Genomic DNA, 57,108 nt, shown 5'->3' with positions numbered 1-57,108 from the left:
TCAATAGGGGCGCGGGGTCGGCAATGGCACATCGAGACGAATTCCGGTGAGGTCCGGCCGGGCCGCAGCGGCGGTCAGCGTTTCCGGCGCTGCAGGTGTCTGGACGGGCAGGGGCGGCGGCTCCACGATTGCGCCGGTGATCACGGCGTCAGGCACGGCGGCTTGCGGGGCTCCGGCCGGCAGCGGCGTTGCCGCCGTCTCCGTTTGGCCGGGGACAGCCGGAAGGGCTGTCGGAGAGGAGGTCTTGTCGTCGGCCCCATCGTCGGCCTTGTCGAAATGCTGACCGAGATAGCGATAGGCGACATCTGCGCCTTCGCCAGCACGATGGCGGAGAAAATCGATGATCTTGATCCCGTTGACGCAGACCTCGGGTTTTTCGCCGCACAACCCGCTCATATATTCGAGCGTGCCGCGGGCAGCCGTCACCGCACCGCCGACATCGGCAGCACTCTGCGGCTGCGTACCATCCTGGTCCACAGGCTCACCTGTCAGAAAGGTCGAAAAAAACGGCAGAATCAGCAAAAGGCAGAAAAAGAAGAATGCCGTTTTCAGCAGGAACCTTATCATCTCGTCCTTTCCCGGGGCCGGTTTGCCTGTTGTGTCAAAGCGCGCTGATACCGATCAGATGTCGGACCCGGCGCCTGTTGACCCAATCTCTAATACAAGCGGGTAAATGAGCCGGTAACAGGGCATGGCCGCTGACGCCGGTCCCTGTTGACAGGCTTTTTCCCGTTCACCGGAAAAGCCTGAAAAAGTGAAGCAAAATCAATTTTCTAGCGTATGTTTTTGGAAGATTTCGTCGACTGTGCCGGTGTTATGCGTGTTAACCATAGCAAGAAAAATACTGACATGCTGCACCTTCCGCCGCCGTCTGGCGTTATTGTAGACAGCGATGTCCTCTGGGCTTTGCGGGCCGCGACAGACCAGCAGGGCCTTTCAGCATGCGTCGAGGTCGGCGCGGAACGGGATATATGACATGACAGCGCGCCGGCTCGCGGCGGGCGCGGCGAATTTCGGAAGCAGGGCCGATGGGGAAGACGACCAAAAAACGGGGCAAGAGCAAGAAAGGCAGCAAGCCCGGGCTTATCGCGCGGATATTGCTGGCTGGCGGGGCTGCGATCGGCCGTCATCCATCGGTTTTCGGCGGTGTGACGATCTTCGCGGTGGTGTTCAGCTTCGTTTCCGCCAATGCGCTCTGGTATCAGGTCGGTCCGCATCCCGATCCGATGTTCAAAACCCGTGTCGACGGCGAACCCGATGCGATTCCCGGCCGCACTCTGGTGCACGAGGCCGGTCCCTATCACAGCTTCCGGATTGAGCGGGATGGCGACAATACGGTTCAGGCGGCGGCTGAGGAGCGACCTGCCGAACAGAGCGGCGATGCCGAAATTGATGAATTGCTGGCCGTGATGCAGCGTGGCGCACCGGCAGCAGACGCTGAAACGTCAGCGGATACCGTTGCAGATACCGCTGTCGCTATATCCCCCGTTCAGTCAGATCCGGCCGATCTTCTGCGTCAGGTCCAGCAGGAACTTGCTGCGCGCGGATATTACAAGGGCACGGTCGACGGGGTGAGCGGGCCACAGACGGCCGAAGCGGTGGCCGCTTTTCAGAAAGATAATGGCCTGATGGTGACCGGCGCAGCGGATGCCGGGCTGCTGGCGGCCATCACCGCATCGGCGGCGACCCCGCTGCCGAGCCATCGCCCTGAAACGGACAGTCAAAATGTCGCCGCGGTGATCCGCGCCTCCGCCAGCCCCGGGGCTGCTGACGGCGCGGCAACGTTGACACTTGCCACTGTCCCGGTCTCAACGAAGACGGTGACGGAAATCCAGCGTGGGCTGCAAAATATCGCCTATGATGGGATCGTTGTGGATGGCGTTGCCGGACAGAGCACAAAGGCGGCGATCCTGAACTTTCAGAAACACTATCGCCTGCCGGAAACCGGTGAGCCGAGTGAGGCTGTTCTGAAAAAGCTCCAGGAAATCGGCGCGCTTTGATGCCTGATCGATCCGGTCACCGTGAGGGGCGCCTTGAGCAGAGGGAGGTGCAGCATGTCCGCCCGTCTTAGAAGCGATATCTTTGTCTCCGCGCTTTGCCGCCAGGTTTTTGCCAAGGGCGGTTTTGCCGCTGTCGAGCGCAAGGGGGCCGAGGCGGCCGGCGCCATCGCCATCCGACAGACGAAGCGGGACGGCAGGGAGACGCTGTTCATGCCCGCGCCCCAGGTGCTTGCTGACGAGGATGGCGCGCGCGTTTTTGAGATGCGGCTTGAAGATGTCGATGTGCTGACGCTCGCCGACAAGCTGGAGAAGGAGCGCCGTTTCGACAGCGACCTCTGGATCGTCGCGCTCGAGATCGACGACGTCAGCGGGCTTTTTGCCGTCGCGGCGTAATCGGCTTCTCGCTTTGCCGGAAATGCTCCGGGGCGGCTCAGGCGCTTCGGCGCTTGCTGTCACCGGTCTGGGGCTGTTTGGCTGCCGGCCGGGCATTGCGCTCGGCGCTTTCGGCCTGCCAGGTGAGCAGCTGCTCGATCGACCGGGACGGCGAAAGGGTGGCGACCATGGCATCGACATCGTGATCGGTGGCGAGTGCAGGCACGCTGCGCTGCAGGATGAAGCTGACATCATCATTGGCCATGCCAAGTCCGACAAGGGCAATCGCCAGACGTTCGCCGGTCGTATCCGCAAGGATGAGTTTTGCCAGATCCTGATCGCCGCCGAGCGCCCGGCTGAAAGTTTCAGCGAAGAAACCGGCCTCACGGCGGCGGGCAAAACGGACCAAAAGCGACGTCTGGAGGGCGGTCAGGGTCGACAGGCCGAGACGGTCGCTGTCTCCTGACTTTTCGACCATGGCCTTCAGCGTCCGCCGCAGCGCTTCGCTCTTGTCTTCCATGGTCCCGGCATCGGCAGAGCCGCTGCTGTCTTCATCGCGTGTCTCGGCGCTGTCGGCATGGGTGGCGATGAGTGCCGCAATCACTTTTTGCGTAAGATCGGCGCGGTTGATGATGGCGCGCTTGTGGGCCTCACCCGATTGCTCGATGATCTCGATCAGTGTCTCTTCGTCGATCGCCGGTGACAGGGCCAGAAACGGGGCGGCAATGGCAATATCCTGCCGCCCGAGGAAGCGGCAGATGCTGCGTGGCACTGCCGGGCAGGCAGCAAGGGCTGCGACGGCCTGACGGCGGGCCTCCGGGCTCGAAGCCTCGTAGACGGGGGGGAGCAGTTCGGCGAAGCGACGCAGTTCGCCCGTGCCGGGGTTGCGCAGGCTGGCAAAGGAGGAAACGGTCGCCATGAGCACCAGATCCAGATTGCGCGAGCTCTTCAGACCCTCAAGTTCCCGGTAGCGATCAACCACGGACATACTCCTCGACAAAAACTTTGCTTTGTCAGGAGCCTATGCCGAATTCGTTATAAACCCGTTAACCATGCAGCAAGCGCCTGCTTGACAGAAGCACCCATGCCTCCCGGTGGGGAGGCATGGGAAGGCGGGTGATTCTTGGCGGGCCGGATCTTCAGATCGCCAGATATTCGTCGCGCAGCTCCTTGTTGTCGAGCACATCGCGGGCGGTACCGGCGAAGACCACCTGGCCGGTGTCCATGATAACGGCACGGTCGGAGAGCCGCAGAGCCGCGACAGCATTCTGCTCGACGATGATGGTGGTGATGCCGAGGTCGCGGATCTGCGAGACGATTTTTTCGATCTCCTGCACGATGACCGGCGCGAGCCCCTCATAAGGTTCATCGAGAAACAGAACCTTGATGTCGCGGGCGAGCGCGCGGGCAACGGCCAGCATCTGCTGCTCGCCGCCGGACATGGTGACGGCCTCCTGATTTCGGCGTTCGGCAAGGCGAGGGAAGTGGTCGTAGATCTTCTCGATCGACCAGCCTGTCTCACCCGAGACCTGAGCGAGGGTCAGGTTTTCCTCGACCGACAGGCCGCCAATGATGCGGCGGTCCTCCGGCACCAGCTGAAGGCCGGCCTTGGCCGCCTGAAAGGCCTTCATCTGGTGCAGCGGCTTGCCATCCAGCCAGATCTCGCCTTGCCTGAGGCTCGGGCTGTCGAGGCGGGCAAGCGTCCGCAGCGTCGAGGTCTTGCCGGCGCCATTGCGCCCCAGAAGCGAGAGGACCTCGCCCTTGCGGATATCGAAGGACACGCCCTGCACGATATAGCTTTCGCCATACCAGGCATGAATGTCGCGGACGCTGAAGAAGGCTTCGGCTTCGCTCATGGTGTTCGCCTCCTTTTGAAAATGATGGTTATCGACGGGGGCATTCATCAATGCGCCTCCCCGAGATAGGCTTCGCGGACCTTCGGATTGCCCCGGACCTGGTCGGGGGTGCCGTCGGCGATGATCTGGCCCTGGGCTAGGACGGAGATCTTGTCGGCCAGCGAGAAGACGACATGCATGTCATGCTCGATGATCACCTTGGTCATGCCGCGGGCCTTGATGCGCTGCAGAAGCTCGATTGTCATATTGGTGTCGTGGCGCGCCATGCCGGCAGTCGGTTCATCCAGAAGCAGGAGCTTTGGCTTCTGGATCAGGCACATGGCAAGCTCCAGCCGCCGCTTGTCACCGCGCGACAGGGAGCCTGCTTCATGAAAGCGGCGGGCAAAGAGGCCGATATCTTCGAGAATATACTCGGCCTCGTCGCGGATCTCCGCTTCTGATGAGAGCGCCCGGACCGCGTTCAGACGAAAGGCGCCGTCGCGCTTGGCAAAGGCCGGGATCATCACATTTTCCAGCAATGTCAGATCCGGGAAGATTTCCGGTGTCTGAAACACGCGCGAGACGCCGAGCTGGTTGATCTCATGCGGCTGATGATGATCGAGGGTCTGCCCGTCGAATATGACATGGCCATGATCCGGCTTGATCCGGCCGATGCAGACATTGAGCAGGGTCGACTTGCCGGCGCCATTCGGCCCGATAATGGCGTGGACGGTGCCCTTTTCGACTTCGAGTTCGACATCCTTGAGCGCCCGCAATCCGCCGAAGCTCTTGTGAACATCCGAAACGTGAAGGACGGTGTTTGCAGTGGTCATGATCTCACTCCGCCGGTTGCAGTTTTGACTGGCTGACGCGTTTGCCGCCGCCGCCATTGGTGAAGCGCGTGGTCAGCCTTCGGATACCCTCCATGATGCCGCCGGGCAGGAAGATGACGATTGCCATGAAGATCAGGCCGAGCGTCAGGTGCCAGCCATCGCCGACAAACAGCGACAGGAGCTTGACCAGCGGCATCTCGATCGCATCCGGCAGGGCGGAAAAGGCGGAGTGCAGCGCGCCGTCGTTGAAGGAGGAGAAGATGTTTTCGAAATATTTGATCACCACGGCGCCGAGGATCGGGCCGATCAGGGTACCGACGCCGCCGAGAATGGTCATCAGCACGACCTCGCCGGAGGCGGTCCACTGCATGCGCTCGGCGCCCGCCAGCGGATCGGTGACCGCCATCAGCGCCCCGGCGAGACCGGCAAACATCCCGGAAATGATGAAGGCGGAACGCAGATAGGGCCGCGTGTTGAAGCCGGTATAGCGCATGCGGTTCTGGTTGGATTTGATCGCCTTCAGCATCATGCCGAAGGGGGAACGGAACAGCTTCAGCGTCACGAAGAAGCAGATGATGAGGGCGGCGGCGCAGAAATAGAACCCGGCATAACCCTGAAGCGTGATGCCGAACAGATCCGGTGACGGCAGGCCCTGGCTTGAGCTGGCAAAGGCGCGGTCGAGGATGCGCGGGTCATTCTGCGACAGCTGCAGTCCGGTCTCGCCATTGGTGATGGGTGTCAGGACCGAATAGGCGAGATTATAGCTCATCTGGGCGAAAGCCAGCGTCAGGATCGAGAAATAGATGCCCGAGCGCCGCAGGCTGACATAGCCGATCAGCGCGGCAAAGAGGCCGGAGCAGATGACGGCAAAGGCGATCGCCGGAAGGGCGTTCATGCTCAACAGCTTGAATGACCAAACGGCCGCATAGGAGCCGACACCAAGAAAGGCGGCGTGGCCGAAGGACAGATAGCCAGTCAGGCCGAACAGGATGTTGAAGCCGATGGCGAAGATCGCGAAGATCGCGAATTTCTGCAACAGCGCCGGATAGGCGGCGCCAAGCGGCATGAACAGGACTGGCGCCAGAAGCACGACGGCGGCGAATATGATGAACAGCATCCAGTCGTTGCGGGAAAGGTTTCCAAACATGGTTCAGTCCTCCATGACGCCCTTGCGGCCCATCAGTCCGCGCGGCATGGTCAAGAGAATGATGACGGCGACGAGGTAGATGATGACCTGGTCGATGCCCGGAATGATCGACTTGATTTCATTCATCGAGGCGAAGGATTGCAGAATGCCAAGCGCAAAGCCTGCAAGGATGGCGCCGGGCAGTGACCCCATGCCTCCGACGACGACGACGACGAAGCTGAGCACGAGGAAATCCATGCCCATGTGATAGTTGGGCGGCAGGATCGGTGTGTACATGACACCGGCCAGGCCGGCGACGACGGCGGCAATGCCAAAGACGACGGTGAAGCGTTTTTCGATATCGATACCGAGCAGGCCAACCGTTTCGCGATCACGCATTCCAGCGCGCACGACCATTCCGTAGGTGGTGAATTGCAGGAAGGCGAAGACAGCGCCGATGATGACAATCGAAAACAGGAAGTAGATCAGCCGCCACCAGGGATAGACGATGAAAGCATCGGACATGCCGAGCCAGGCGGCGATATCGGCGGTTCCGGCAAACATGCCCGGTGCCGACTGCGGGATGGGGTTGGCGCCATAGATTTCCTTGATGATTTCCTGCAGCACAATCGCCAGGCCGAAGGTCACCAAGATCTGGTCCGAATGCGGGCGCTTGTAGAAAAAGCGGATCAGCCCGCGCTCCATGATGAGGCCGAGGATCAGCATGACCGGTATGGCAAGAATGATCGACAGCGGCACCGACCAGTTGACGATGGCGGTGCCGACATCACCGAAGGCATATTCCATGTAGGGAATCGGTCTTGGTGCAAAGAGCGCGCCGTCCGGTTTGGGCGGCTGGATCGGCCAGGTGAGGAGGGCGTTGAAGGACACGGCGCAGAAGGCGCCGAGCATGAACAGCGCGCCATGGGCGAAATTGACCACGCCCAGCGTGCCGAAAACCAGGGTCAGGCCAAGGGCGATCAGCGAATAGGCTGCCCCCTTGTCGAGACCGTTCAGAATTTGAATGATGATTGCGTCCATGGACCTGCCATCCGCTTCGCCTTGAATAAGAAAGGGCCGGGCGCCGGAATGGCGACCGGCCCGTGCCAGGTATCGCTGTTATCAGCAGGGTTTCGGCGTATCGGGACCGAGCTCGCCGCCGAAGATCGCCGGGTCATATTCGACCTCAGCGCGCGGAACGACCTTGACCACCTTGAGCAGGTCATACTCATTGGCCGGCGCGTCGTTACCTTGAACGACCAGAACATCCTTCATGCACTGATGGTCAGCGGCGCGGTACAGCGTCTTGCCATTGCCCATGCCGTCGAATTCGAAGCCCTCCAGCGCCTTGATGACTGCGGGTGCGTAGAATGTGCCGGCCCGTTCAACGGCGTCAGCATAGAGCAGGGTCTGGACGTAGCAGGTCTGTGCAGCCTGCGATGGCGGGAAACCATATTCGGTGCCAAAGGACTGGACGAAGGCCTTGGAGCCCTCATTATCCAGCGACCAGAGCCAGTTCGCCGAGCCGAGGATGCCGACGGCCGCCTTGCCTGCGCCCTTCGCCATCAGGTCGGAGAACAGCGGCACGACGATCTCGAACTGCTTGCCGTTGACCTGCTTGTCCTTCAGGCCGAACTGCACGGCCTGCGTCAGCGAATTGACCATATCGCCGCCGTAATGGTTCAGGATCAGCACATCGGCCCCGGAATTGAGAACCGGAGCGATATATTGCGAGAAGTCGCCGGCACCAACGGGTGTGCGAACGGTCTCGACGGTTTGCCAGCCAAGCGCCTCGGTCGCGTTCTTGATCGATTCTTCCTGGGTCCAACCCCAGGTGTAATCGGCGGTCAGGTGATAGGCGCGGCGATCCGTGCCATAGGCTTCGGCCAGAACCGGGGCAAGGGCGATGCCCGACTGATAGGCGTTGAAGAAATGGCGGAAGCCATAGCGACGCTTGTCCTTGCCGGTGGTGTCATTGGAATGGGTCAGGCCGGCCATGAAGATGACGCCCATATCCTGGCAGAGGCTCTGCACGGCAACGGCCACACCGGAAGAGGAGCCGCCGGTGATCATCACCGCGCCGTCCTTTTCGATCATGCGCTTGGCGCCATCGCGGGCGGCATCGGATTTGGTCTGGGTGTCACCGGTAACGAAAGCGACTTTCTTGCCGAGAATGCCGTTCCCTTTCAGTACTTTCGACGTGAAGGTGTTGAGCATGCCGCCGTCACCCTCACCATTCAGATGCTTGACGGCGAGCTGAAGCGCCTTCAGTTCATCGAGCCCCTCATCGGCATAGGGGCCGGTCTGCGGCACGTTGAAGCCGAGTGTGACGGTGTCGCCCGTCGGCATGTTGCAGGACATATCGTCGGCATAGGCGCCGCGAATGAAGTGCATGGGTGCCGTCAGGGCAACACCTGCCGCCGCGCCGGCCCTCAGCAGGCCACGCCGATTCATGATCAGTTTTGACATCAGACTCCTCCCAAGTCGTCAAAAGATGCGCCTTCCTCCAAAGGCGCGCGACGCTTCTCCTCAAAAGCGTTGGGCAATGCTAGCAATTGGCCAAAATGTCGCAATTGAGCGATAGTGATAAGACCAAAGTCACAAAAGTTCAGTCGAGGCGCACATTCACGGCATGCGCAAGATCGAAGGTTTGACCGGCATATTCTGCTTCGGACTTGATCGAAGCCGGAACCGGCGCGATAAGGCCGCTCCGGTGATGCGTTCGGGTGAGGATGATGACAAAGACGGATCTGCCATTCTGGCGGCAAAAGCGCCTTGAAGAGATGAGCAACGCCGAGTGGGAATCACTCTGCGATGGCTGTGGGCTGTGCTGTCTCAACAAGCTCGAGGACTGGGATACGGGCGCAGTCGCCTATACTTCGGTGCGCTGCATTCTTCTCGATGGCGAAAGCTGTCGTTGCTCCGACTATGAGAATCGCCAGGCGACGGTGCCGGAATGCATTCAGCTTGATATGGAGGCACTACGGGAAATCAGCTGGTTACCGCCGACCTGTGCTTACCGTCTTGTCGAAGAGGGGCATGACCTCTACTGGTGGCACTATCTTGTTTCCGGTGACCGCGAGACCGTGCATCAGGCCGGCATTTCAGCACGCGGCCGTACCGTGAGCGAGAAGGATGTGCCGGCGGAGGAATTCGAGAACTATGTCGTCGACTGGCCGATGCATGTGGGTGAGACCGATCGCTGATTGACCACAGGATGAAGCACCTGCTTGATTTAGCGCAAGGATCTGCGCTGAGATCGGCATTATGTTAGTATCATCGTAGATATGAATGTTCGAGGTTTACCATGGCAACCGACTATAAGCAGATCGCCGCAGACATCTCAAAGCAGACCGCAGTTCTGAAGAAGGACATCCCCGACACCATGGCCGGCTTTTATGCCATGGCTAAGGGCGCCGACAAGCCCGGTGCACTGGATTCGAAAACCAAGGAATATGTGGCGCTCGGCATTGCCATCGCCATGCGCTGCGATCCCTGCATCGCGTTTCACACCCGCACACTCGTGAAGATGGGCTGCACCAAGGCTGAATTCGAGGAGGTGCTTGGAACGGCTATCTATATGGGCGGTGGCCCGTCGCTGATGTATGCCGCCAAGGCCATGGATGCATTTGACCAGTTTTCGGCCGAATAAGAAAAAAATCCAAAAATAGGAAAATAGTCCTTGACGGCGTAACGGTGCTTTGCTACTGTTTGTCTATGGTCGGAGATTAGCGGCTGAGGCGGACGGCAAAGAGTTTGGCCCTGTCTTGCTTCGCGGCGATGACCGAAGCGGAAATGACCGACATCGTGATGAATTTCGGAAACCGGCCCGACGAGGCCGGTTTTTTGTTGCCGAGATTTCAACGGCGAGCCAATTGCCAATGGAGGTGGAAATGTCCGATGACCCGTCATTCGAGCCGTCGCTTTACGGCTTGTGGCCGCGTGCACCGCGCTATGACGGCGGCAAGACGGTCACCCATGCCGACGCACCCGGGTTTTACATGATTGAACCGAAGGCGCGCCGCCGTGATCCTCAGGAAGAGCTGCGACTGCTGCTCAACGATCTGACGGCGGAGATGCGGGCGCAGTTCGGTTTCTTCCGCTCGCTGCGCCGCGCAGCGCAGAAGGAGACCGGGGCTGGCGGTGAGGCGGTGCGCGAGGCACGCGGCGATGTCAAATCCGCGACCGATGCCATCGCGCTGATCATCCGCACGCTGGAAAAGGCGGACGAAATGCAGCGGCGACTGGCGAGCGAACGCCAGGCAGAGGACGAGCGGATCAACGACAAGCAGGATTACGAACATGCCAAAGCAAAGTTCCTCGAGCTCATTGAACAGCGTGCCGAGGAACTGGCAGGACGTCGCATTGCCGAATGGCAGCGAGAACAGCAGGCCGGCTGATGGTTTTGCCTTCGCAACGGAGCTGTCGCGCGACTGGGCCTTTCTTGGCCGCGCCGAGCAATTGCCGCCATCGGGCGACTGGCGGACATGGCTGCTGATGGGCGGGCGCGGCTCGGGCAAGACCCGTGCCGGGGCCGAATGGATCCATGCAACGGCGCTGGCTGTAGGCCGACGCTCGGATCTCAGGATTGCGCTCATCGCCGAAACCCTGGGTGATGCGCGAGAAGTGATGATTGACGGCGTCTCCGGGATCTGCCGGATTGCAAGACGGATGCGCCCGGAATTTGAAATCAGCCGGCGGCGCCTGGTCTGGCCCAATGGTTCGGTTGCCTATCTGTTTTCATCGGAAGATCCCGAGGCATTGCGCGGGCCGCAGTTTCACTTCGCGTGGTGCGATGAGCTGGCAAAATGGCGCTATGCCCGCGAGTGCTGGGACATGCTGCAATTTGGTCTGAGGCTGGGGGATAATCCGCGCCAGATGGTAACGACGACGCCGCGTGCGGTGCCGCTGGTCAAGCAGCTGATGGCGGATGAAACCACGACATTCACGCGGATCTCGACCCGCGACAACCATGCCAATCTGGCGCCGGGCTTTATCCGTGCACTGTCGGCACGATATGGCGGTACCCGGCTCGGACGCCAGGAACTGGATGGCGAGCTGATCGAGGATCGCGAGGACGGCCTGTGGCGGCGCGCGGATCTGGAAGAGCTTGTTGACCGCGATGCGCGGGCGGAAGGTCGGATCGTCGTGGCGGTCGATCCGCCTTCGGGGTCGGGCAAAAAGTCCGTCTGTGGCATCGTGGTGGCAGGTCTGATGGAAAATGGCGGCGCGCTGGTGCTGGCGGATCGTTCGGTCGAGGGCGGAGCGCCATCCGTCTGGGCCAATATGGTGGTCCGGACGTTCCGGGAATTCGATGCCGACCGGGTGGTCGCGGAAATCAACCAGGGCGGCGACATGGTGACGGCGATGCTGAAGAGCGTTGACGAACGCTTGCCGGTGACGACAGTCCGGGCCATGCGCGGCAAATTCCTGCGCGCCGAACCTGTGGCCGCGCTCTATGAACAGGGGCGGGTGCGCCATGGCGGGCATTTTTCGGCGCTGATCGACCAGATGTGCGATTTCGGGCCGGGTGGTCTTTCCGCCGGACGCTCGCCGGACCGGCTCGACGCGCTGGTCTGGGCGCTGACTGCATTGCTGCTCGAAGGTGACGGGATGCCGCGCATACGGCGGATCTGACGATGTTGTCCCTGTTCGGGCTGATGAGCCAGAACCGCTGAGAAAAAGCGGATAGCGTTCTGATGTCGCCTGATACGCCATATCGCGGCGCTATCGGGCGGAGTGGTTGCGGGGGCTGGTGAGCCGTGATAGCCGAAACGAAAGGCTCCTGTCGCAGCCAAGAGGTCAGGCATGATTCGGCATATCGTATTTTTCTCGGTTCCTGAGGGCGGCGACGCCGACAAGGTTGAGGCTGGGCTTTCCATCCTCACCCAGAACCCGCATGCCCGTCTGGTGGAGATCGGCCGAAACCAGCGCAGTGACCTTTATGGCAATGAGGTGGATTTTGTCGTCTATGCTGAATTTGATGATGAAGCGGCTCTTGATGCCTACCGCGCCCACCCGCTCTATGACAAGTCAACCTCGATCGTGAAGCCGATGCGCGAAATGCGGATCGCCGCTGATTTCAACAGCGAGACAGCCGTCAAATCATCGCTCTACAAGGACTGAAGCGCCGTTTCTCAACAGGTGGAAATGAATGTCGAGCCCCGGTTTCCGGGGCTTTTTTGATTCTCAAAACATAAGACGAGGTGAGGCATGAAAATGTCCTTCCAGCTGCCGTGGCGCCGCCCGGCGGTCGCACTTGGTGCTGCCGAAAAGAAGACGGCAACAGCCTTTTCCGCGCTGACCATTCAGGGAGAAGCGCGCTGGTCCGGCCGCTCATTCGGGGCGCTTTCGCGCGAGGGGTTTATGAAGAACCCGGTTGCCCATCGCGCGATCCGGCTGATCTGCGAGACGGCGGCAAGCGTGCCGCTGCTGCTTTACCAGGGCAAGGATGAACTGAGCGCTCATCCCTTGCTGACACTGCTGCACAAACCCAATGGGCGGGCCAGCGGCATCGATTTCTTCGAGGCACTTTACGGCCATCTGCTGCTGTCCGGCAATGCCTTCATCGAGCCGGTTATCCTGGGTGAGGACGTGCGGGAACTGCATCTTTTGCGGCCCGACAGGATGCGGGTGATCGAGGGCGCTGACGGTTGGCCGGAGGCTTATGAATACCGGGTCGGAGCCCGCATGTCGCGCTATCCTGCGGAGAGCGGGGAGCCGACGCTCCTGCATATGCGGCTGTTTCATCCGCTTGATGATCATCTCGGCTTTTCGCCGCTCGCCGCTGCGCAGATGGCGCTCGACCTGCACAATGCCTCTGCCGTGTGGAACAAGGCGCTGCTTGACAATTCGGCCCGTCCCTCCGGAGCGCTTGTCTACCAGCCGAAGGAGGGCGGCAATCTGACGGAGGAGCAGTATGAGCGGCTGAAGCAGGAGCTGGAGGAAGGCTATTCCGGGCCAGCGCGGGCGGGCCGGCCACTGCTGCTGGAAGGCGGGCTTGACTGGAAGGCGATGGGACTGACCCCGCGCGACATGGATTTCACGGAAGCCAGAAACGGCGCAGCCCGCGATATCGCGCTTGCCGTTGGCGTTCCGCCGATGATGCTCGGTATCCCCGGCGACAACACCTATTCGAATTATCAGGAAGCCAATCGCGCATTTTACCGGCTGACGGTCATTCCGCTGATCGCCAGAACCGTTGCGCATCTGATGTCATGGCTTGGCCCGTTTTATGGGACGGATCTCACACTGGAGGCCGATCTCGATCAGGTCAGCGGCCTCTCCGGCGAGCGCGATGCGCTATGGGCCCGAATCGGCGCTGCTGACTTCCTGAGTGAAGACGAAAAGCGCGCCGCCGTTGGATACTGAACCGGCCTGCATGCGAAGCCGGATCTTTCTGAAGCCCGTTTTCATTGACAGGAGCGATCATGAAAAGTGGTGACGCGGTTCTTTCCGCCGCAACGTTGAAATACGCCGATCTGTCGCTGACCGACCTTGCCGGTGACGGCCGGTTTTCCGGTTATGCCAGCATCTTCGGCGAGGTCGATCTCGGCAAGGACGCCATAGAGCGTGGCGCCTTTCGCCGATCGCTGGAAAAGCGCGGTGCCGAGGGCGTGCGCATGCTGTTTCAGCATGATCCATCAGAGCCGATCGGCACCTGGACGAAACTGCGTGAAGATGGCCGCGGCCTCTATGTCGAGGGACAGCTTTCCGCGGATGTGTCACGCGCCAGGGAAATCCATGCGCTGATGAAATCAGGCGGCCTCGACGGGCTTTCGATCGGGTTTCAGACCGTGAGAGCAAAGACCGACGCCAAATCGGGCGTGCGCCGCATTCTGGAGGCGGATCTCTGGGAAATCTCGATCGTGACGTTTCCCATGCTGCTCTCAGCGCGGGTCGACAGTGTGAAACATGCCGAAGAGGTGTTTCCGACAATCAGGAATTTCGAGCGATGGCTGACGCGGGATGCCGGCCTGAGCCGTAAAGCCGCCCGCCGGTTTCTGGCCGGTGGCTATGACGCGCTGACCGGCAGGCGGGATGCTGCCGACGGTGAAACTGGGGCGCGCGAGCGTGACCTCATCGCGCTTCTCGACGAAGCACGGCAGATGATGCGCCCAAGGCCCTGAAACTCAAACCGATCAAGGATGAATTTCGTGACAAAACATGATCTGACAGCGGCGCCTGAAATCAAGGGCATGCCGGAGACCATCGAACGGGCTTTCGAAGATTTCATGACCAGCTTCGAGGCTTTCCGCGAAACCAACGACCGTCGCCTCCTCGAACTGGAGAGCAAATGTTCCGAAGATGTGATCACCCGCGAAAAGCTGGATCGCATCAACAGCGCCATGGATCGCCAGAGCAAGATGATCGATGAAATGGCGCTGAAGAAGGCGCGCCCGACACTGGGCCGGGCCGGAGCCTTTGCCGGTGAGCACAAGGCGGCCTTTGAGAAATATATCCGCCGTGGCGATGATGCCGGCCTGCGCGGGCTGGAAGCCAAGGCGCTTTCTTCGACCACCGATGGCGATGGCGGCTATCTGGTGCCGGAAGAAACGGACAGTGAGATCGGTCGTCGCCTGACGACCATCTCGCCGATCCGGTCGCTGGCAACGGTACGCCAGGTCTCCGGCGCGGTTCTGAAGCGCCCCTTCGTTGCCAGCGGATTTACGGCCGGCTGGGTTTCCGAAACGGCAGCACGCCCGCAGACCGCAACGCCGGAGATTTCCGAACTCTCGTTCCCGACGATGGAGCTTTACGCCATGCCGGCGGCCAGCGCATCGCTCTTGGACGATGCCGCCTTTGACATCGAAAGCTGGATCGCCGGCGAGGTGGATATGGCCTTTGCCGAGCAGGAAGGCGCGGCCTTTGTTTCCGGCAACGGCACGGACAAGCCGAAAGGCTTTCTGAGTTACACAACCGTCGCCGACAGTGCCTATGACTGGGGCAAGATCGGCTATCACGCAACGGGCGTCGACGGCGACTTTGCCGCCGTGGGAGCCTCTGATGTGCTGATCGAGGCGATCTATTCGCTGAAGGCAGGCCATCGCCAGAATGCGAATTTCGTGATGAACCGCAAGACCCAAGGTGCGGTGCGCAAGCTGAAGGACGCAGATGGCAACTATCTGTGGCAACCGCCAGCCTCGGCAGGCGGTGCTGCCTCGCTGCTCGGTTTTCCGGTGACGGAAGCCGAAGACATGCCCGACATCGCCACCGATGCCTTTTCGATTGCCTTTGGCGACTTTGCCGCTGGCTATCTCGTTGTCGACCGTACCGGCGTGCGGGTTCTGCGCGATCCCTATTCGGCCAAGCCCTATGTGCTGTTCTACACCACCAAGCGTGTCGGCGGCGGGGTGCAGAATTTCGACGCGATCAAGCTGATCAAGTTTGCTGCTGCCTGATTGGCACGGCGCTTCAGTTCATGGCCCCCGGTTTTGCCGGGGGTTTTGTTTTTCAGGGGAAACTTCAATGACCTATGCACTGACGACGCCGCCTGCTAGCGAGCCGGTAAGCCTGGATGAAGCCAAGAATTATCTGCGCATCGATCATGATGATGACGATGAGCTGATCACCGGGCTGATCGTGACGGCGCGCAAGCATCTGGAGGCGCTGACGGGGCTATCGCTGATGACGCAGAGCTGGCGGCTCTATCGCGACAGCTGGCCCAAAAGCGGCATGATCTCGCTTGCGCATGGGCCGGTGGCGAGCGTGTCATCCGTGACGGTTTACGATGCTGAAGGCAATGCGAATGCGGTTGCGCTTGACCGGGCGCGGCTGGATGGCACAGCCCGTCCGGTGCGGTTCTACCTGCCTGAGATTGCCGCGGCCCGCGCTTCCATGAATGGAATCGAGGTTGATTTTATCGCGGGCTACGGCGCCGCTGCTGATGTGCCGGAACCAGCCAAAGCTGCGATTACCCGCCACGTGGCTCACATGTACGCGTTGCGTGGTGTTGTTGCACTCACGGACCAGCCGGCTGCCGAGCCGCAGGGCTATCAGGCGCTTATCGCGCCACTTAAAAGCTGGAGGCTCTGATGATTGCGCCCATGGATTCCGGAGCCTTTTCAGAGCGCCTCAACCTGCTTCGTCCGGTGGATACGGCTGACGGGCAGGGCGGGGTGACCCGGGGATTTGAGAGTTTTGGCAAGGCCTGGGCGCGCGTCGAACCGCAATCGGTTGCCTTCGATGAGGAAGCCAATGCCGGCGTGGGACGGATCACCCACAGGATCTGGCTACGGCATCGCGACGATCTGGCGGCAGAGATGCGGTTTGCCAAGGGCGGGCGGCAATTCCGCCTGGTGACTTTCCACGATCCCGACGAGACAGGGCGCTACCTCGTCTGCCGTTGTGAGGAGATCAGCTCATGAGCGCGCGCAATGCTCTGCAAAAAGCCATTCATGCCGTTCTGAGCACGGATCCGGTCCTGGCGGGGCTTGTGGCCGAAGACGGGATCGTTGACCGCAGACTGTCGACGCAGCGTTTGCCAGTCATTGTCTATGGTGCCACAGACGTGCGTGACCTGAGCGCAGATATCGAGCGCACCGAGGAGCACAAGCTGACCTTTGAAGTCTGGTCGGATGCGCCGGGGCGTCGCGAGATCGAGCAGATTATCGACAGGCTTTCGCTGCTGCTCGGCGACGTGTCACTGAGCCTTGACGGCTATGTACTGATCAATCTGCAGCGCAGCGGCGTCACCGTACGCCGGCAGGCACGCAGTGACTATTTTTATGCAGAGGTGCGTTTTCGGGCTGTGACCGAGACGGCGTGAGGCCGACGTTGCCGCATTGTTCCCCCGGGCGCTGAGGCGCCTTTTTTCATTCATGCAAGGGAGATGACGCATGGTTGCCCAAAAAGGCAAGGACATGCTGCTGAAGGTCCATAACGGCAGCAGCTATGAGACGGTCGCAGGCCTGCGGTCGCGCACGCTGGCGTTCAATGCAGAGACCGTCGATATCACCGATTCCGAAAGCTCGGGTCGCTGGCGCGAGCTTCTGGGTGGCGCCGGAATGCAGCGCGCATCCATGACGGCGAGCGGCCTGTTCAAGGATCAGGCCTCCGACGAGACCGTGCGAGTGGCCTTTTTCTCGGCGAGCCTGATCGAGAGCCAGATTGTCATTCCCGGATTCGGCACGGTTTCCGGCCCGTTCCAGATTACATCGCTTGACTATTCGGGCGCCTATGACGGTGAGATGAAATTCGAGATTGCGCTTGAATCTGCGGGTGCCGTCAGCTTCGGGGCGCTGTGATGACGGCCCCGGTCACTACGCGCCGGGCGAACCGGCATCGCGGCGAAGTGGAAGCGGTCATTGATGGTGAGCGCCGCATTCTATGCCTGACACTGGGGGCGCTGTCCGAGCTGGAAACGGCTTTTGCTGCGGATAATCTCGCCGATCTCGGCCACCGCTTTGCCTCCGGCAAGCTCAAAGCGATTGATCTCGTGCGCATCATCGGTGCGGCGCTCAGGGGCGGCGGCAATGCCTTTTCCGACGAGGATGTCGCTGGAATGAGCGTTGAGGGCGGCATTGCCGGTTCCGCCCGACTGGTCAGCGAATTGCTGAGCCTCACCTTTTCCGGGTCCGCAGCCGCCGAACAGCCGGAGACCGGCGCGGACCCTTGAAAGCCGCAGCGGCAGAGCCCGAACCTCCCGGCATCGCCCCGTTTCCCTGGCGGGAAGCGATGCATGCCGGGCTCTGTCTGCTGCGGCTTGAACCGGCAGCATTCTGGTCGCTGACACCGGCGGAATTTGCCGCCATGACCGGCCAGTTCGGACATGATCATGACGCGCCGAAACGCAGCGAACTCGCTCAGCTGATGGCGCTTTACCCCGATTGAGGAAGAGGCTCATGGAAACTGACAGTCAAGGCTTCAGCCAGGCGAATGACAGTGTAACGGCGCTGAGTGACGCTTTCACAGAGCTTCAGAACCAGTCCGACGCATTTGCCAGTTCGATCACGCTGGCGATGCGTGAAGCCGTTGCCGGCGGGAAAAGCCTGGACACGGTGCTGTCCGGTCTGGCGCGCCGGCTCAGCGATATTGCGCTCAGATCGGCACTGAAACCGCTGGAAACAACACTTTCGAACGGGATTTCGGGGCTTGTCGGTGAGCTCGCCGATGCGGTGACCAATGCCAAGGGCGGCGTACCCGGCCGCACAATGCCCTTTGCCAAGGGCGGCGTGGTTTCCAGCCCGACCTATTTTCCCATGAGTGGCGGTCTTGGCCTGATGGGGGAGGCGGGCACGGAAGCCATCCTGCCGCTCAAGCGCGGCCCCGATGGCTCTCTTGGCGTTGCGTCCGGCAATGGCGGTGGCACATCGGTTGTCTTCAACGTTTCGGCGAATGACGCCGACAGTTTTCGACGCAGTGAGGCGCAGATCTCCGCCATGCTGGCACGTGCTGTGCGCGCTGGACAGCGCAATATCTGACCGAGGGAGTGGAACATGTCGGGCGGCTTTCACGATGTGCGGTTTCCGTTGCGCCTCTCCCTTGCCACAAGTGGGGGACCGGTGCGCAGAACCGATATCGTCAACCTTTCCAACGGGCGGGAAAACCGGAACCAGAGATGGTTCGATTCCAGACGCAGCTACGATGCGGGATCTGGGCTACGCTCACTGGACGATCTCTACGAACTGATGGCGTTTTTTGAAGCGAGGCGCGGTCAGCTGTTTGGCTTTCGCTTTCGCGATCCTGTTGATTTCAAATCCTGCAGCCCGCTGCAGACGGTCTCGGCGACTGATCAATTCATCGGGACCGGCGACGGAACGACGGCCAGTTATCAATTGATCAAGACCTATGGCGATGCCGGTTCAAGCTTCGTCCGGTCGATTGAAAAACCGGTCTCCGGAACGCTCAAAGTCTCCGTCGACGGTGCCGTCGTGTCCGATGTTGTGCTCGACGCAGCGACCGGGGTGATGACCTTTGTTGCCGGGGCGATACCGGCAGGCGGTGCCGCGATCTTCGCCGGATTTGAGTTTGATGTGCCGGTGCGTTTCGACATCGACCGTATTGAGGTCAATCTCAAGACATTCAAAGCGGGCATGGTTCCCAGCGTGCCGCTTGCGGAGATCAGGCCATGAGGACAATCAATGAGGCTCTGTCCAGCCATATTGCCAATGATTCGACGACGATCTGCTTCTGCTGGCGGCTGTCGCTTGAAGATGGCGGCGTTCTGGGCTTTACCGAGCACGATCGCAATCTGACCTTTGACGGAACGACATTCCAGGCGGCGAGCGGCTTTGCCGCATCGGCGCTGCAGAGTGATGGCGGTCTCGGGGCTGATACGAGTGAAGTGGCGGGCGGCTTTTCCAGTGATGCCATTTCGGAAGAGGATCTGATCGCCGGCCGGTATGAGGGGGCGAGGGTCGAGTATTTCGTCGTGAACTGGCAGGAACCATCGGCATTTCAGCTGCTCTCGGTACAGGAACTCGGCGACATCCGCCGCGAGGCGGGCGCTTTTCATGCCGAGCTGCGCTCGCTTAGCCATAGGCTTTCGCAAGCGAAGGGCCGAAGTTTTGCGCGGCGTTGCGATGCCAAGCTGGGCGACCAGCGCTGCGGTATCGATACGAACAGCCCGGACTATTCCGCAAGCGGCACGATTGCAGAGGTTCTGGCCGATAACCGGCTATTGCTGACGCTGGGGCAAAGCTTTGACGAGAATTTTTTTGCCTATGGCACGATGACTTTTACATCCGGCCTGCTTTCAGGCCAAAGCGTTGATGTTGAAGCCAACCGCGTTTTCGGCAGCGGCGTGAAGTTTGATCTCTGGCTGCCGCTCACGGCACTGCCTGAGGTCGGCGCCGGCGTTACGGTGTATGCCGGATGCAACAAGGCATTTTCGACATGCAAGGCAAAATTTGCCAATCAGGTGAATTTCAGGGGTTTCCCGCATGTGCCGGGGGCGGATTTTGCCTATTCCTATGTCGATGGTGAAAGCCTGCATGACGGAAGTCCGCTTTTCTCATGAGCACGGCTGGAGAACGGGCCGTTGCGCTGGCTCAGGACTGGATTGGCACACCCTATCGGCACCAGGCCGGGAAAAAGGGCATCGGCTGTGATTGTCTCGGTCTCGTCCGCGGCGTCTGGTGCTCTCTTTACGGAATAGATCCCTTTGACGGTGAGCCCTATTCGGTCGACTGGGCGGAACATGGCGGTGAGGAGCGCATTCTCGCTGCCGCGCGGAGCTATTGTGGCGCGCCCGTCGCGCTGCCGATGATGGAAGCGGGTGACCTTCTGGTCTTTCGCTGGCAGGCGCGCTTTCCCGCCAAGCATCTGGGTATTCTCGCCGACCAGCAAAGCTTCATCCATGCCTATGAACAGGCTGGTGTGATCCGTTCGGCACTGGTGCCTTCATGGCGCCGTCGCATTGCCGGCGTGTTCCGCCTTCCCGATATCAACTGAACCGGAGACCCTTCATGGCGACGATTTTGCTTCAGGTTGCCGGCACCGTGGCCGGCAGCGCCTTCGGCCCGATTGGCGCGATGGCCGGGCGTGCTTTTGGCGCGCTTGCCGGCAGCGTGATCGATTCACGGCTTTTCGGGGGCGGCACGACCACGCAGGGGCAGCATCTGGGGGCAGTCCGCCTGGGAGGCGTGGATGAGGGGGCGCCATTGCCGCGTGCCTATGGTTCGGTACGTCTCGGCGGAACCTTGATCTGGGCGACGCGGTTTGAGGAGGTTTCGATCATCGAACGCACGGGCAGCAAAGCCTCGGGTACGAAAACCGAAACCTTCTCCTACTTCGGCAATTTCGCCTTTGGCATTTGCGAAGGGCCGATTGCTGCCATCCGTCGTGTCTGGGTCGATGGTCGTGAGCTTGATCTTACCACTGTGGAAATGCGCGTTTATACCGGCCGTGAAGATCAGATGCCTGATCCACTGATCGAAGCGAAACAGGGGAGCGGCAATGCTCCGGCCTATCGCGGGCTTGCTTATGTGGTTTTTGAGCGCCTGCCTCTGGACGACTATGGGAACAGGATACCCGTGGTTCAGTTTGAGGTTCTGCGCCCCACGGGCAGACTGGAAAATGAGATCCGGGCTATCACCATTATCCCCGGGGCCACGGAACATGGGCTCTGCCCGTATGCCGTCACGGAAATCAGCAGTCCCGGCTCTCAGCGCATCCTCAATCGTAACAATCTGATGCGTGCGACTGACTGGGAGGCTTCCATCGATGAACTGATGGCACTCTGTCCAAATCTCGAAAGTGTCGCTCTTGTGGTTGCCTGGTTTGGCGATGATCTGAGGGCGGGCAACTGCACCTTGATGCCGGGCGTCGAGACTTTGTCTCGCAATAAGGAAAGTTCGCCATGGCGTGTGAGCGGCATAACGCGGTCCGAAGCCCGGCTGATATCCACGAATGACGGCGGGGCGGCTTACGGTGGGACGCCCAACGACGCCGGGCTCATTGCAGCGATTGCGGATCTGAAGGCACGCGGGCTGAAAGTGTTTCTCTATCCCTTTGTAATGATGGATATTCCGAACGATAACACTTTACCCAATCCTTATGGCGGCTCGCCGCAGCCGGCCTATCCCTGGCGCGGACGCATCACCTGTGATCCAGCCATTGGAGCGACCGGGACGGTTGACCAGACTTCGCAGGCGGCCGATCAGCTTGCCGCATTCCTGGGCAGCGCTGCCGCAGGGCAATTCACCGCTGCACAGGGGAGCATTTCCTATTCCGGTACCGGCTGGGGCTATCGCCGCTTTATCCTACACTACGCCCATCTGGCAGAGGCTGCTGGTGGTGTTGACGGCATTATCATTGGCTCGGAAATGCGGGCGCTGACCGCGATCCGCGACGAATATGGCAGCTTTCCTTTTGTCGATGGGCTCGTGTCTCTTGCCGGTGCGGTCCGTTCCGTCGTCGGGACGACAACGGCGCTGACCTATGCAGCCGACTGGAGCGAGTATTTCGGCTATCACGCGCCCGACGGCGATGTGTTTTTCAATCTTGATCCGCTCTGGGCATGTGAGGCCATCGATGCCATCGGCATTGACAATTACATGCCCTTGTCCGACTGGCGCGACGAGGATCTGGCTTCTGCCAGCCCCGACGGTTTCAGGCTGGCCAATGATCTGGCGGCGTTGAGGAGGAATATCACGTCCGGCGAAGGGTTCGACTGGTATTATGCCAGCTCAGACGCCCGCGATGCACGGCAGCGTACGCCCATTACTGACGGACTTGCGGGCAAGCCATGGGTTTTCCGCTACAAGGACATCGAAAACTGGTGGTCCAACTATCACCATGAGCGTCGCGACGGCGCCGAGAACGCCACGCCAACCGCCTGGCAGCCGGGGATGAAGCCGGTCTGGTTCACCGAATTGGGTTGCCCTGCAATCGATGCCGGTGCGAACCAGCCAAATGTTTTCTTCGATCCGAAGTCCACCGAAAGCGCTTTGCCCTATTTTTCGAGCGGAACCCGCTCTGATGCAAGCCAGCGACGTTTCGTCGAGGCCCATCTTGGATACTGGGAAAGCGACGACGCTCTGGCGGGTATGGTCGATCCGGGCAAGATCTTCCTGTGGTGCTGGGATGCACGACCATTTCCAGCATTTCCAAGTGATACCACTGTCTGGAGCGACGGGGCCAACTGGCTCCGGGGGCACTGGCTCAACGGACGTCTCGGCGCTTCTACGCTCGGTGATACGATTGAAACGCTCCTGACGGACCACGGCTTCGACAACTTCGACGCCGGGCAGGTCAGTGATGATCTGATCGGCTATCAACAGGCCGAACTGGCATCGGCAAGAGACCTGCTTGATCCTCTTCTTGAATTCGGACTTGTCGATGTATGCGAGGACGGCGGGGTTCTGACATTTCGGTCGAGGCTTCGAGCAAGCCTTCCGCCAGCCGAGCTGCCGGTGCTTGTGGACTCTCCAAACGCACCGCAATGGAGTGAAAAGCTGTTGCACGAGGCAGAGATCGCCGGCGAGGTGGTTGCCATTTTCAGCGATGCTGCCAACGACTATGAACAGGCAACGGTCCGTTCCAGTCGAACGCTCGTGGACAATGACCGGGTTGCGATGCATAGCCTGCCCGCGGTGTTCAACGAATCCGGCGTGCGCCTTCTGGCAGACAATCTGCTCAGGGATGGGCGAATTGCCAAGCGTGAACTCAGCTTCTCGCTGTCGCCACAACGCCTTGAACTCGAACTGGGCGATGTCGTATCCCTCAGCGACGGTCCCGCTGGCCGTTTCCTGGTGACCCGGCTTGAGCAGAACGGGGCGATTGAGGTTACCGCGCGTGCCTTTTCGCCATCGGTATCGGCGGCTTCATCCGGCGAACAGGTCTTGCCGCGATTGCCAAGGCTGAGCCCATCGGGCTTTGCGCCGCGGGTCATTCTCATGGATCTGGCCCGCTTTAACAGCGACGAGGCCGAAAGCTTTGCCAGGATTGCGGCTTACGCAAATCCATGGCAACGACTGGTTCTGTCCTCGTCATCACAGAGCGAAGGTTATTCAATGTGCATGACGGTCGATCGGCCGGCATCGACGGGATCCGTTGCCGCATCCCTCGGCTCCGGCGTTTCCGGGCGTTTCGATTATTCGCAGTCGCTCGTGATAGCTCTGGATTTCGGTGCGTTTGCCTCAGCGTCGAAGCTGGCTGTTCTGAATGGATCCAACCGGCTGGCTGTGCGGGCCGCCAACGGCCAATTCGAGATCATCGGCTATCTGAATGCCGAAGAAACGGCGCCGGGGCTCTGGAGCCTTTCCGGCCTTTTGCGCGGGCTGGCCGGAACTGAAGATGCCATGACGGCGGGTGCTGAGATCGGGGCAGATGCGGTGCTTCTGAACCAGGCTGTGGTGTCGATTGAACTGAGCGCAGAAGCGCGTGGCCTGGAGCGAAACTATCTCGTGGAAACATCTCTGGCGCAGGTTGATCCGGCGGCTCCCTATGCCTTCACCGGCGGCCTTCGCGCAGAGATGCCATTGTCGCCGGTTCATCTGCGCGGACAACGCAATGGCGGCAATGATGTTGCCTTCAGCTGGGTGCGCAGGTCACGCATTGACGCTGATGACTGGGCGGCTTTTGACATACCGCTTGATGAAGACAGCGAAGCCTACAGGCTGGAAATTCTTGTTTCTGGCAGCGTTGCCAGACTCGTCGAAATCGATACGACGGCGTTCATCTACACAGAAGATATGCAGCTCGCCGACTTTGGATCTGTGCCGGAAGCCATTTCGGTCAGACTGTACCAGCTCGGGCGGAAGGTTCCGTTCGGCGTGGCACTGGAAAGGACGATTCAGTTCTAGAAGCAAAGGAGAAAATGATGGAAAATGTAAAGAAGTGGTACCTCTCCAAGACCGTTTGGGGAGCTCTGATTGCAATCTCGGCTTCACTGGCAAAGGTCGGTGGTGTTGAGGTCGATGCTGGCATGCAGACCGAACTTCTGAATTCGATCATGACACTTGTCAGCGCTGGCGGTGGCGTTCTTGCGCTGATCGGGCGGTTGTCTGCGACCAAATCGCTGAAAGCCTAGCCAGTGTCGGAGCGGCATGCGGGAGAAGCCTCCCGTCGGGCATGCGGCGGGGAGCATTGACCGCTTTCCCACATGCCATCTCTGCCCATATTGAATAGCCCGTTGTAGATACTGGCTGCAATGTAAGCTATTCATTCACCATTCAGCCTGTTTTTGATAGACGAAACCATGATTAGAGGCGTTCCTGTGCCGGGTGTGTATATTTTGTTCAGAGATGGCAGCGCGATGAAGAAGCTGATGCTGATCGCTATTTTGCTGGGGGGCCTTGCCCCGGTGCAATCGAGTCTGGCTGCTGATTGCAGCAAGGCGGCATCAGCTGTGGTGTCGAGTACAGGCGGTCAGCTCCTTTCGGCTGTGCCCGCAGAGGATGGCTCAAAATGCGTCGTAACGGTGATCGTCAATTCGAATGACGGCAGTCCGCCGCGCAAGATTTCCCGAACAGTTCCAGCGAATGGAGCGGGTTGATCCGACTGCCCGCTCTGCTTTGCTGAAGGAAGAAACGGTTGATACATGAGAATTCTGGTTGTTGAGGATGATGCCAACCTGAACCGGCAGCTTGCCAGTGTCCTGCAGGAGGCTGGCTATGTCGTTGATGCCGCCTTCGATGGGGAAGAGGGGCATTTTCTGGGTGATACCGAGCCCTATGATGCCGTCATTCTGGACATTGGTCTTCCCAACATTGATGGCGTTACGGTTCTGGAAAGATGGCGATCAGCCGGGCGGAACATGCCTGTGTTGATTCTGACGGCGCGGGATCGCTGGAGTGACAAGGTTGCGGGTATCGATGCCGGGGCTGATGACTACGTAACCAAGCCATTTCATACCGAAGAGGTGATGGCGCGGATCAGGGCGCTGATCCGCCGCGCCGCCGGACACGCTTCGACACGGCTTACCTGCGGGCCAATCGAGATTGACGTCAAGGCATCCAAGGCGACCATGGATGGCAATTTGCTGCGTCTGACCTCCCACGAATACCGACTTCTCTCTTATCTGATGCACCATCAGGGCGAGGTTGTCTCCCGCACCGAACTCACCGAGCATATGTATGATCAGGATTTTGATCGTGATTCCAACACGATTGAAGTCTTTATCGGCCGATTGCGGAAGAAGGTCGGCGCGGAGTGGATCGAAACCGTTCGCGGCCTGGGTTACAGGATGCAACCGCCATTATGAAGCGAATCAGGTCACTTACGTCTAGATCGCTGGCCTTGACCACTTTCTGGTGCGTCGTTGCCCTTGTCGTGATCGCATTTGTGATCTCAGCGCTTTACAAGCAGGCCGCCGAGCGCGGCTTCCGCCAGTTGCTTCAGGCGGAAATGTACAATGTGATCAATTCTGTTTCGATCGACCACAAGGGCGAACTGGCCGGTTCGCCGCAGCTGGGGGATCTGCGCTATCAGCAGCCGTCGACGGGCTGGTATTGGGTTGTCGATCCGCTTTATGCCGAAGGCAGCCACTCCCTGACTTCGCCGTCTCTGGGGGGCAGCAATCTGCCGATGGCCGGTGACGCGGTTCCTTATGACGGCAACTTCCGGCGCAGCTATGTCGTTCATGACGACAAGGGAAACAACCTTACAGTTCTTGAGACCACGGTTGTTCTGGACGATGACGGACGTACCGCCCGTTTTCGTGTGACCGGAAACCGAAAGGCCGTTGATGAGGATGTCCGCTGGTTCTCACGGCGGCTCTATCTTGCGCTCGCGCTCTTTGGCATCGCCAGCATTCTGGTGAATGCGCTGGCGATTTTGTGGGCGCTGAAGCCACTGGATGAGACCCAGCGCGCTTTGAGCGAAATTTCAGCGACCGGCGATGGAAATCTTGCGGGTGCTTTTCCAGCCGAGATTCAGCCACTTGTAGACGAGATCAATGCACTTCTCTCGAATAACCGAGCGATCGTCGAGCGCGCACGCATGCAGGTTGGCAATCTCGCCCATTCCCTGAAGACGCCTATTGCGGTGCTCGTCAATGAAGCACAGGCGATGGATGAGAAACACGGCAAGCTGATCACATCACAAGTCGGGGTGATGCAGGCTCAGGTGACGGCCTATCTCAATCGCGCAAGAATTGCCGCGCAATCGGAGTCCGTGTTGACCCGTTGCGATCTTCTGCCGACGCTTGAACGTCTCAGGCGCGTGATGCGCCGTCTCAATCCTGATCTGGAATTTGCGCTTTCCTGCGATGCCAATCTCGTTGCGATGACCGAACAGCAGGACCTGGAGGAGATCATTGGCAATCTTCTCGAGAATGCCGGGCGGTTCGCTGCACGCCAGGTGTCGATCGCGGCTGTCGAGCTTGCAGAGTGGCAGGAGGGGCACGACAAAAGTTGGATAGAGATAAGCGTGGAAGATGATGGACCCGGCTTGACGCCAGACCAGATCAAACGTGCAATGAAGCGTGGTCAGCGCCTCGACGAGAACGGCCTCGGCGCAGGGCTTGGTTTGTCGATCATTGATGACATTGTGAATGCTTATGGTGGTTCATTCGAACTTTCCGGCTTGGCCGAGGGCGGACTGCGCGCGCGCGTCGTTCTGCCCGGCAAACGCATCTGATAGCCTTAATGGCGCCATATCGGAAAATTACCACCGCTAAGAACGGGTTTCGATAGTCTCGCTCCGAAACGAGCAAACGCAATCGGCGTGCGTTTTGCTTAAAATTCTTTGTTGCGCCGTCTGAAACGGTCATAACGTGAAGCAATCCACCTATGCTGTCTTTCTGTTGCTCGGCCTTGCCGGTTGTTCAACCCTTCCTGCACCCAGCATATCGATCCAGAAGGTCGTATCTGATGGGGCACAAAAGGCAGATACCAGTTCGAGCGCCCTTGATGCTGCATTGCTTCGTCGGTCAGGAGCGACATTGAGCGCATCCGATGCGAATAAGGCTATTGAGGCCGAGTATTACGCGTTGGATTCGGCTCCGGCCGGAGAAGACGTCCCCTGGCAGGGGAAGCAGGCTTCCGGCAGCGTCTCAGCAGCCTCTCCCTATCGTGTTGGTGATGAGGAGTGCCGACAATACACCCACAAGATTAATGTCAATGGCACGCAATTCGTTGCGCGCGGTGCGGCCTGTCGCAGCGATGGCGGATCGTGGGTGGCGCTCGATTGAAGCGGAACATCCGCGATGATTTGGTTGCTGCAGTGAATTTTTCGTGTGTTGGAAATTTCCTGTTCCTGACGTAGCAAGGGGAATGCTGTTTTTCGTAACTGCCTCACTGTTTGTCTGCCTCACCGTTCTTGCGGTCATGCTGCCTTTTGTGCGCAGGGCGACCCAGCGTGAGCAACAGCCGGGCGAGCATCGAAAGCGGCTGTTTGCTGACCAGCTCGAACAGATTGAGGATGACCTGGCACAGGGTGTCATTGACGCGAGCACCTATGAGAGTGCACGGGCTGAGGTCGGCCGGCGGCTGATTGCCATCTCGAATGAGATTGGCGACAAAACCACACGCGATGAGAGCAAAAGACGTGTGGTTGCAGCGCTGGCAATTGTGTTGCCTGTGATCATGCTTGGCGGTTTTGGCTATCTGTTCTTCGGATCGCCAAACATGCCCGACATGCCGCTTGATGCGAGACTCGCTGCCGAAAAACCCGATCTGCCTATTCTGATCGCAAAGGTTGAACGTCATCTGGCGGAAGTGCCGGAAGACGGGCGAGGCTGGGAGCTGATCGCGCCGATCTATTTTCGGGAAGGTGCCTTCGAAAAGGCAGAGATCGCCTATTCGAGAGCAATTGCGATCCTCGGCGCCGATGCTGACAGATTGACCGGTGCAGGAGAGGCGCTCGTAGCTGGCGCGTCAGGTGTTGTCACTGACCAGGCGCTTGATTTGTTCGATCGGGCTTTGGCATTGCCCGGTGACCATTTCCGTGCTTCCTTTTACAAAGCCCTGGCTTCCGAGCAAAGCGGCGCACATGATCGGGCGCTTTCCCTGTTCGAGGCTATGAAGCCTTTGCCTCCGCCGTCCGACCGCTGGAGTGCGCTTCTTGACCAGCACATTCGCCTGAATGAGGCCGCGGCCCAACCGGCGGGCACAAGCGAATTGCCAGGAACTACGCCATGAAGCGGAAGCAGAAACGACTTGCAGTCATTGCCGGCGGCATTGCCTTCATCGCGGTCGCGATCCTGCTCGTGCTGTTCGCGCTCAGCCGTTCAATCTCCTACTTCTATATGCCTGCCGACCTGCGCGCCAACCCGGTTTCCTCCGGGACAAGGATACGGCTTGGCGGTCTGGTCGAGACAGGTTCTGTGATCCGCGACGAAGGGCGTATTGTTCGCTTCGAGATCACGGATGGCAGCGCCAAGGTTCAGGTTCGCTATAGCGGAATTCTGCCGGATCTTTTTCGTGAAGGGCAGGGCGTTGTTACGGAAGGACATTTCGACAGCAAGGGCGATATCTTCATTGCCGATACGGTTCTGGCCAAACATGATGAGAATTATATGCCCAAGGATGTCGCGGATCGCCTGAGGCGCGACGGTGTCTGGGAAGGCGATAAAGAGGAGGGGAAGTGATCACCGAGCTGGGGCATTTGTTCTTGTTCCTCGCATTGGCCGTTTCGGTGATCACGATGGTGATGCCGATGGTCGGGGCGGCTTTGGGCAATCGCGTCTGGATGGCCGTTGGCAGCAGCGGCACGCTTGTCATGTTCGCGCTGATAGCAACGTCGTTCTGCACGCTCCTTCACGCCTATGTCACATCGGACTTCTCCGTCAGGAATGTATGGGAGAATTCCCATTCGCTGATGCCGCTGATCTATAAATTTACGGGCGTCTGGGGCAATCACGAAGGCTCTATGATGCTGTGGTTGCTTATATTGAGCTTCTTCAGCGCTCTTGTCGCAGCTTTCGGCCATGGGCTTGCTCCCGAGTTGAAAGCACGTGTGCTTGCTGTTCAATCGTCTATCGCCCTGGCGTTCCTTCTCTTCATTATCTTCACCTCCAATCCCTTCCTTCGGCAGTTTCCTGCTCCCGCTGAGGGTCGCGACCTAAACCCCGTCCTTCAGGATCCCGGGCTGGCGATCCATCCGCCCCTTCTTTATCTCGGATATGTCGGATTTTCGGTGTGCTTCTCATTTGCGGTTGCGGCGCTTATCGGCGGACGTCTTGATTCTGCGTGGGCGCGCTGGGTCCGCCCGTGGGCGCTTTTGGCTTGGATGTTCTTGACGCTTGGCATCGCAATGGGCTCGCTGTGGGCCTATTATGAGCTGGGCTGGGGCGGATGGTGGTTCTGGGACCCTGTTGAGAATGCTTCCTTTATGCCCTGGCTTGTCGGGACGGCACTGCTGCATTCTGCGATCGTCATGGAAAAGCGCGAAGCGCTGAAGGTCTGGACCGTGCTGCTGGCGATCCTGACCTTTTCCCTGTCACTGCTGGGCACGTTCCTGGTGCGATCCGGCGTTCTGACATCGGTCCATGCCTTTGCGACTGACCCGTCCCGGGGCATCTTCATCCTGGCTATTTTGACGGTGTTCATCGGGGGCTCTCTGGCGCTTTATGCTTGGCGTGCTGCGCTGCTCCGGCAGGGGGGGGTGTTTGCGCCGATTTCGCGCGAGGGCGCGCTGATTTTCAACAATCTGGTCCTGACCGTTGGTGCCGGCACCGTGTTGACGGGAACGCTCTATCCCCTGATTCTGGAAACACTCACGGGGAACAAAATCTCTGTCGGAGCGCCCTTTTTCAATCTGACATTTGGCACGCTGATGGTTCCGCTCCTGCTTGCTGTGCCGTTCGGGCCGATGCTGGCTTGGAAGCGCGGCGACCTCGCTGCGGTTGGACAGAGGCTCTTCGCGGCCGCAGGTCTCGCGCTTATTTGTGGCGCCGTCGTCGTATATCTGTATTCCGATGGGCCGCTGTTGGCGATGCCGGCTGTGGCGCTTGCCGTCTTTCTGATTCTGGGCGCGCTGAGCGATCTTGTATATCGTTCTGGTTTCGGGCGCGTATCGCCTGCTGTCGCGATGTCCCGTTTTCTCGGCCTGCCGCGTTCGGCATTCGGTGCAGCGCTTGCACATCTGGGCCTCGGTGTGAGTGTTCTTGGCATTGTTGTCGTCAGCCTGTTTGCAACCGAGAATGTGCTGGAAATGCAAACCGGTGACAGAACCGAAATCGGCAATTTCCAGATCACCTATCTGCGCAAGGAGCCCGCACGAGGTCCGAATTATGTCGAGACGCGTCGCTATTTTGGTGTGGCCAGGCGCTCTGGTGCAAAATTGGGTGAGGTCTATGCGGCCAAGCGCGTTTATCTTGCAAACGATATGCCGACGACAGAGGCAGGAATGCTGACCCGTTGGGTCAGCCAGATCTACATTTCTCTCGGCGATGACAGCAAGGATGGCAAAACGGTCGTACGTATCTGGTGGAAGCCGGGAATCCTGCTGATCTGGCTCGGAGCCATTGTCATGGCTGTGGGCGGTGGGGTTTCGTTGAGCGACCGTCGTCTCCGGCTCGGAGTGCCGCAGCGCTCCAAGGCCCGCCCCCCGTCAAAAGCGACCGAAACGGCAGTGCCGGACAGCCCGGTCGGTGAGGGAGATATGGCATGATGCGCGCCACTTTCCTTGTTCTGCTTCTCATTTTCGGACTTGGCTGGCCGATCGCGGCGTTTGCGGTGGATCCGGACGAGATGCTGAGCGATCCCGCTCTTGAACATCGTGCCCGGGCGATTTCGGCGCAACTGCGTTGTATGGTTTGCCAGAACCAGACCATCGATGAATCGGATGCTGACCTTGCCCGTGATTTGCGGGTGTTGGTACGTCAGCGGCTTGTTGATGGTGACTCTGATTCGCAGGTCATCAGCTATATCGTGTCGCGTTACGGTGATTTCGTTCTGCTCAAGCCGCGGCTGACGATCCAGACCCTGCTGCTCTGGGGTGCCCCCATCATATTACTTGTGGCCGGGGCCGGGGTCATCCTTGTAAGACGTCGCAAGACAAACGATGAAACAAAGCCGCTTACCCATGCGGAAGAGGCAGAAATATCGCGTATTCTCGATAGAAATTGATGGTTGAATATAAAAAATACGTTACATTACCAAAACGTCATTCAGAGGACAGTATTCTGTAATCCTGCTGTTTATATATTCTCCTCATCCAATAAGACGCTTCGTTCAAGAAACGTTACTGAGAGGAAAAGGTAATCCAACATGTTTCACCAGAATAATGAACGCCTGAAGTTCAAGCCGCTCCTGAAGGCTTCTGCCGCGGCTGGCGTTGCCGCTGTGCTTTTCTCTGCTGGTGTTCCCGTCGGAGTTCAACAGGCGCTGGCTGATCCGATTCACGTCGATGCCCCTGATGTCCCTGGTTTTGCCGACGTCGTTTCTGCTGTGTCGCCTGCTGTCGTTTCCGTTGTTGTAGAAAGCAGCGTCAAGCAGGTGTCTCAGAATGACGGTTTCTCCTTCGGCTTTGGCGGTCGCGGATTTGATGATCTGCCGCCGGACAGCCCATTGAGGAAGCTTTTCCCTGAGCTTGGCTCTCCCAACCAGCCGCCGGTGCCGTCTCAGCGTAAGGGCCGTCCGCGTCCCGTCGCTCAGGGTTCGGGTTTCTTCGTCTCCGATGACGGATACATCGTCACCAATAACCATGTGGTGAAGGAAGGCGATGCCTTCTCGGTCGTGATGAATGACGGCACGGAGTATGATGCCAAGCTCGTCGGAACCGATCCGCGCACTGACCTTGCGGTCCTGAAGGTCGATGCTGACAAGAAGTTCACCTATGTTCAGTTCGCTGATGACAGCAAGCTGCGCGTCGGCGACTGGGTTGTTGCCGTCGGAAATCCATTTGGTCTCGGTGGTACGGTAACGGCCGGCATCGTTTCGGCGCTGGGCCGCGACATCTCATCCGGTACCTTCGATGACTATATTCAGGTCGATGCTGCCGTGAACCACGGCAATTCCGGAGGTCCGACATTTGACCTGAACGGCGAGGTTGTCGGCATCAATACGGCGATCTTCTCGCCCTCGGGAGGCAATGTCGGTATCGCATTTGCCATTCCGGCCCACATCGCCAAGAACGTGGTTCAGGAACTGATCACCGACGGTTCGGTCAGCCGCGGCTGGCTCGGCGTTCGTATTCAGCCAGTTACCAAGGATATTGCTGAATCGATCGGTCTGGCCAAGCCCGAAGGCGCGATGATCGCCGAACCAACCGAAGACAGCCCCGGTGCCAAGGCTGGCCTGGTAAAGGGTGATGTTGTCACGGCGGTCAATGGCGATGTCGTCAAGGATGCGGCTGATCTTTCCCGCAAGATCGGAAGCATGCAGCCGGGTGACGAAGTTGAGCTCTCCGTCTGGCATGACGGCAAGTCAAAAACGGTCACTCTCAAGCTCGGTACCTTCCCGACGGACGATCAGCTGGCCGCTGCTGACGGCAGCACGGATAATGGCTCGGCGACTGGCTCCGACATGCTGATGAAGCGTCTCGGAATTACGGTCCAGCCTTCCGACGATGGTCAGGGCGTGACGGTAACGTCCGTCGACCCGAACTCGGTCGCTGCTGACAAGGGTATTGCCGAAGGTCAGAAGATCCTGAGCGTGAACAATGCCGACGTCGGTTCGAGCGATGACGTTCTGAAGCAGCTTCAGGCATCTTCCGACAAGGGGCGCTCTCAGGCTCTGTTCCAGGTCGAGACCCAGAACGGGACGAGCTTCCTGGCTCTGCCGACTGACGACGAAGACAAGGGCTGATTCAGCCTGATCGTGAGGCTGGCAGGCGGTGATTTCGCCTTTCAGCCTCACTTGCTGTGTCGGAATGCTTCAGATCGAAGCAGGCAATGCCATATGCGACGGGGAAAATGCGATGAACGCAGTTGAAAGCGATGCTGCATCTTGTAACCAGGCTTCGCAGGGCGCTAATGTCGCCGCCATGCGTGTTCTTGTTATTGAAGATGATCTTGAGGCTGCAGCCTATCTGACAAAAGCCTTTCGCGAGGCCGGGATTGCCTGTGAGCATGCCGGCGACGGCGAGAGCGGTCTGTTTATGGCCAGTGAAAATGATTACGATGTTCTGATCGTGGACCGGATGTTGCCGCGCAGAGATGGCCTCTCCCTGATTGCCGCCCTGCGCGAAAAGGGCAGCCATACGCCGGTTCTGATTCTCTCTGCACTGGGGCAGGTCGACGACCGGGTAACGGGTCTTCGCGCCGGTGGTGATGATTACCTGCCAAAACCTTATGCTTTCAGTGAATTGCTTGCCAGGGTCGAGGTTCTGGGGCGGCGCAAGGGTGCGCCGGATCAGGACGTGATGTACCGGGTAGGGGATCTTGAACTCGACCGCCTTTCCCATGAAGTGCGTCGGGCGGGGCGCGAGATATCGCTGCAGCCGCGCGAATATCGGCTGCTCGAATATCTGATGAAGAATGCAGGCCAGGTGGTGACGCGCACCATGCTTCTCGAAAATGTCTGGGACTATCATTTCGATCCCCAGACGAATGTCATTGATGTTCATGTTTCACGCCTGCGCTCGAAGATCGAGAAGGATTTTGATCGTCCGTTGCTGAAGACGATCCGCGGCTCGGGCTATATGATCAAGGCAGACTGAATGGGCAGGTTACGCCTCTTGTTACGATCGACGGCTGTGAAGCTGTCGATCATTTACGTTGTGCTGTTTGGATTGTGCGCTGCCGTGATGGTTGTCTATGTCACGGCCGTTTCCGAACGTCTTGTGGTTCATCACATGCGTGATTCCCTGGAGCAGGAGATCACACAGATGCGCGACACCTATCAGCGTGGCGGTATGCGTCTGCTGTTCAGCGTGATTGACAGGCGGGCGCATCAGCCTGGTGCGAATATCTACGTTCTTGCCAGCCCACAGGGCGAAGTGCTTGCTGGCAACGTCGCCTCCATTCAGCCGGGCACGATTAATGATACCGGTTGGATTGATCCGCCTTTCAGCTATGAGCGATTCTCGGAGCCTGACAGACCCAGCCGGGCCAATGTTGCTACAGGCTATGTCTTTGAACTGCAGAACGGCATGCGCCTTTTGATCGGGCGCGATCTTGGTGATCCGGAAGAACTGCGACTGATCCTCAAACAGGCTCTGCTGCTTGCCCTCTTGATCATGGGGGTTGGTGCGCTGATCATCTGGCTGGCGATCGGCAGGACCGCACTGCAGCGCATCGATGGCATGTCGAGTGCGAGCCGCAAGATTATGGCAGGCGATCTGTCGCAACGGCTTCCGGTTTCGGGGTCCGGCGATGAGTTCGATCGCCTGTCTGACTCGCTCAATGTCATGCTCGAACGCATCGTCAAGCTGAATGAGGGGCTGCGGCAGGTCTCCGACAATATTGCCCATGATCTCAAGACGCCGCTGACGCGGTTGCGCAACAAGGCGGCGGACGCCATTGCCGAAGAAGATGAGCAGCAGCGCCGGCTGGCGCTGGAGGGGATCATTGCCGAGTCGGATCAGCTGATCCGAACCTTCAATGCACTCCTGATGATTTCGCGGGTCGAAGCCGGCTCCTCTGCTGCCGAAATGTCTGAGATTGACCTTTCCGCCATCACCACGGATAGCGGCGAGCTTTACGATCCCGTGGCCGAAGAGGCCGGATTGCGACTGGTCTGCGACATCGAGGATGGATTGAAGATTTCCGGCAATCGCGAATTGATCGGTCAGGCAATTTTCAATCTGCTGGACAATGCGATCAAATATTCTTCCGATTGCTCGAAAACCGGTGAATTGCGGCTTGTCCTGCGGCGTGACGATGACGCGGCTGCGCTGATCGTTGCCGATGATGGGGCGGGGATCCCGCCTGAACAGATGGATGAGGTCAAGAAGCGTTTCGTCCGGCTGGACAGCAGCCGGTCAAAGCCGGGAACGGGGCTCGGCCTGTCGTTGGTGGAAGCCGTTGTCGAGATGCATAAGGGCGAACTCTCTTTGGCGCCAGCTTCGCAGTATTTCCCAGAGATTCAAGGCCTTGCGGCCATCGTGAAACTCCCGCTCAGCGCGGTCTGAGGCCATGCGTCTCTGACCGGGCTTGCCTTTGTCCTGACAAACCGCTCTAACGCGGCATGGACTGCTCCGTGTTGCCGAACCGTTGCCGGCAACGTTTGGACAAAGGGAGGACGCTTTCATGATGTTGCCAGGAGAGGCGTGCTTGGGCAGGCGCCCGGAGCCATTGATCCATCCGCTTGGCGATGCTTCCCTTGCCAGGGCCTGTGTGGCCCTCGGCGAAGCCGCAGCAAAGATCGCCAGACCGGATCTGGCCGAGCAGCCTACGCCGCTCTTCAATTTCCTGAGTGCGGCCTTTTCGCTCTCTCCCTATCTTCTCGATACCTGCCGCAGTGATCCGACCGTTCTGGCCGCGATCGACCTGCCGCTGGGTGCGCAGCTAGATGCCTTGATCGTGGATGTGCGGCAGGCCTGGCGCGAGGGGGATGGCAATGCAAGCGAGGCGCAGCTGATGACGCGTCTGCGTCGGGCAAAGCGCCATTTTGCCTTTCTCGCAGCTCTGGCCGATCTGGACGGGCTATGGCCGGCCGAGACGACCACCGGTCTTCTGAGCCGCTTTGCCGAGGCTGCCGTCGCCTCTGTCATGGATCATCTGTTGCGGGCAGCAAATGATTCGGGCGACATGACGCTCGCTGAGCCTGATCGGCCTTCGCTTGGTTCGGGCGTGGTCGTGCTGGGCATGGGCAAGCTCGGCGCCGGGGAGCTGAACTATTCCTCCGATATCGATGTTGTGGTCTTCTTCAATCCCGATTGTGCCGCCATTCCCGATCCCGACCGGTCTTTGGCCTTCTTCCCGCGCATGATGCGGCGCTTCGTGCGGATCCTGCAGGAGCGCACCGGTGACGGTTATGTCTTTCGCACCGATCTTCGCCTCCGTCCGGATCCGGGCTCGACGGCTCTGGCTGTGCCTGTCGAGGCCGCGCTCGTCTACTATGAAAGCCGTGGTCAGAACTGGGAACGCGCTGCCTATATCAAGGCGAAGCCGATTGCCGGGGATATTGCTGCGGGCGAGGCCTTCATCCGGGAGATGACGCCCTTCATCTTCAGGAAGTATCTCGATTACGCGGCGATTGCCGATATCCATGCAATCAAGCGGCAGATCCATGCCCACAAGGGCTTCGGGCTCGTCGCCGTGAACGGCCATAATGTCAAGCTCGGGCGTGGCGGTATTCGCGAGATCGAATTCTTTGTTCAGACCCAGCAACTGATCGCTGGTGGCCGCATGCCACAGCTCCGCCAGCGCCGCACGATCGACGCGCTCGATGCGCTGCGTGAGGCGCGCTGGATCGATGAGCCAACCAGCAGCGAACTCAAGAAGGCCTACTGGTTCCTGCGTGACGTCGAGCATCGCATCCAGATGGTGCGCGACGAGCAGACCCATGTGCTGCCGGAGGGCGATGATGAGCTTCTGGGCATTGCCTTCATGCTGGGTTTTGACAGCGTCGCCGCCTTTGCCGAGGTGCTTCTGAAGACACTCAAAGTCGTCGAAAAGCGCTATGCCCGTCTGTTCGAGCGTGAGGAAACCCTGTCGTCGGAAACTGGAAATCTGGTTTTTACCGGCGAGGATGATGATCCCTCGACGCTTGAAACGCTTTCCCGTCTCGGTTTCGAGCGACCCTCGGATATCTCCCGGGTCATCCGTACCTGGCATTATGGACGCTATCGGGCCACCCAGTCGACCAAGGCGCGTCAAAGGCTCACGGCATTGATGCCGGCACTGCTGAAAGCCTTTGGTGAAAGCCGCAGGGCCGATGAGGCGCTGCTGCGCTTTGATCGCTTTCTCTCCGGCTTGCCTGCCGGCATTCAGCTCTTCTCCTTGTTGACCAACAATACCAATCTGTTGCGGCTGGTTGTCGAGATCATGTCAGCAGCGCCGCGTATGGCCGAAATTCTGGCCGCGCGGCCGCATATCCTTGATGGCATGCTGGACCCGGCTCTGCTGACCGAGCTGCCGACCCGAGATTATCTCTCGCGCCGCCTTGAGGCCTTCATGAGCGGCGCCACGCTTTACGAGGAGCGGCTGGACCGGCTGCGGATCTTCGCCGCGGAGCAGCGTTTCCTGATCGGCATCCGGTTGATGACCGGAGCGATCAGCGGCTTTGCCGCGGGGCATGCTTTCACCACGCTTGCGACGCTGACGATCGGGGATGCGCTTGAGGCCGCCGAGACGGAGATGGAGGCCGCTCACGGGCGTGTGGCTGGTCAGCGTGTCGCGGTGCTGGCGATGGGAAAACTCGGAAGTGCCGAGCTGACAGCGGGCTCCGATGTTGATGTGATCGTGCTCTATGATTGCGCCGATCCGCTATCGGTCTCCGATGGTGACAAGCCGCTCGATGTGACGCGGTATTTTGCCCGTCTGACACAGCGGCTGGTCGCCGCGCTTTCTGCGCCGACTGCCGAGGGCGTTCTCTATGAGGTGGACATGCGGCTGAGGCCGTCGGGCAATGCCGGGCCGCTGGCGACCCGGCTGGCCGCCTTTGAGAAATACCAGAAGCAGGAAGCCTGGACCTGGGAGCACATGGCTCTGTCGCGCTCGCACCCGCTTTGCGGAGATGCCTCGCTGATGCAGGATGCCGCTGCCGTCATCGATGAGGTGCTTTCCAGAGAACGCGATCAGAAGTGTCTTGCTTTTGACGTTGCCGATATGCGTGCGAGGATCGGCAGGGAGAAGCCCGCAAAGAGCCTATGGGATCTGAAACTGGTGGATGGCGGACTCATTGATATCGAGTTCCTGGCGCAATATAGCCGCCTCAGCGCCGGTGGGCAGAAAGACGCCAGATCGGATGAGGAGACCCTGATGTCAACCGATGGCACGCTTGAGCAGTATGGGGAACTGGTGATGTCGTTCGAAGATGTTTCCATCTGCCGCAATGCGCTGCGGCTCTATACCGATCTGTCGCAGCTGACCCGGGCCTGCCTGCCATCCGGATTTGAGCCTGCGGAAGCACCGTCAGCCCTGATCGAGCGTGTGTGTCGCATCGCGGACCAGCCGGATATCAGCATGGTCGAAGCCTTGCTGAAGGATACCGGACAGGCGGTGCGCAGCATTTTCTTGAAGACGCTTTCGACGTGAGGCTGCGTCACAGCAACCGTGGTTCCTCGAGCGCCGCGCGTCCTTTTGGACGCACCAGGATGCTCTATCTTATTGAATCTACGCATCGTTCTTTTCGAAAGTCGTATCCGATGTTCGAGCCGATGCGCTAGTGTGCCTTGGTGGCGGTGCTGATCACGCGGCGCATCAGAACGCCGGGCTTTATGGCAACCGGGCTCGAGGTCGGAGCGGCCGAGCGACTTGCGCCAGCCTGATTTTGCACCATTTCTTCGATGATCGCCTTGAGGGCCATGCCGCCAGCGTGAATGCTGCGGGCGTAATCCCGCGCCCGGGTGGCGTCCTGTTCCGTTTCACCCATCATGATTTCGCAATAGCCGACAACCGTGGTCAGCTCTTCTCGCATGGCGTGGGTCAGTCGCTCTTCGGCAGTCCGGTCGGCCGCAGCGGGCGTGCGAATGGATGACAGCGCCGCCTTGAGGCTTGCTGTCTCCTGCTCGAGACGGCGCTTGGAGCAGGCGAGCTCGTTGACCGTCTTGCGCAGCCGGTCCTGAACCGATTGCAGCCTTTGCTGGTTATCCTTGAAGCGCGTGATATCGGTACCGATGGAGATGGTTTCACCAGAGGCAAGCTGGCGCTCGTCCAGCTGGATCCAGCGACCCTGCATCGTCTGGGTTTCGGCAAAGCAATTGCCGGATGCGACGCCGGGCAGGCGGGTTTGCCGAACAATGATCGCCGACGGGTGTGAGCCGGAAAGCGCTTCACGGGTCAGTCCGGTAATGTCCAGACCGGCACCATAGGCGGTGCGGAAATGGGCGTTGGCTGCGAGCAGCCGGCCATCGCGCGCCCAGATGGCAACCGATTGCGGAACAGCCTCAAGTGCTGCGGAGAGCATCTGGCCATTGCAGGCTGCGGTATCTGCTGCCCGGCCGTTGGTGATGCGGAAGATCAGGCCGGCAATGCTCATGCGGCCATCGAGCGTGCTGAACTGGGCGCGTATGGAAAAGCGGGCATAGCGGTCGTCACGCTGGCGGAAGCGAATGACGGCGTCAATCCGTCCGGCGTCCGAAGGCCTGAGCAGGGCTTTGATCGTGCGCCGGTCATCGGGATGGAGCCGCTCCAGCAGGCTGCGCAGGCTGCGCGGACCGGCTGAGCCTGGAAGACCGAGCGCTTCCAGGGCCGAACTTGTCAGAACGACGGATCTGGCTTCCGCATCAAAAGTCCAAAGGCCAGCCTCGCCGCCTGCAAGCATCGTTTCGCTGTCGTCGCGGTAGCGGGACAGCGCCTGTCCGTTGCGCCCTGCACGGTCAAGCTGGGCGTAATAGGCATAGGTCAGCACGATCAGCAGCAGGGCTGTTGCCGCAAACAATGTGACGTTCAGGTTCATTTCCGTGCGCCAGACACTTGCTGCTGCGCCCTTGGTGTGGATGGCCATCACCATGGCACCATCATTGCCGATCAGGTGGAGTGAAACGACATGCTCGCTGCCGTCGATCATGGTTTCAAGCGCACCGCTTTTGCCGACCTTGATATGCCGGGCAGCAGCGACAGCTGGAAGCAGGGTGGCGAGATTGTCGCCGATATAGCCGGCGCCGTTATTGCTGGCCTCAAAAACCTTTCCTTCGGTGTCGATTAGCAAAAGAGCCGTATCGGGGTCGAGGTCGGCAACATTCAGGAGCGCCTGCAGATGGGCCTTGGCCGCATCCGCATTGCCGGGTTCAAACATGTCGGCATGTTCGGAGAACGCAGCATAGGCCATGGCAGCGACCAGTTCTGTCTGGTCCTGGATTGCCGTCTGCAACCGGCCATGGCTCTGCAGAAGCGTCAATCCGCGCGTTGTCGCGACAGCAATCAGAAAAGCGATGATCAGGATCGGAATGGCACGTCGCAGCGCCTTTTCAATGGTCGGCGGATCGAGCGTCAGAACGCTCGCGAACGGACCGGAATAGGTGTTTGCAAAGCCGTCCGCCGCACGGTTTTCTCCGAATTGCGGGCGCAATCCTTCGTTGAGTGTGGCGCGAAGCCGCACATCCGCTTTCTTCATGACGCTGATCCCTCGTGTGATTCGCGAAGCCGCTCTGCGAACCTGCCCTAATGAATCAAAACCGATTCGGCTTGTCCAGTCATGATCATCAAGCTTTTGTTAACCATATATATAAAAAGGAAAATTTGTGATCAGCAAAAACAAAGATGAAATTAGCCCGGCCGAATTCTCAGCGGCCGGGCTTCACTGGCGGACTCAAATGCTCGAAATTGGCAAGTCCAGATTCAGTTTTTCAACATGCGGTTGACAATATCGCGCAGGTTGCGGGAAAGGCCGTCTGCTTCCGCTATGCGTTCGATGGCAGAGCGTGCCCGCGCCCTGCGGATCGGCTCCAGCGTCTCGAAGGAGCGCATCGAGGTCATCAGCCGCGCCGTCAGATTGGGGTTGCGTTTATCCATGTCGAGCAGGAAATCGGCATAAAAGTCATAGGCAAGCCCGTCGGCGCGGTTGAAGCCGGTCGGGTTGGATGCGGCAAAGGCGCCGATCAGCGCGCGCACACGGTTCGGATTTCCGCTGTTGAAGGCTGCGTCCCGCATCAGTCCCTTCACCCGCTCCAGTGCCTCTTCACCGGCGATGGCTGCCTGGGCCGAAAACCACTTGTCGAGGACCAGCGGTTCGCCGGCGAAGCGGGTGCGGAAATCGGCAAGCGCTTCCGATGCTGCAGGCGTATCGGCAAATCCGCTCACCAGAATCCGCAAGGCACCAATCAGCGCCGTCATCGAATTGGCCTGCTTGTAGGCCGCAAGAAGAGGCTCGGGGTCATCGCTGATCCGGGCCTGATAGGAAAGTGCAATATTGCGCAGGGCGCGCCGTCCGGCACTGGCTGCATCCGGGCTGAACGCGCCGGTATCACGCATTTCGTCTGCGAGGCGGGCAAACAGTGTGCCGCCGGCCTTGGCAATCGCTGCTGCCAGGATTTGCCGGGCCTCGTGAACGGCCTCGGGATCAACATTCTCGCCGAGTTCACGCGCAACATCGGTTTCCGAAGGCAGGGTGAGCGCGAGCGCCCGGTAATCCGGTTCCAGCGTCTCGTCTGCGGCAAAGGCCAGCAGAACCCGGGCGACGGTCTCGTCGGCCTCGGCGGCTTCTTCGGCCTGCAGGGCACGGCTCATCTGGCAAAGCGCCTGAAGCGCAAGGCCGTTGGCCGCATCCCAGCGCGCCACCGGATCGGTTTCCGAACGGGCGATCAGTGCGCGTTCTGCGACCGGCTGGTCGTAGCTCACCCGAACCGGGGCGGAGAAATCGCGATTGAGCGAGACTGCCGGCTTGCTGGCGATCCCTTCAAACACGAAAGTCTGGCTGGCCCGGGTCAGATGCAGCACGTCGCCCGTGCGTTCTCCGCCGGAAACGGAAACGGGTTCGATCTCCTCGCCATTCGCGCCGATCAGGCCGGTGCGGATCGGGATATGCATCGGCTTCTTGTCTGTCTGGCCGGGCGTTGGCGGGATCGACTGGCCAAGCGTGAGCGACAATGTCTTTGCTGACGGATCATACTGGCTTGTCGCCGTGATCACGGGCGTGCCAGCCTGATGATACCAGAGCGAGAACTGGGTGAGGTCGCGTCCGGTCGCATCCTCGAAGCATTTCAGATAGTCCTCGATCGTCACAGCACCGCCGTCATGGCGCTCGAAATAGAGGTCCATGCCCTTGCGGAAGCCGTCCCTGCCGATCAGCGTTGCGATCATGCGCGAGACTTCGCAGCCTTTCTCATAGACCGTGGTCGTGTAGAAATTGTCGATTTCGAGATATTGCGTCGGGCGCACCGGATGGGCGAGCGGGCCGCCGTCTTCCGGGAACTGGTTGGAGCGCAGGAAGCGCACTTCATTGATGCGGATCACCGGGCGCGAGCGCTGGTCGGCGGAAAATTCATGCTCGCGATAGACCGTCAGGCCTTCCTTGAGGCTGAGCTGGAACCAGTCACGGCAGGTGATGCGGTTCCCGGTCCAGTTGTGAAAATATTCATGCGCGACAACGGCTTCGATCCGCTCGTAATCATCGTCGGTGGCCGTCTGCGGATCGGCGAGAATCAGCCGGTCGTTGAAGACGTTCAGCCCCTTGTTCTCCATGGCTCCCATGTTGAAGTCCGAAACAGCGACGATCATGAAGATGTCGAGGTCGTATTCGCGACCGAAGCGTTCCTCGTCCCAGCGCATGGAGCGTTTCAGCGAGTCCATTGCATAGCCAGCACGGCCTTCCTTGCCATGCTCGACATAGATCTCGAGCTTCACGTTGCGGCCGGAAGCGGTGACGAAATGGTCCTCGATCACGGCGAGATCGCCAGCCACCAGCGCAAAGAGATAGGAAGGCTTGGGGTGCGGATCGTTCCAGACCGCCATATGGCGTCCATCGCCGAGGTCTTTCTTTTCAATGAGGTTGCCGTTCGACAGCAGCAAAGGTTCGGTTTTCTTGCAGCCGATGATCGTTACCGTGTAGACCGCGAGAACATCGGGGCGGTCCGGGAAGAAGGTGATGCGGCGGAAGCCTTCCGCCTCGCACTGGGTGGAATAGATGCCATTGGTGCGGTAGAGCCCCAGCAGCTGCGTATTTGCCGTCGGGTTGATCCGGGTCGTCACGCTCAGTGTGAACGCCGCTTCAGCCGGCAGGCCGGAAATGACGAGGCCGGGGCCGCTTTGCTGGTAGCGTTCGGAGGCGACCGGCTCGCCGTCGACAGCAAGCTCAACAAGCGTCAGAGCGTCGCCATCAAGGTGAAGCGGCGCGTCGGCAGCGGCGCCGGGGCGGCGATGAAAGCGGAGCTGGCTCGTGACCGTGGTTTCCGTCTCGCCCAGTTCGAAAGTCAATGCGACGGTCTCAAGAACGAAGTCGGTCGGTCGGTAGTCCTTCAGATAGACCGGTTGTGGTGTATCCGTTTTCATCATCTTACCTCTTTCAGTCATCATGCGCGCTTATGCGGTTGAGCGGTAACAAAGCCCTGATTGCGCCTTAAGGCAAATATTTCCTTTTTTGCCGGCCGGCAACACTGCCAATCGCTGACAAACTGCGATATTGAGAAGCCTCCCACTGCGCTGAAATGCCGCCGTCGAGACGACCTCTTCCAATTGAATGCTGTTTCCATGATCGAAGATCAAAATGCCAGTTCCGTTCGCGGGATTGTTCTGAAGCTCCTTTCCGTGCTTGCCTTTCTCGGCATGCAGACCTGCATCAAGCTCGCCGGAAGTGGCATCATGCCCGGCGAGGTGACATTCTTTCGCTCCTTTTTCGGAATTGCGCCGATCATCATCTATCTGGCCTGGCGCCGCGAGCTCCGGGACGCCTACCGCACGAAGCATCCTTTCGGGCATTTCAAGCGCTCGCTGCTCGGCATCATCTCGATGGGGATGGGGTTTTACGGGCTGATGGTGCTGCCGCTGCCGGAAACGATCGCGCTGGGTTATGCCTCGCCGCTGCTCTCCGTCGTCTTTGCTGCGCTGCTTCTCGGCGAAGTCGTTCGCATCTATCGCTGGTCGGCCGTCGCGGTCGGGCTCTTCGGGGTGATGATCATCTCCTGGCCGAAGCTGACGCTTTTCAGGGAAGGCGGCATGGGATCGGAAGAAGCGCTGGCTGTCGTCATGATTCTGGTCGGCGCAGCGCTCGGTGCGCTGGCCATGATTCAGGTGCGCCGGCTGCTGGCGACGGAGAAGGGGCCGACGATCGTCATCTACTTTTCCACATTCGCGGCGCTGATCTCTCTTCTGACGCTGCCCTTCGGCTGGGAGGTCCTGCCTGTCTGGCCGACAGTGCTCCTGATCTGCTCGGGTCTTTTCGGCGGCGTCGGTCAGATCCTGTTGACCGAATCCTATCGCTACGCCGATGTTTCGACGATTGCGCCGTTCGACTATTCGTCGATGATCCTCGGTATCGCCATTTCTTACGTGATCTTCGGCGAGTTCCCGACCGCGCCCACCCTGATCGGTTCGGTTTTCGTCATAGGCGCCGGCATTTTCATCATTTACCGCGAGCACAGTCTGGGGCTGGAGCGGCGCAGGCAACGCAGCGTCGTCCCATCGCAAAACCCGCATTGAGCTTTTCAATGCCAGGCGTCTTCGGACGAACAGCTGCAACCGGTGACGCGTCACCGGTGCAGGGTGTCAGCCATGGGTGCCGTCACTTTTGATTTCGGTGGCAACCGGCGGTTCCGGCATCTCCTCGGTGTAGTCGACAGCGATGCTGCCGGCCGGGTCGGTACCGCGCAGAGGCAGTGAGATCGGATAGAAATCTGCCCGTTCTTCCGGTGCAACGCTCGGATTGCCCTTCCACACGCGCCACGCCGTGTATCCGGCATAGAGTGCAAAGCCGATGGCGAGATACCACAAGAGGCCACTCGGGCCGAAGATCTGCATCGCACCGCCGGCGACCGGCGGTCCGGCGACCGTGCCGAAACCATAGAGGATCATCATCGACGAGGAGATCGTCAGATATTCGGTCGGGTCCGCACGGTCATTGGCATGGGCGACGTTGAGGGAATAGATCGGATAGAGCATCGAGCCGACGAGAAAGGCCAGGACATAGAGGACCGACATCGACAGGCCGCCGAGAATCACCATCAAAATGCTGACAACCGTGCCGACAACACCGCAGGCGATCATCAGATAACGCCGGTCGAGCCGGTCGGAGATCCGGCCGATCGGGATCTGCGCCAGCGCGCCGCCGGCAAGCACACAGGCCAGCAGTGTTGCGCCTTCGGCGGTGGAAAGGCCGCTATTGGTGGTGTAGACGCCTCCCAGGCCGCTCCATGTGCCGGACAATATGCCGGCAAGAATTGCGCCGACAAAAGCGGCGGGCGAGCGGCGGTAGAGTTTTTTCAGCCCGAATTCCACATGCGCGATCGGTGCAGGCGACTGCGCCGTCGACAGCGCCGTGGGCAGTACCGCAATGGAGAAAATGATACCGCAGACGATGAACAGGACGGTCGTGTTGGGATCGCCAAGCGGCACCAGATATTGTCCGAGGATCGGCCCGACGAGCGCGACGATCATATAGACTGCGAAGATCGTTCCGCGCGTTTCGTTGGTCACACGTTCATTGAGCCAGCTTTCGATGATCAGATAGCAGCCGGCAATGGCGAAACCGGCGATACCGCGCAGCAGCAGCCAGGCCTGCCAGTGAACATAGAGCGAGCTTGCAAGAATCGATACGGTCAGCAGTGTGATCAGTGCCCCGAATACCCGTACATGGCCGACACGCGCCACCAGCATGGGTGTCAGGACACAGGAGAGCGTGAAGAACAGCGTGTAGCCGGTCGCTGTCATGGCGATGAGGAACGGCGACCAACCCTCGGCGACCGACCGCACGGGAATGAGGTAATTCATCAATCCATAGCCGACCATCATCAGAAAGGTCGAGAACATAAGGCTGGTGATGGATATCAGACTGGCAAACATGGGAAGCCTCTTTGGCGCCGGGCTGCGGCACGTCAGTCGTTCTGCGGCTTTGTCGCGTCGGAACGCTCCGTTTTCGCGCGCTATAAACAGTTCGGCCGCGCTCTTCAAGCGTTGCGGTCGGCCCATTGAGGGATTTGCCTTTCATCGATTCTGTGAAATAAGGTCTGCAGCTCTGAAATCCTTTCTCGTCATGGCCTCTATCCAGTTGTATTTGTTTGAGTTTGTGACCTTAAACGTGCAGATTGAACATGCCCCTTCCGATATCTTCCATCGCCGGTCATCCGCTGTTTCTGCCGGTCCTTGCCGCCTATGGAAGTCGGTTGAAAGATGTCTACGATGAAAATCAGCGTCTGGCGGCGAATTTTGCCTTTCACCGCCGCTGGCTGATTTCCATGGCGGCACTCAGTCTTTACTGGCAGCCGCAAAATCAGCTCAGCGCAGGCGCGCTGATCGCCAGGGTCGGCGCATTCGGCATCGCCAGTCCGAACACTGTCCGTGATCTTCTTGACGAGCTGGCTGCCTATCAGCTGATCAAGCCGGATATCGCCCGGCCCGGCCGCAGGCCGCGCTTCTGGGCGCCTTCCGACGCGGTACTCGAGGCCATGACGGCCTGGTTCGCTGCAAATCTTCAGGTGCTTGACATGCTGGATGGCGGCGGACGGGCGCCGCTGTTTCGCGCGCGACCGGACCTCTTGTCCCTAGCCCAGCCGCTGCTTGCCGATCACTGCATTGAAGACGCGCGCTGGCGCGAGCCGCCTGAACATATCGGATTGCTGTTGCGCTCGACGTCGGGTGGCCTGGTGATGGATCAGATCATGATTTTGCTGGGCGACAAGGACTGCATAGCGGGGCGCTACAATATTCCGGCGCTTGATACCCGGGATATGGCGACGAAAATGATCATTTCACGCACCCATCTTCAGCGTACCGTCAAGAAGGTCGTTGAGGCGGGATGCATTGGCTGGCAGGGCAAGGCTTTTGACAGCGAGATGTGGGTCGCAGAAAGCTATGTGAAGGACTATTGCCGCTGGCAGGCGGTCAAGTTTCACTATGTCGATCTGGCTTTTGAACAGGCCTTGCGCTGAAACGTTTTCGTGTCACCTTTAAATTGCCGTCTTTCACATTTTGCTATGTCAGGTTAGAAGAATGTTAATTATGTCACTAAAGACATTCTGAACCGGTTTGCCGCATCATGGGTTTAAGCGGTTGCTGAAACAAACGGGTCGGGAGGCTTCGATCGGCATTGACCGAACGGAAGCAGCGACGGCACCCGGCCAGGGGTTGACAGATGATGAGATCAGACAAGAGCAGCGCAGACGGAGCCGCCGGCGGCATGCGCGATACGATTGATGCTGCGCCGGAGACGGTGATCATAACCGGTCTGAACGGACGCATCGAGATTGCCAATGAGGCCGCCATCGTGCTGTTCGGTCAGCCCGAAGAGCACTTGCTGGGCAGGGTGATCACCGATCTTTTCGCAGTCGAGTATCGCGATCAGATCAATCAGTGTCTGGAGAGGGCAGCGCGGTCTGCGTCCGGATACCAGCTTGAGGAGATCGAGGTTCGTACTGCGCGTCCGCCAATTCGCGCCGTCAAGGTTTCGCTCGCACGCATGAAGCATCGTCAGGGACTGTGCGTCATCGTTCAGGCGGCAGCGATGCCGCGCGGACTGTCGCCTGTCACGGAGAACGAGCCTGAACGACCCTCATCCGTTTGGGTCTATGATCGCGAAGCCAGAGCCAGAACAGATGCCAGGCAGGCCGCTGTCGAAACCGCAAGGCCGTCAGATATGACAGGTATGCAGATTTCGTCTGTTCGTGTTGAAGATAGCGCTGTCATTGATCCGAGACATTCGGTTGAAGCGCCGGATCCGGTCATCGAAGAGCCTGCATCGCACACGCCTTTCCCTGATGTCGGCCATGAGGACGGCATTTCCGCGGCCGGGATGTCCCCTGAACCTGTCTTCCGCGAGGCAGAGGTGTCGCGTCAGCCCGTATGGCCGTCCGCGGTGCTTGGCACAAATGAACCTGTTCCGCGCAAGGTTGCGCAGGAGGCCGCTGCCGGTCGTGCTGCGGCCCTGAAAGAGGCCTGGGCCAAGACCGAGGTTGCCCAACGCACCGCCGCCCCGGCACCGCAGATATCGCGCCGCGGCCCTGCTGAACAGCGCGACCTCTATGCTGAATTCGAGTCCGTGCGGGAGCAGAAGCGCAAGGTTTCCGAACTGCCCAAGGTCAAGCCCGCCAAGGCGCTTCGAAGTGCATGCGAGGGGCATCGTCTTGCCGCTGCTGGCGAATGCGTCCATCTGGTTGTCCGCATTGACGACAGCATTGGCGAGATGGCCGTGGACGAATTGACACTGCGGCCGCTGTTTGACCTTCTGATCAAGCGGCTTATCGCCGTCAGTCCGCTATATTGTGATGCCGAAATCACCATGGAGCGGGCAGGCCCCTACGGCTTCGTTGCACGTTTCAAGGATATTGGCCGCGGCTTGAGTGAGGAAGAGCTGGCTTTGGTGGCTGAGCAACCGGACCTGTCCACCGGCTTTTCCCACACCGCCATCGCCCGTGCGCGCCTGGCTGTCGAGCATCTCGGCGGCCGGCTTACCATCGACACGTCGATTGAAACGGGAACGACCATTACCGTCACGCTGGACGAATGACGTTCTTCTGAACGGCAGCGGACAAACAAAAAGAGCGAATGCCGTGGGCATTCGCTCTTAATTTTGGAGTCACTACGCGGGGAAGAAAGGTCGATTTCCTTTTTCACCCGATAAGGGCATTAACACACAAGATGCTGTCTCTGTCGATCCTGCGGCGGTCAAATCGTCCAACCAGGGAAGAAGAACAGTTTTTACGCCGTATTTCGTGCAGCCCTTTTGCATCCGTATGAGAAACAAATAGTGCGGCTGCCGCAAAACAACAACGCCTGCAAAGTATGGCAGCCATGTAAACTTTGCATGACGCCGCCCTTGATCGCCGGGCGGCGAAAAATCTCAGGCGCCGATGGCGCGCTGGCTCGGCCGCAAGATGCCGGCATCGTGATGTCGGTCTGCACGGCAGAAGCCCTTTGCAATTGCCCGGTCGATTCCGCGCTGGCCATGGTAGCCATTGGTCGAGCGGCCGAGTTCGAGAGCAAGCCTGTTATTCTGCATGCGAGATACATCCATATCTTCTAAAGGTCCCATTGCCTTGGTTCCTGTTCATCACATCCTCCCAAGACACGACCCTTATATGAACCTATTCGGCAGCATCAGCAATGTGACCTGGCGAAACGCAGCCATGCGCGCCTTGCATGCCCATGTCGTGAAACGGTCGCTTTGATCAAAAAGAAAGCATTTACGCGGCGAGTTTGCCTTACATTCAAGCGATTTCCTGCTGGAAACGCTGAAGGTCCTGCCAGGCGAGTTTCTTGTTCGTCGGTGCTGCCAGCAATTCGGAGGGGGCAAGCGTGGAAAGCGCACGGAATTTCAGGTTCCCGATCGCGATGTCGTGCCAGTCGCCGCGCAGGTCAAAAACGGTCTTGTCACGGTTGACCAGCAGCCGGCTGGCGAAGTTTCCGAGCAGCAAGAGATGTTTCGGCTCGCAAAGGGCGATCTGGCGTTCGATGAAGGGGCGGCAGATCTCGGCTTCCGACATGGTCGGACTTCTGTCGCCCGGCGTGCGCCACGGGATCGCCGTGGTCAGGGCGATCATGTCTCGCGACAGGCCGATGGCGGCCAGCATGGCATCAAAAAGCTGGCCGGCGCGCCCGGAAAGGGCTGCACCCGAGCGATCGTCATCGCCGTTTGGAAATCCGCAGATCATCATGATGCCGGACGGCTTGGCGGCCTCCAGGCAGATGGTCGAGCGGGCATTGTGACGCAGATTGCAGCTGGCAAAGATGGAAAGCGCCTGTTTCAGCTCCTCGAGAGAGCGGGCGCTCTCCGCAGCAAAGCGGGCGTCGGCAATCGCCCGATCATCGGGAATGGTGGCAGGATCGATCGGGATGGCGCTCGCCGTTGTTTCCTGCTGGGCCGGGCGCGGTGCAAGCGGTCGCTTTGCCTCCGCCGGCGGCGATGGCCTGGCGGGCGTTGCCTCCGGCCGGCGCCCGGCGGCCGCTGCGGCGCGTTCCGGCTGCAGCGCGGTCAGATCGACCGGCATATCCTCGCACAGAACATCGATCCCGGAATCAGCATAGAAATGCATCAGGGCCGCAAGTTCTTGTGCTGCGAGCTGCTCCGCGGTGATCATCGATATGTCGGCACGTCCTCATGCAGCTTTTGCATGGCTCGAATTGTCATTGTTCAAATTCCGCGTGCGGCGCCACCATCGACGCGCACAAGGCTTCCGGTAACATAGCTTGCCGGCTTGGAGCAAAGAAAGGCAGCGACGGAAGAAAATTCGTCCACACGTCCGAGCCTTGCCGCAGGGATGGAAGCAAGCGAAGCCCGGCGAACGTCTTCAAGGCTGCTGCCGGCCTTTTCGGCATTGGCATGGTCAAGCTCATCGATACGGTCGGTGTGGATCCGTCCGGGCAGGATGAGATTGGCTGTCACGCCACTGGCGGCAATTTCGCTTGAAAGCGTCTTGTTCCAGCCGACGAGCGCCGAGCGCAGTGTGTTCGACAGCGCAAGGTTGGGGATGGGTTCGATCACGCCCGAGGAGGCTACCGTCAGGATCCGGCCCCAGCCGCGCTTCTTCATGTCCGGGACGATGGCATTGGTGAGGGTGATGATTCGCAGAACCATGGCCTGAAAGAAACTTGTCAGCTTTTCCGGCGTCATCTCGGCAACGCCGCCCGGCGTCGGCCCGCCGGTATTATTGACGAGAATATCGATCTGGCCGAGCTTCTCCTTTGCTGCCGCCAGAAGGGTCTCGACGAAGCCGCCATCATAAAGATCTGCAACGACATAGTCTGCTTTGCCCTTGGTGGTCTCGTTGATGCTGCGGCAATTGGCGGCCAGCCTGTCGCCCGTGCGCCCGCACAGAAGGACATGGGCCCCTTCCTTGGCAAGCGCCTCGGCAATGCCGGCGCCAAGACCGCGCGAAGAGGCGAGGACGATCGCTTTCTTGTCGGCGATTCCGAGGTCCATGGGATGTCTCCTTATTGTTCTAGGGGCCAGCCATCGGGTGGCTGTCGGTCGTTTGGTCGCTACATTAACCGCCCCGGAGGGCGCACATCAATCAGAATTGGGCGCAACTATGTGTGCCTGATCAAACTTGTCTGTGAAAAGTTGAGCTAAGGAGCTTTCAGCGATACCAATATCTGTAAAGTGAAGTTCGCTGTATAGTGGAAGCACCTAACCATTAGGTCAGTTCAAGGGGATGATATGGCAGAGGAATTGCCTGAGCGCGAGAGCATGGAATTCGATGTGGTGATTGTCGGTGCGGGACCTGCCGGCCTTGCCGCTGCCATTCGCCTGAAGCAGCTCGACGAGAACCTTTCGGTGGTGGTGCTGGAAAAGGGGGCTGAAGTTGGTGCGCATATCCTGTCCGGCGCGGTTGTCGATCCGGTTGGCATTGACCGGCTGCTTCCGGGCTGGCGCGACGAAGAGGGGCACCCCTTCAAGACCCCGGTGACCAGAGATCGCTTCATGCTCTTGGGGCCGGCCGGTTCCATCACGCTGCCCAACATCCTGATGCCGCCTTTGATGAACAATCACGGCAGCTATATCGTCTCGCTCGGCAATGTCTGTCGCTGGCTGGCCGAGAAGGCCGAGGCGCTGGGTGTTGACATCTATCCGGGCTTCGCCGCCGCTGAAGTGCTTTATGGCGATGATGGCGCGGTTATCGGCGTGGCAACGGGCGATATGGGGATCGAGCGTGACGGCTCGCATGGCCCCAATTACACCCGGGGCATGGCTCTCCTGGGCAAATATGTCCTGATCGGAGAGGGCGTGCGCGGATCGCTTGCCAAGCAGCTGATTGCCCGGTTCGCCTTGGACAAGGATCGCGAGCCGCAGAAATTCGGCATCGGGATCAAGGAATTGTGGGAAATCGATCCTGCAAGGCATAAACCCGGCCTGGTGCAGCATTCCTTTGGCTGGCCGCTTGATGGAAAGACGGGTGGCGGCTCCTTCCTCTATCATCTGGAAGACAATCAGGTCGCAGTCGGCTTTGTTGTCCACCTCAACTACAAGAACCCCTATCTTTTCCCGTTTGAGGAGTTCCAGCGCTTCAAGACCCATCCGGCGATCGCCCCGACCTTCGAAGGCGCCAAGCGCATCTCCTACGGCGCGCGCGCCATTTCCGAAGGCGGCTATCAGTCCGTGCCGAAACTGTCATTCAGAGGCGGTGCGCTGATTGGCTGTTCCGCAGGTTTCGTCAATCTGCCGCGCATCAAGGGCAGCCATAATGCCGTGGTTTCTGGCATGCTTGCCGCCGAACGGGTGGCCGAAGCACTTGCGGCGGGCCGCGCCAATGACGAGATTGCCGAGATCGAGAGCGACTGGCGTGAAAGCCCGATCGGCAAGGATCTGAAGCTGGTGCGGAACGTCAAGCCGTTGTGGTCGAAATTCGGCACCTTTATCGGCATTGGCCTTGGCGGGCTTGATATGTGGACCAACACCCTGTTCGGCTTCTCGCTGTTCGGCACGCTTGGCCACGGCAAGACGGATGCCGCCTCGCTGGAGCCGGCGGCAAAGCACAAGCCGATAGACTATCCCAAGCCCGATGGCGTGCTGACATTCGACCGGCTGTCCTCCGTGTTTCTCTCCAATACAAATCACGAGGAAGACCAGCCCATTCATCTGCAGCTGAAGGATCCGGCGCTTCAGGCATCGTCCGAATACGAGATCTATGCCGGCCCGTCGACGCGCTACTGTCCTGCCGGTGTCTATGAATGGGTGGAAAAGGATGGCGCGATGAGTTTCGTCATCAATGCCCAGAACTGCGTTCACTGCAAGACCTGCGACATCAAGGACCCGAACCAGAATATCAACTGGGTACCGCCTCAGGGCGGTGAGGGACCGGTCTACCCGAACATGTAGCAATCAGGAGGCGCCGATCCGCTCGGCGCCTTCAGACAGCTGACAAACCTCCCTTTTTTTGACGGCATGCCTGTGCTTGTCACAGGCATCCAGCCGACGCGCGTCTGCGCGGCGAAAGAACTTTTCTATTGAATGCCTTATGAAGCTGGATCCCCGTGACAAGCACGGGGATGACGACGGAGGGAGGCGCTACTCCACCTCAAGCATGCAATCTGAATGACTTTGTCAGCAATCAGGAGGTGCCGATCCGCTCGGCGCCTTTTTTGCTATCAATAGGGGGCCGTTTCCGTCTCTGCTGCGTTATCGTTCTGCGGTGTCCTGCAGTGCGGGACTTTCAGGAAAGGCAGAACAGAATGCGGTTTCTCGGTATCTTCAATCGCGATGGCGGAACCTTCAAGACAACGGATCTGAAGGCTTTCTGCGACAAGGCGCATGCTGCTTTTGCTGCGGCGGGGCACGAATTTGCCTGCGATCCGGTTTCGGGCAGCGATGTCATGCATGCCATTGATGATGCGGCAACAAATGCCGAATTCGACGGGCTTGTGGTCGGCGGTGGCGACGGCACGATCTCGCTGGCGGCAGCCCGGCTTTCCGGCACGCAAAAAGTCCTCGGCGTGCTGCCGGCTGGGACGATGAACCTCTTTGCCCGGGCGCTTGGCTTTGCGAGCGACCTTGATCAGGCGCTTGGCGAACTGGCCGATGGCGTCGCCGCCTCCGTCGATATTCCGCTCGCCGATGGCCGGCCCTTCATCCACCAGTTCTCCGCCGGGCTGCATGCGCAGATGATCCATTCCCGCGAGACGATGGATTATCAGTCACGGCTGGGCAAGCTTTCGGTCAGTCTGCGGGCGTGGCTGGATGTGCTTGGCGATATGCCGCAGTTCCGTCTCCGCTATGAATCCGATGCCGGCAGCGGCGAGGGGCTGTTCTCCCATGTCGGCGTCACCAATAACCGGATTGACCGCAACGCCTTGCCCTATACCGACCAGCCGCAGGGCGGGCGGCTTGGCCTTTATCTCATCAAGGCGCTGGAAGCCGATATCGTCGGTCGTCTTGCTTTCGATTTCGTTTCGGGGCGAGTCGATGAAAGTGAAGCGATTATCAAGCTTTATCCGAAAGAGGTGACGCTTCACTTCGAGAGTGATCTGCCGGATCAGGCGCTTGATGGCGATCCTTTCGGCGGTATTTCCAATGTGACCATCCGCCAGCAGCCGCGCGCGCTGAATGTGCTTGTCCCGCGCGGTTCGCCGCTGGCGAATGGCTGAATGCTGTTACTGGAATGCCGTTTCGTAAAAGCTTCTGAGCTTGCGGGAGTGGAGCCGCTCAGACGGCATGGCTGCCAGCTTTTCCATCGCCATGATGCCGATGTGAAGATGCTGGCTCACCTGCGTCTTGTAGAATGCAGTGGCCATGCCGGGCAGTTTCAGCTCACCATGCAGCGGCCTGTCGGAGACGCAGAGCAGCGTTCCATAGGGCACGCGAAAGCGGAAGCCATTGGCGGCGATGGTCGCTGATTCCATATCGAGGGCAATGGCGCGGGACTGGGAGAGCCGTTTTACCGGGCCGGACTGGTCGCGCAGTTCCCAGTTGCGGTTGTCGATGGTGGCAACGGTGCCGGTGCGCATGATGCGCTTCAGCTCGTATCCCTTAAGGCCGGTTACCTCGGCAACGGCCTCTTCGAGTGCTGTCTGAATTTCGGCAAGCGCCGGGATCGGCACCCAGACCGGCAGATCGTCGTCCAGCACGTGGTCCTCGCGCACATAGGCATGGGCAAGCACATAGTCGCCAAGGCGCTGGGAGTTGCGCAGACCGGCGCAATGGCCCAGCATCAGCCAGGCATGCGGGCGCAGCACGGCGACGTGGTCGGTAATCGTCTTGGCGTTGGAGGGGCCGACACCGATATTGACCAAAGTGATGCCGGAATTGTCCGGCCGCTTCAGATGATAGGCGGGCATTTGCGGCAGGCGGACGGCGGTAAAGCCGTCTTCCGGTTCTGTGGCGCCTGCAAGCGTGACATTGTTGCCCGGTTCGACAAAGGCCGAATAGCCGCCTCCGCCTTCAGCCATCAGCTTGCGCGCATGGGCGCAGAATTCATCGACATAGAACTGGTAGTTGGTAAACAGCACGAAATTCTGGAAATGCGCCGCACTGGTCGCCGAATAGTGGCTGAGGCGAGCCAGCGAGTAATCGATACGCTGTGCGGTAAAGGGCGCCAGCGGATGCGGCTCGCCGGATTCCGGCTCATATTCGCCATTGGCAATCAGGTCATCGGTGGTGTTGAGGTCGGGGGTGTCGAAGATATCGCGCAGCGGCACGTCAGCAAGGGCGGCGACATTGGCCTCGACATGAACATTCTCACCGAAGGCGAAGTGCAGCGGGATGGGTGTGGCCGATTCGGACACTGTCAGCGGAACGCCGTGATTGCGGATCAGAAGGTCGAACTGCTCGATCAGATAGTTCTCGAATAGGTCCGGATGGGTCAGCGTCGTCGTGTAGGTGCCAGGGGAGGCAACATGGCCGAAGGAGAGGCGTGAATCGGTCAGGCTGTAGCTGCCGATCTCAATGCCGACCTGCGGATAGCAGGCGCGATAGCGTCCCTTGATCTCGGCGCCGTTTGCCAGACCGACAAAGGCATCGATCAGGAAGCGCGTATTGCGCTTGTAGAGCGCCTTGATGGCTGCCACGGCCTCGCGCGCATCGCCAAAATGGCGTGGCTCGACCGGCTCCGGCCGGATGATTTCGGTAAAGGGGGAATGATTCAAATGCATCGGTCCGATCCTTCTGGGCGCGGCAAAAGGGGATACGTCTCTTGGTAACTTCCCTTTTATCCTGCCGATTCCTCGCTATATCTTGAAGCATACAGACAAGGAGATTTGTCGTGAACACACCGATTGAGCTTTATTATTGGCCGACTCCAAACGGTTACAAGATAACCATTTTCCTGGAAGAGGCCGGCGTTCCCTACAACGTCAATTATGTGAATATCGGCAAGGGCGACCAGTTCAAGCCGGACTTCCTCAAGATCTCGCCCAATAACCGCATGCCCGCAATCATTGATCCGGACGGGCCCGGCGGTGCGCCGATCTCGGTGTTCGAATCGGGGGCGATCCTGCAATATCTCGGCCGCAAGTTCAAAAAATTCTATCCCGAAGACGAGCGTGCACGGGTCGCCGTCGAGGAATGGCTGTTCTGGCAGATCGGCGGCCTTGGCCCCATGGCAGGACAGGCGCATCACTTCCGCAATTATGCACCTGAGAAAATCGAATATGGAATCAATCGCTACACCAATGAGGTCAACCGTCTCTACGGCGTGATGAACACGCGTCTTGCCGCGGTCGACTATCTCGGCGGCGATTACTCCATCGCCGATATGGCTTCGATCGGCTGGGTCAAATCGCATGAGGCACAGGGGCAGACCCTTGATGACTTCCCGCATCTGAAGCGCTGGTATGAGGCGGTGATGGACCGCCCGGCGGTCAAGCGCGGCCTTTCCGTCGGCCAGGATGAGCGCGCCAAGATGAACCTTGCCGCCGACAAGGGCGCGCAGAATGTGCTGTTCGGCCAGAAAGCCCGCTGACAGCGCCAGAAATTGTCGTCAAAAGCCGTTCAGCTGTGGAAAAGCTGGACGGCTTTTTTTGATGGTAAACCGATGTTAAATCGAGAATAATCGTACAAAGTATTGATTTTAATATATTTTATCGCATTTGCAGATCTGCGGTGCCGCTGAACCATTTTGTTAAGCAAATGCGTTAGGAGATTTGTTAAAGCCTCGGCGGCATTGTCGATTTCAACGAAGGGCCAAAAGGCTCCGTGGCCGCAATGACGGCACAGGTGATAGGAGAATGACAATGCATATGGCTGAAGAGGCGCCGCTTGCCCGCATCAACACCGCAGCCTGCCTCAGGCTCGGCTTGCGGGCAGCGGCTGGCCATGACGGACCGGCCGATTTCGTCGAGGCGCATAAGTGGCTGAATATCGCAGCGATTGCCGGTGACGAGAGAGCCGAGCGTTATCGTGCGGAGCTGGCGCTCCACATGAGCAAGGACCAGCTGGCGCAGGCGCTGCGTGCCGCGCGCCAGTGGATGACGCTGCACTGACAAATCT

The 57,108-nt window shown here is 59.4% G+C and carries 55 protein-coding genes; 41 read left to right on the top strand and 14 right to left on the bottom strand.

Annotated elements, in window-relative coordinates:
• A complete protein-coding gene (locus tag HCK86_RS05420; RefSeq protein ID WP_176083435.1) occupies positions 1-567 on the bottom strand; it encodes a DUF5330 domain-containing protein in 567 nt (188 codons plus the stop codon).
• Positions 568-1,028: 461 nt separating this feature from the next.
• On the opposite strand from HCK86_RS05420, the gene HCK86_RS05415 reads away from it, so the two are divergent.
• Together HCK86_RS05415 and HCK86_RS05410 are read left to right on the top strand one after the other, a co-directional pair.
• On the top strand, positions 1,029-2,000 hold the full coding sequence (locus tag HCK86_RS05415) for a peptidoglycan-binding protein (RefSeq protein ID WP_176083434.1): 972 nt from the start codon (positions 1,029-1,031) through the stop codon (positions 1,998-2,000).
• A 54-nt stretch (positions 2,001-2,054) separates the two neighbouring features.
• Positions 2,055-2,393: a DUF1491 family protein gene (locus HCK86_RS05410; RefSeq protein WP_176083433.1), complete on the top strand. Its 339-nt coding sequence runs from the start codon at positions 2,055-2,057 to the stop codon at positions 2,391-2,393.
• A 37-nt stretch (positions 2,394-2,430) separates the two neighbouring features.
• Here the strand turns inward: HCK86_RS05410 and HCK86_RS05405 are convergent, their stop codons facing one another.
• From HCK86_RS05405 to HCK86_RS05380, 6 genes are all read right to left on the bottom strand, one after another.
• On the bottom strand, positions 2,431-3,354 hold the full coding sequence (locus tag HCK86_RS05405) for a DUF2336 domain-containing protein (RefSeq protein WP_176083432.1): 924 nt from the start codon (positions 3,352-3,354) through the stop codon (positions 2,431-2,433).
• Between the two features lie 157 nt (positions 3,355-3,511).
• Positions 3,512-4,228 carry an ABC transporter ATP-binding protein gene (locus HCK86_RS05400; RefSeq protein WP_246739457.1) on the bottom strand — a complete coding sequence of 239 codons (717 nt, stop codon included), beginning with the start codon at positions 4,226-4,228 and terminating at the stop codon, positions 3,512-3,514.
• Between the two features lie 47 nt (positions 4,229-4,275).
• Positions 4,276-5,040, bottom strand: coding sequence for an ABC transporter ATP-binding protein (locus tag HCK86_RS05395; protein WP_176083430.1), 765 nt, complete (start codon positions 5,038-5,040; stop codon positions 4,276-4,278).
• Positions 5,041-5,044: 4 nt separating this feature from the next.
• Positions 5,045-6,187: a branched-chain amino acid ABC transporter permease gene (locus HCK86_RS05390; RefSeq protein WP_176083429.1), complete on the bottom strand. Its 1,143-nt coding sequence runs from the start codon at positions 6,185-6,187 to the stop codon at positions 5,045-5,047.
• 3 nt (positions 6,188-6,190) lie between these two features.
• Positions 6,191-7,207, bottom strand: coding sequence for a branched-chain amino acid ABC transporter permease (locus HCK86_RS05385; RefSeq protein ID WP_176083428.1), 1,017 nt, complete (start codon positions 7,205-7,207; stop codon positions 6,191-6,193).
• An 81-nt stretch (positions 7,208-7,288) separates the two neighbouring features.
• Positions 7,289-8,635, bottom strand: coding sequence for a substrate-binding protein (locus HCK86_RS05380; protein ID WP_210259816.1), 1,347 nt, complete (start codon positions 8,633-8,635; stop codon positions 7,289-7,291).
• A 263-nt stretch (positions 8,636-8,898) separates the two neighbouring features.
• On the opposite strand from HCK86_RS05380, the gene HCK86_RS05375 reads away from it, so the two are divergent.
• The 32 genes from HCK86_RS05375 (at position 8,899) to HCK86_RS05220 (ending at position 38,639) form a co-directional block, all read left to right on the top strand.
• Positions 8,899-9,372 carry a YcgN family cysteine cluster protein gene (locus HCK86_RS05375; protein ID WP_176083427.1) on the top strand — a complete coding sequence of 158 codons (474 nt, stop codon included), beginning with the start codon at positions 8,899-8,901 and terminating at the stop codon, positions 9,370-9,372.
• Positions 9,373-9,473: 101 nt separating this feature from the next.
• A complete protein-coding gene (locus HCK86_RS05370) occupies positions 9,474-9,818 on the top strand; it encodes a carboxymuconolactone decarboxylase family protein (protein ID WP_176083426.1) in 345 nt (114 codons plus the stop codon).
• A gap of 241 nt (positions 9,819-10,059) precedes the next feature.
• A complete protein-coding gene (locus HCK86_RS05365; protein WP_176083425.1) occupies positions 10,060-10,566 on the top strand; it encodes a hypothetical protein in 507 nt (168 codons plus the stop codon).
• Positions 10,469-11,803 carry a terminase family protein gene (locus tag HCK86_RS05360; RefSeq protein ID WP_176083424.1) on the top strand — a complete coding sequence of 445 codons (1,335 nt, stop codon included), beginning with the start codon at positions 10,469-10,471 and terminating at the stop codon, positions 11,801-11,803. The genes HCK86_RS05365 and HCK86_RS05360 overlap by 98 nt, the downstream gene beginning before the upstream one ends.
• Positions 11,804-11,974: 171 nt before the next feature.
• Positions 11,975-12,292, top strand: a complete 318-nt coding sequence (locus HCK86_RS05355) for a Dabb family protein (RefSeq protein WP_176083423.1) — start codon at positions 11,975-11,977, stop codon at positions 12,290-12,292.
• A gap of 87 nt (positions 12,293-12,379) precedes the next feature.
• Positions 12,380-13,537 (top strand): phage portal protein, encoded by a 1,158-nt coding sequence (locus HCK86_RS05350; RefSeq protein WP_176083422.1) that lies wholly within the window; start codon positions 12,380-12,382, stop codon positions 13,535-13,537.
• A 59-nt stretch (positions 13,538-13,596) separates the two neighbouring features.
• Positions 13,597-14,295 (top strand): HK97 family phage prohead protease, encoded by a 699-nt coding sequence (locus HCK86_RS05345; RefSeq protein ID WP_176083421.1) that lies wholly within the window; start codon positions 13,597-13,599, stop codon positions 14,293-14,295.
• Positions 14,296-14,313: 18 nt separating this feature from the next.
• On the top strand, positions 14,314-15,567 hold the full coding sequence (locus tag HCK86_RS05340) for a phage major capsid protein (protein WP_176083420.1): 1,254 nt from the start codon (positions 14,314-14,316) through the stop codon (positions 15,565-15,567).
• A gap of 67 nt (positions 15,568-15,634) precedes the next feature.
• Positions 15,635-16,201 carry a head-tail connector protein gene (locus tag HCK86_RS05335; RefSeq protein WP_176083419.1) on the top strand — a complete coding sequence of 189 codons (567 nt, stop codon included), beginning with the start codon at positions 15,635-15,637 and terminating at the stop codon, positions 16,199-16,201.
• Positions 16,201-16,533, top strand: a complete 333-nt coding sequence (locus HCK86_RS05330) for a phage head closure protein (protein ID WP_176083418.1) — start codon at positions 16,201-16,203, stop codon at positions 16,531-16,533. The genes HCK86_RS05335 and HCK86_RS05330 overlap by 1 nt, the downstream gene beginning before the upstream one ends.
• Entirely contained in the window at positions 16,530-16,934 is a 405-nt protein-coding gene (locus HCK86_RS05325; RefSeq protein ID WP_176083417.1) for a DUF3168 domain-containing protein, read from the top strand. The genes HCK86_RS05330 and HCK86_RS05325 overlap by 4 nt, the downstream gene beginning before the upstream one ends.
• Before the next feature lie 70 nt (positions 16,935-17,004).
• On the top strand, positions 17,005-17,412 hold the full coding sequence (locus tag HCK86_RS05320; RefSeq protein ID WP_176083416.1) for a phage major tail protein, TP901-1 family: 408 nt from the start codon (positions 17,005-17,007) through the stop codon (positions 17,410-17,412).
• Complete coding sequence (locus tag HCK86_RS05315) at positions 17,412-17,783, top strand: gene transfer agent family protein (RefSeq protein WP_176083415.1); 372 nt, start codon at positions 17,412-17,414, stop codon at positions 17,781-17,783. The genes HCK86_RS05320 and HCK86_RS05315 overlap by 1 nt, the downstream gene beginning before the upstream one ends.
• The gene (locus HCK86_RS05310; RefSeq protein WP_246739456.1) at positions 17,780-17,998 is read left to right on the top strand and encodes a rcc01693 family protein; all 219 of its coding nucleotides are present in this window, start codon (positions 17,780-17,782) and stop codon (positions 17,996-17,998) included. The genes HCK86_RS05315 and HCK86_RS05310 overlap by 4 nt, the downstream gene beginning before the upstream one ends.
• 11 nt (positions 17,999-18,009) lie before the next feature.
• On the top strand, positions 18,010-18,588 hold the full coding sequence (locus HCK86_RS05305; protein ID WP_176083414.1) for a phage tail tape measure protein: 579 nt from the start codon (positions 18,010-18,012) through the stop codon (positions 18,586-18,588).
• Between the two features lie 15 nt (positions 18,589-18,603).
• Positions 18,604-19,239 carry a DUF2460 domain-containing protein gene (locus HCK86_RS05300; RefSeq protein ID WP_176083413.1) on the top strand — a complete coding sequence of 212 codons (636 nt, stop codon included), beginning with the start codon at positions 18,604-18,606 and terminating at the stop codon, positions 19,237-19,239.
• Positions 19,236-20,126 (top strand): DUF2163 domain-containing protein, encoded by an 891-nt coding sequence (locus HCK86_RS05295; RefSeq protein ID WP_176083412.1) that lies wholly within the window; start codon positions 19,236-19,238, stop codon positions 20,124-20,126. The genes HCK86_RS05300 and HCK86_RS05295 overlap by 4 nt, the downstream gene beginning before the upstream one ends.
• On the top strand, positions 20,123-20,560 hold the full coding sequence (locus tag HCK86_RS05290) for an NlpC/P60 family protein (RefSeq protein WP_176083411.1): 438 nt from the start codon (positions 20,123-20,125) through the stop codon (positions 20,558-20,560). The genes HCK86_RS05295 and HCK86_RS05290 overlap by 4 nt, the downstream gene beginning before the upstream one ends.
• Positions 20,561-20,574: 14 nt before the next feature.
• Positions 20,575-24,414: a glycoside hydrolase/phage tail family protein gene (locus HCK86_RS05285; RefSeq protein WP_176083410.1), complete on the top strand. Its 3,840-nt coding sequence runs from the start codon at positions 20,575-20,577 to the stop codon at positions 24,412-24,414.
• Between the two features lie 17 nt (positions 24,415-24,431).
• Entirely contained in the window at positions 24,432-24,641 is a 210-nt protein-coding gene (locus tag HCK86_RS05280) for a hypothetical protein (protein WP_176083409.1), read from the top strand.
• Between the two features lie 225 nt (positions 24,642-24,866).
• The gene (locus HCK86_RS05275) at positions 24,867-25,106 is read left to right on the top strand and encodes a hypothetical protein (protein ID WP_176083408.1); all 240 of its coding nucleotides are present in this window, start codon (positions 24,867-24,869) and stop codon (positions 25,104-25,106) included.
• A gap of 45 nt (positions 25,107-25,151) precedes the next feature.
• Positions 25,152-25,814 carry a response regulator transcription factor gene (locus tag HCK86_RS05270; RefSeq protein WP_176083407.1) on the top strand — a complete coding sequence of 221 codons (663 nt, stop codon included), beginning with the start codon at positions 25,152-25,154 and terminating at the stop codon, positions 25,812-25,814.
• Positions 25,811-27,190: a HAMP domain-containing sensor histidine kinase gene (locus HCK86_RS05265; protein WP_176083406.1), complete on the top strand. Its 1,380-nt coding sequence runs from the start codon at positions 25,811-25,813 to the stop codon at positions 27,188-27,190. The genes HCK86_RS05270 and HCK86_RS05265 overlap by 4 nt, the downstream gene beginning before the upstream one ends.
• Positions 27,191-27,326: 136 nt before the next feature.
• Positions 27,327-27,743, top strand: coding sequence for a hypothetical protein (locus HCK86_RS05260; protein ID WP_176083405.1), 417 nt, complete (start codon positions 27,327-27,329; stop codon positions 27,741-27,743).
• A gap of 43 nt (positions 27,744-27,786) precedes the next feature.
• Positions 27,787-28,692 carry a c-type cytochrome biogenesis protein CcmI gene (gene ccmI / locus HCK86_RS05255; protein ID WP_210259815.1) on the top strand — a complete coding sequence of 302 codons (906 nt, stop codon included), beginning with the start codon at positions 27,787-27,789 and terminating at the stop codon, positions 28,690-28,692.
• The gene (gene ccmE / locus HCK86_RS05250) at positions 28,689-29,141 is read left to right on the top strand and encodes a cytochrome c maturation protein CcmE (protein WP_176083403.1); all 453 of its coding nucleotides are present in this window, start codon (positions 28,689-28,691) and stop codon (positions 29,139-29,141) included. The genes ccmI and ccmE overlap by 4 nt, the downstream gene beginning before the upstream one ends.
• Positions 29,138-31,165, top strand: coding sequence for a heme lyase CcmF/NrfE family subunit (locus HCK86_RS05245; protein WP_176083402.1), 2,028 nt, complete (start codon positions 29,138-29,140; stop codon positions 31,163-31,165). Before ccmE ends, HCK86_RS05245 begins: the two co-directional genes overlap by 4 nt.
• Positions 31,162-31,623, top strand: a complete 462-nt coding sequence (locus HCK86_RS05240) for a cytochrome c-type biogenesis protein (RefSeq protein ID WP_176083401.1) — start codon at positions 31,162-31,164, stop codon at positions 31,621-31,623. Before HCK86_RS05245 ends, HCK86_RS05240 begins: the two co-directional genes overlap by 4 nt.
• Before the next feature lie 141 nt (positions 31,624-31,764).
• The gene (locus tag HCK86_RS05235) at positions 31,765-33,303 is read left to right on the top strand and encodes a Do family serine endopeptidase (RefSeq protein ID WP_176083400.1); all 1,539 of its coding nucleotides are present in this window, start codon (positions 31,765-31,767) and stop codon (positions 33,301-33,303) included.
• Between the two features lie 112 nt (positions 33,304-33,415).
• Positions 33,416-34,156 carry a response regulator transcription factor gene (locus HCK86_RS05230; protein ID WP_176083399.1) on the top strand — a complete coding sequence of 247 codons (741 nt, stop codon included), beginning with the start codon at positions 33,416-33,418 and terminating at the stop codon, positions 34,154-34,156.
• Positions 34,157-35,569 carry a HAMP domain-containing sensor histidine kinase gene (locus HCK86_RS05225; RefSeq protein WP_176083398.1) on the top strand — a complete coding sequence of 471 codons (1,413 nt, stop codon included), beginning with the start codon at positions 34,157-34,159 and terminating at the stop codon, positions 35,567-35,569.
• A 142-nt stretch (positions 35,570-35,711) separates the two neighbouring features.
• Positions 35,712-38,639: a bifunctional [glutamine synthetase] adenylyltransferase/[glutamine synthetase]-adenylyl-L-tyrosine phosphorylase gene (locus tag HCK86_RS05220; RefSeq protein WP_246739455.1), complete on the top strand. Its 2,928-nt coding sequence runs from the start codon at positions 35,712-35,714 to the stop codon at positions 38,637-38,639.
• Positions 38,640-38,766: 127 nt separating this feature from the next.
• On the opposite strand, the gene HCK86_RS05215 is transcribed toward HCK86_RS05220, so the two are convergent.
• Both HCK86_RS05215 and pepN read right to left on the bottom strand, forming a co-directional pair.
• The gene (locus HCK86_RS05215) at positions 38,767-40,659 is read right to left on the bottom strand and encodes a hypothetical protein (RefSeq protein ID WP_176083396.1); all 1,893 of its coding nucleotides are present in this window, start codon (positions 40,657-40,659) and stop codon (positions 38,767-38,769) included.
• A 224-nt stretch (positions 40,660-40,883) separates the two neighbouring features.
• Positions 40,884-43,532 carry an aminopeptidase N gene (gene pepN / locus HCK86_RS05210; RefSeq protein WP_176083513.1) on the bottom strand — a complete coding sequence of 883 codons (2,649 nt, stop codon included), beginning with the start codon at positions 43,530-43,532 and terminating at the stop codon, positions 40,884-40,886.
• Positions 43,533-43,730: 198 nt separating this feature from the next.
• Here pepN and HCK86_RS05205 point away from each other — a divergent pair, with 198 nt between their 5' ends.
• A complete protein-coding gene (locus tag HCK86_RS05205; protein WP_176083395.1) occupies positions 43,731-44,678 on the top strand; it encodes a DMT family transporter in 948 nt (315 codons plus the stop codon).
• A 66-nt stretch (positions 44,679-44,744) separates the two neighbouring features.
• Here HCK86_RS05205 and HCK86_RS05200 read toward each other — a convergent pair whose 3' ends face one another.
• Positions 44,745-46,037, bottom strand: a complete 1,293-nt coding sequence (locus tag HCK86_RS05200; protein ID WP_176083394.1) for an MFS transporter — start codon at positions 46,035-46,037, stop codon at positions 44,745-44,747.
• A gap of 248 nt (positions 46,038-46,285) precedes the next feature.
• Here HCK86_RS05200 and HCK86_RS05195 point away from each other — a divergent pair, with 248 nt between their 5' ends.
• Both HCK86_RS05195 and HCK86_RS05190 read left to right on the top strand, forming a co-directional pair.
• Positions 46,286-47,122, top strand: a complete 837-nt coding sequence (locus HCK86_RS05195) for a hypothetical protein (protein ID WP_176083393.1) — start codon at positions 46,286-46,288, stop codon at positions 47,120-47,122.
• Positions 47,123-47,325: 203 nt separating this feature from the next.
• Positions 47,326-48,696 carry a PAS domain-containing protein gene (locus HCK86_RS05190; RefSeq protein ID WP_176083392.1) on the top strand — a complete coding sequence of 457 codons (1,371 nt, stop codon included), beginning with the start codon at positions 47,326-47,328 and terminating at the stop codon, positions 48,694-48,696.
• A gap of 333 nt (positions 48,697-49,029) precedes the next feature.
• Here the strand turns inward: HCK86_RS05190 and HCK86_RS05185 are convergent, their stop codons facing one another.
• From HCK86_RS05185 to HCK86_RS05175, 3 genes are all read right to left on the bottom strand, one after another.
• Positions 49,030-49,188 (bottom strand): hypothetical protein, encoded by a 159-nt coding sequence (locus tag HCK86_RS05185; RefSeq protein WP_176083391.1) that lies wholly within the window; start codon positions 49,186-49,188, stop codon positions 49,030-49,032.
• A gap of 208 nt (positions 49,189-49,396) precedes the next feature.
• Positions 49,397-50,266 carry a uracil-DNA glycosylase gene (locus tag HCK86_RS05180; RefSeq protein WP_176083390.1) on the bottom strand — a complete coding sequence of 290 codons (870 nt, stop codon included), beginning with the start codon at positions 50,264-50,266 and terminating at the stop codon, positions 49,397-49,399.
• Positions 50,267-50,319: 53 nt separating this feature from the next.
• Positions 50,320-51,108, bottom strand: coding sequence for an SDR family oxidoreductase (locus HCK86_RS05175; protein ID WP_176083389.1), 789 nt, complete (start codon positions 51,106-51,108; stop codon positions 50,320-50,322).
• A 237-nt stretch (positions 51,109-51,345) separates the two neighbouring features.
• On the opposite strand from HCK86_RS05175, the gene HCK86_RS05170 reads away from it, so the two are divergent.
• Together HCK86_RS05170 and HCK86_RS05165 are read left to right on the top strand one after the other, a co-directional pair.
• The gene (locus HCK86_RS05170) at positions 51,346-53,004 is read left to right on the top strand and encodes an electron transfer flavoprotein-ubiquinone oxidoreductase (RefSeq protein ID WP_176083388.1); all 1,659 of its coding nucleotides are present in this window, start codon (positions 51,346-51,348) and stop codon (positions 53,002-53,004) included.
• Between the two features lie 353 nt (positions 53,005-53,357).
• Positions 53,358-54,269, top strand: a complete 912-nt coding sequence (locus tag HCK86_RS05165; RefSeq protein ID WP_176083387.1) for a diacylglycerol kinase family protein — start codon at positions 53,358-53,360, stop codon at positions 54,267-54,269.
• 6 nt (positions 54,270-54,275) lie between these two features.
• On the opposite strand, the gene HCK86_RS05160 is transcribed toward HCK86_RS05165, so the two are convergent.
• Positions 54,276-55,772, bottom strand: coding sequence for an AMP nucleosidase (locus HCK86_RS05160; RefSeq protein WP_176083386.1), 1,497 nt, complete (start codon positions 55,770-55,772; stop codon positions 54,276-54,278).
• 110 nt (positions 55,773-55,882) lie between these two features.
• On the opposite strand from HCK86_RS05160, the gene HCK86_RS05155 reads away from it, so the two are divergent.
• Together HCK86_RS05155 and HCK86_RS05150 are read left to right on the top strand one after the other, a co-directional pair.
• Positions 55,883-56,581 carry a glutathione S-transferase N-terminal domain-containing protein gene (locus HCK86_RS05155; protein ID WP_176083385.1) on the top strand — a complete coding sequence of 233 codons (699 nt, stop codon included), beginning with the start codon at positions 55,883-55,885 and terminating at the stop codon, positions 56,579-56,581.
• A gap of 271 nt (positions 56,582-56,852) precedes the next feature.
• Positions 56,853-57,101, top strand: a complete 249-nt coding sequence (locus HCK86_RS05150; protein ID WP_246739454.1) for a sel1 repeat family protein — start codon at positions 56,853-56,855, stop codon at positions 57,099-57,101.
• Positions 57,102-57,108 lie beyond the last annotated feature (7 nt).

It is taken from the genome of Martelella sp. HB161492 (assembly GCF_013184775.1).
Classification (GTDB): Bacteria; Pseudomonadota; Alphaproteobacteria; order Rhizobiales; family Rhizobiaceae; genus Martelella.
The sequence above is the reverse complement of the archived record's forward strand: the minus strand, read 5'-3'. Positions and strand labels throughout refer to the sequence as shown.

Coding starts and splice junctions, on each gene's coding strand:
- HCK86_RS05415 (WP_176083434.1), top strand. CDS start 1,029: ATGGGGAAGACGACCAAAAAACGGGGCAAGAGCAAGAAAGGCAGCAAG.
- HCK86_RS05340 (WP_176083420.1), top strand. CDS start 14,314: ATGAATTTCGTGACAAAACATGATCTGACAGCGGCGCCTGAAATCAAG.
- HCK86_RS05185 (WP_176083391.1), bottom strand. CDS start 49,188: ATGCAGAATAACAGGCTTGCTCTCGAACTCGGCCGCTCGACCAATGGC.
- HCK86_RS05290 (WP_176083411.1), top strand. CDS start 20,123: ATGAGCACGGCTGGAGAACGGGCCGTTGCGCTGGCTCAGGACTGGATT.
- HCK86_RS05305 (WP_176083414.1), top strand. CDS start 18,010: ATGGAAACTGACAGTCAAGGCTTCAGCCAGGCGAATGACAGTGTAACG.
- HCK86_RS05225 (WP_176083398.1), top strand. CDS start 34,157: ATGGGCAGGTTACGCCTCTTGTTACGATCGACGGCTGTGAAGCTGTCG.
- HCK86_RS05285 (WP_176083410.1), top strand. CDS start 20,575: ATGGCGACGATTTTGCTTCAGGTTGCCGGCACCGTGGCCGGCAGCGCC.
- HCK86_RS05400 (WP_246739457.1), bottom strand. CDS start 4,228: ATGAGCGAAGCCGAAGCCTTCTTCAGCGTCCGCGACATTCATGCCTGG.
- HCK86_RS05235 (WP_176083400.1), top strand. CDS start 31,765: ATGTTTCACCAGAATAATGAACGCCTGAAGTTCAAGCCGCTCCTGAAG.
- HCK86_RS05200 (WP_176083394.1), bottom strand. CDS start 46,037: ATGTTTGCCAGTCTGATATCCATCACCAGCCTTATGTTCTCGACCTTT.
- HCK86_RS05410 (WP_176083433.1), top strand. CDS start 2,055: ATGTCCGCCCGTCTTAGAAGCGATATCTTTGTCTCCGCGCTTTGCCGC.
- HCK86_RS05170 (WP_176083388.1), top strand. CDS start 51,346: ATGGCAGAGGAATTGCCTGAGCGCGAGAGCATGGAATTCGATGTGGTG.
- HCK86_RS05280 (WP_176083409.1), top strand. CDS start 24,432: ATGGAAAATGTAAAGAAGTGGTACCTCTCCAAGACCGTTTGGGGAGCT.
- HCK86_RS05300 (WP_176083413.1), top strand. CDS start 18,604: ATGTCGGGCGGCTTTCACGATGTGCGGTTTCCGTTGCGCCTCTCCCTT.
- HCK86_RS05325 (WP_176083417.1), top strand. CDS start 16,530: ATGAGCGCGCGCAATGCTCTGCAAAAAGCCATTCATGCCGTTCTGAGC.
- HCK86_RS05295 (WP_176083412.1), top strand. CDS start 19,236: ATGAGGACAATCAATGAGGCTCTGTCCAGCCATATTGCCAATGATTCG.
- HCK86_RS05270 (WP_176083407.1), top strand. CDS start 25,152: ATGAGAATTCTGGTTGTTGAGGATGATGCCAACCTGAACCGGCAGCTT.
- HCK86_RS05190 (WP_176083392.1), top strand. CDS start 47,326: ATGATGAGATCAGACAAGAGCAGCGCAGACGGAGCCGCCGGCGGCATG.
- HCK86_RS05265 (WP_176083406.1), top strand. CDS start 25,811: ATGAAGCGAATCAGGTCACTTACGTCTAGATCGCTGGCCTTGACCACT.
- HCK86_RS05370 (WP_176083426.1), top strand. CDS start 9,474: ATGGCAACCGACTATAAGCAGATCGCCGCAGACATCTCAAAGCAGACC.
- HCK86_RS05375 (WP_176083427.1), top strand. CDS start 8,899: ATGATGACAAAGACGGATCTGCCATTCTGGCGGCAAAAGCGCCTTGAA.
- HCK86_RS05420 (WP_176083435.1), bottom strand. CDS start 567: ATGATAAGGTTCCTGCTGAAAACGGCATTCTTCTTTTTCTGCCTTTTG.
- HCK86_RS05335 (WP_176083419.1), top strand. CDS start 15,635: ATGACCTATGCACTGACGACGCCGCCTGCTAGCGAGCCGGTAAGCCTG.
- HCK86_RS05160 (WP_176083386.1), bottom strand. CDS start 55,772: ATGCATTTGAATCATTCCCCCTTTACCGAAATCATCCGGCCGGAGCCG.
- HCK86_RS05385 (WP_176083428.1), bottom strand. CDS start 7,207: ATGGACGCAATCATCATTCAAATTCTGAACGGTCTCGACAAGGGGGCA.
- HCK86_RS05330 (WP_176083418.1), top strand. CDS start 16,201: ATGATTGCGCCCATGGATTCCGGAGCCTTTTCAGAGCGCCTCAACCTG.
- HCK86_RS05215 (WP_176083396.1), bottom strand. CDS start 40,659: ATGAAGAAAGCGGATGTGCGGCTTCGCGCCACACTCAACGAAGGATTG.
- HCK86_RS05360 (WP_176083424.1), top strand. CDS start 10,469: ATGCCAAAGCAAAGTTCCTCGAGCTCATTGAACAGCGTGCCGAGGAAC.
- HCK86_RS05165 (WP_176083387.1), top strand. CDS start 53,358: ATGCGGTTTCTCGGTATCTTCAATCGCGATGGCGGAACCTTCAAGACA.
- HCK86_RS05175 (WP_176083389.1), bottom strand. CDS start 51,108: ATGGACCTCGGAATCGCCGACAAGAAAGCGATCGTCCTCGCCTCTTCG.
- HCK86_RS05345 (WP_176083421.1), top strand. CDS start 13,597: ATGAAAAGTGGTGACGCGGTTCTTTCCGCCGCAACGTTGAAATACGCC.
- HCK86_RS05230 (WP_176083399.1), top strand. CDS start 33,416: ATGAACGCAGTTGAAAGCGATGCTGCATCTTGTAACCAGGCTTCGCAG.
- HCK86_RS05195 (WP_176083393.1), top strand. CDS start 46,286: ATGCCCCTTCCGATATCTTCCATCGCCGGTCATCCGCTGTTTCTGCCG.
- HCK86_RS05275 (WP_176083408.1), top strand. CDS start 24,867: ATGAAGAAGCTGATGCTGATCGCTATTTTGCTGGGGGGCCTTGCCCCG.
- HCK86_RS05390 (WP_176083429.1), bottom strand. CDS start 6,187: ATGTTTGGAAACCTTTCCCGCAACGACTGGATGCTGTTCATCATATTC.
- HCK86_RS05320 (WP_176083416.1), top strand. CDS start 17,005: ATGGTTGCCCAAAAAGGCAAGGACATGCTGCTGAAGGTCCATAACGGC.
- HCK86_RS05315 (WP_176083415.1), top strand. CDS start 17,412: ATGACGGCCCCGGTCACTACGCGCCGGGCGAACCGGCATCGCGGCGAA.
- HCK86_RS05355 (WP_176083423.1), top strand. CDS start 11,975: ATGATTCGGCATATCGTATTTTTCTCGGTTCCTGAGGGCGGCGACGCC.
- HCK86_RS05380 (WP_210259816.1), bottom strand. CDS start 8,635: ATGTCAAAACTGATCATGAATCGGCGTGGCCTGCTGAGGGCCGGCGCG.
- HCK86_RS05240 (WP_176083401.1), top strand. CDS start 31,162: ATGATGCGCGCCACTTTCCTTGTTCTGCTTCTCATTTTCGGACTTGGC.
- HCK86_RS05395 (WP_176083430.1), bottom strand. CDS start 5,040: ATGACCACTGCAAACACCGTCCTTCACGTTTCGGATGTTCACAAGAGC.
- HCK86_RS05350 (WP_176083422.1), top strand. CDS start 12,380: ATGAAAATGTCCTTCCAGCTGCCGTGGCGCCGCCCGGCGGTCGCACTT.
- HCK86_RS05180 (WP_176083390.1), bottom strand. CDS start 50,266: ATGATCACCGCGGAGCAGCTCGCAGCACAAGAACTTGCGGCCCTGATG.
- HCK86_RS05205 (WP_176083395.1), top strand. CDS start 43,731: ATGATCGAAGATCAAAATGCCAGTTCCGTTCGCGGGATTGTTCTGAAG.
- pepN (WP_176083513.1), bottom strand. CDS start 43,532: ATGAAAACGGATACACCACAACCGGTCTATCTGAAGGACTACCGACCG.
- HCK86_RS05150 (WP_246739454.1), top strand. CDS start 56,853: ATGCATATGGCTGAAGAGGCGCCGCTTGCCCGCATCAACACCGCAGCC.
- HCK86_RS05365 (WP_176083425.1), top strand. CDS start 10,060: ATGTCCGATGACCCGTCATTCGAGCCGTCGCTTTACGGCTTGTGGCCG.
- ccmE (WP_176083403.1), top strand. CDS start 28,689: ATGAAGCGGAAGCAGAAACGACTTGCAGTCATTGCCGGCGGCATTGCC.